The organism is Halobellus ordinarius (assembly GCF_031823395.1).
Taxonomy (GTDB): domain Archaea; phylum Halobacteriota; class Halobacteria; order Halobacteriales; family Haloferacaceae; genus Haloquadratum; species Haloquadratum ordinarius.
This window is the reverse complement of the sequence record NZ_JAVQKJ010000014.1, coordinates 111,148-158,573: the sequence shown is the minus strand read 5'-3', so window position 1 is coordinate 158,573 and position 47,426 is coordinate 111,148. Positions and strand designations below refer to the sequence as shown.

At 65.1% G+C, this 47,426-nt stretch carries 44 protein-coding genes, 1 rRNA gene and 1 pseudogene (1 of these 46 running past the window's edge); 28 read left to right on the top strand and 18 right to left on the bottom strand.

The genetic code is table 11. The annotated features are described in order from the left end of the window. Positions 1-338: 338 nt before the first annotated feature. Positions 339-460, top strand: a 5S ribosomal RNA gene (gene rrf / locus RJT48_RS18250). A 449-nt stretch (positions 461-909) separates the two neighbouring features. Further along, positions 910-2,517, top strand: a complete 1,608-nt coding sequence (locus RJT48_RS18245) for a midas domain-containing protein (RefSeq protein WP_311173785.1) — start codon at positions 910-912, stop codon at positions 2,515-2,517. Positions 2,518-2,618: 101 nt separating this feature from the next. Here the strand turns inward: RJT48_RS18245 and RJT48_RS18240 are convergent, their stop codons facing one another. Both RJT48_RS18240 and RJT48_RS18235 read right to left on the bottom strand, forming a co-directional pair. Beyond that, positions 2,619-3,074 carry a hypothetical protein gene (locus tag RJT48_RS18240; RefSeq protein ID WP_311173784.1) on the bottom strand — a complete coding sequence of 152 codons (456 nt, stop codon included), beginning with the start codon at positions 3,072-3,074 and terminating at the stop codon, positions 2,619-2,621. Further along, positions 3,071-3,373, bottom strand: a pseudogene (locus RJT48_RS18235) (DUF8124 family protein); the annotation flags it as partial. The gene RJT48_RS18240 and the pseudogene RJT48_RS18235, both read right to left, overlap by 4 nt. A gap of 324 nt (positions 3,374-3,697) precedes the next feature. Between RJT48_RS18235 and RJT48_RS18230 the strand changes: the two are divergent. Together RJT48_RS18230 and RJT48_RS18225 are read left to right on the top strand one after the other, a co-directional pair. Continuing rightward, on the top strand, positions 3,698-4,888 hold the full coding sequence (locus RJT48_RS18230; RefSeq protein ID WP_311173783.1) for a redox-regulated ATPase YchF: 1,191 nt from the start codon (positions 3,698-3,700) through the stop codon (positions 4,886-4,888). A gap of 203 nt (positions 4,889-5,091) precedes the next feature. Further along, entirely contained in the window at positions 5,092-5,751 is a 660-nt protein-coding gene (locus RJT48_RS18225; RefSeq protein ID WP_311173782.1) for a cyclodeaminase/cyclohydrolase family protein, read from the top strand. Between the two features lie 176 nt (positions 5,752-5,927). Here RJT48_RS18225 and RJT48_RS18220 read toward each other — a convergent pair whose 3' ends face one another. Further along, entirely contained in the window at positions 5,928-6,953 is a 1,026-nt protein-coding gene (locus RJT48_RS18220; RefSeq protein WP_311173781.1) for a hypothetical protein, read from the bottom strand. 57 nt (positions 6,954-7,010) lie between these two features. After that, the gene (locus RJT48_RS18215) at positions 7,011-7,460 is read right to left on the bottom strand and encodes a universal stress protein (RefSeq protein WP_311173780.1); all 450 of its coding nucleotides are present in this window, start codon (positions 7,458-7,460) and stop codon (positions 7,011-7,013) included. 516 nt (positions 7,461-7,976) lie between these two features. Between RJT48_RS18215 and RJT48_RS18210 the strand changes: the two genes are divergently transcribed. Both RJT48_RS18210 and RJT48_RS18205 read left to right on the top strand, forming a co-directional pair. Further along, on the top strand, positions 7,977-8,486 hold the full coding sequence (locus RJT48_RS18210) for an LUD domain-containing protein (RefSeq protein WP_311173779.1): 510 nt from the start codon (positions 7,977-7,979) through the stop codon (positions 8,484-8,486). Continuing rightward, positions 8,483-10,708, top strand: a complete 2,226-nt coding sequence (locus tag RJT48_RS18205) for an LUD domain-containing protein (protein ID WP_311173778.1) — start codon at positions 8,483-8,485, stop codon at positions 10,706-10,708. The genes RJT48_RS18210 and RJT48_RS18205 overlap by 4 nt, the downstream gene beginning before the upstream one ends. Positions 10,709-10,744: 36 nt before the next feature. Here the strand turns inward: RJT48_RS18205 and RJT48_RS18200 are convergent, their stop codons facing one another. Next, positions 10,745-11,293 (bottom strand): amidohydrolase family protein, encoded by a 549-nt coding sequence (locus RJT48_RS18200; RefSeq protein ID WP_311173777.1) that lies wholly within the window; start codon positions 11,291-11,293, stop codon positions 10,745-10,747. A gap of 183 nt (positions 11,294-11,476) precedes the next feature. Further along, positions 11,477-11,986, bottom strand: coding sequence for a universal stress protein (locus tag RJT48_RS18195; protein ID WP_311173776.1), 510 nt, complete (start codon positions 11,984-11,986; stop codon positions 11,477-11,479). A gap of 274 nt (positions 11,987-12,260) precedes the next feature. Between RJT48_RS18195 and RJT48_RS18190 the strand changes: the two genes are divergently transcribed. From RJT48_RS18190 to RJT48_RS18175, 4 genes are all read left to right on the top strand, one after another. Further along, entirely contained in the window at positions 12,261-13,511 is a 1,251-nt protein-coding gene (locus tag RJT48_RS18190) for a 2-oxo acid dehydrogenase subunit E2 (RefSeq protein ID WP_311173775.1), read from the top strand. Between the two features lie 93 nt (positions 13,512-13,604). After that, positions 13,605-15,029 (top strand): dihydrolipoyl dehydrogenase, encoded by a 1,425-nt coding sequence (gene lpdA / locus RJT48_RS18185; protein ID WP_311173774.1) that lies wholly within the window; start codon positions 13,605-13,607, stop codon positions 15,027-15,029. Positions 15,030-15,112: 83 nt separating this feature from the next. After that, on the top strand, positions 15,113-15,292 hold the full coding sequence (locus RJT48_RS18180) for a hypothetical protein (protein WP_311173773.1): 180 nt from the start codon (positions 15,113-15,115) through the stop codon (positions 15,290-15,292). A gap of 94 nt (positions 15,293-15,386) precedes the next feature. Continuing rightward, positions 15,387-16,118, top strand: coding sequence for an NAD(P)-dependent oxidoreductase (locus tag RJT48_RS18175; protein WP_311173772.1), 732 nt, complete (start codon positions 15,387-15,389; stop codon positions 16,116-16,118). 251 nt (positions 16,119-16,369) lie between these two features. Here the strand turns inward: RJT48_RS18175 and RJT48_RS18170 are convergent, their stop codons facing one another. The 3 genes from RJT48_RS18170 to mvaD all read right to left on the bottom strand — a co-directional run bounded on the left by RJT48_RS18170 (position 16,370) and on the right by mvaD (position 19,356). After that, positions 16,370-17,140 carry an IclR family transcriptional regulator gene (locus RJT48_RS18170; protein WP_311173771.1) on the bottom strand — a complete coding sequence of 257 codons (771 nt, stop codon included), beginning with the start codon at positions 17,138-17,140 and terminating at the stop codon, positions 16,370-16,372. Between the two features lie 86 nt (positions 17,141-17,226). Further along, the gene (locus tag RJT48_RS18165; protein ID WP_311173790.1) at positions 17,227-17,580 is read right to left on the bottom strand and encodes a DUF3237 family protein; all 354 of its coding nucleotides are present in this window, start codon (positions 17,578-17,580) and stop codon (positions 17,227-17,229) included. Positions 17,581-18,381: 801 nt separating this feature from the next. Continuing rightward, positions 18,382-19,356, bottom strand: a complete 975-nt coding sequence (gene mvaD, locus RJT48_RS18160) for a phosphomevalonate decarboxylase MvaD (RefSeq protein WP_311173770.1) — start codon at positions 19,354-19,356, stop codon at positions 18,382-18,384. A gap of 420 nt (positions 19,357-19,776) precedes the next feature. Here mvaD and RJT48_RS18155 point away from each other — a divergent pair, with 420 nt between their 5' ends. The 3 genes from RJT48_RS18155 to RJT48_RS18145 are packed head-to-tail and all read left to right on the top strand — an operon-like array spanning position 19,777 to position 24,704. Further along, complete coding sequence (locus RJT48_RS18155) at positions 19,777-21,315, top strand: COG1361 S-layer family protein (RefSeq protein ID WP_311173769.1); 1,539 nt, start codon at positions 19,777-19,779, stop codon at positions 21,313-21,315. Positions 21,316-21,318: 3 nt separating this feature from the next. Further along, positions 21,319-23,907 carry an efflux RND transporter permease subunit gene (locus RJT48_RS18150; RefSeq protein ID WP_311173768.1) on the top strand — a complete coding sequence of 863 codons (2,589 nt, stop codon included), beginning with the start codon at positions 21,319-21,321 and terminating at the stop codon, positions 23,905-23,907. Beyond that, on the top strand, positions 23,904-24,704 hold the full coding sequence (locus tag RJT48_RS18145; RefSeq protein ID WP_311173767.1) for a TrmB family transcriptional regulator: 801 nt from the start codon (positions 23,904-23,906) through the stop codon (positions 24,702-24,704). The genes RJT48_RS18150 and RJT48_RS18145 overlap by 4 nt, the downstream gene beginning before the upstream one ends. A gap of 29 nt (positions 24,705-24,733) precedes the next feature. Here RJT48_RS18145 and RJT48_RS18140 read toward each other — a convergent pair whose 3' ends face one another. After that, positions 24,734-25,015, bottom strand: a complete 282-nt coding sequence (locus RJT48_RS18140) for an acylphosphatase (RefSeq protein ID WP_311173766.1) — start codon at positions 25,013-25,015, stop codon at positions 24,734-24,736. Between the two features lie 97 nt (positions 25,016-25,112). Here RJT48_RS18140 and RJT48_RS18135 point away from each other — a divergent pair, with 97 nt between their 5' ends. From RJT48_RS18135 to RJT48_RS18095, 9 genes are all read left to right on the top strand, one after another. Continuing rightward, positions 25,113-26,495, top strand: a complete 1,383-nt coding sequence (locus RJT48_RS18135; protein ID WP_311173765.1) for a phosphohexomutase domain-containing protein — start codon at positions 25,113-25,115, stop codon at positions 26,493-26,495. 175 nt (positions 26,496-26,670) lie between these two features. After that, the gene (locus RJT48_RS18130) at positions 26,671-27,813 is read left to right on the top strand and encodes a BMP family lipoprotein (RefSeq protein ID WP_311173764.1); all 1,143 of its coding nucleotides are present in this window, start codon (positions 26,671-26,673) and stop codon (positions 27,811-27,813) included. A 159-nt stretch (positions 27,814-27,972) separates the two neighbouring features. Beyond that, positions 27,973-29,562, top strand: coding sequence for an ABC transporter ATP-binding protein (locus RJT48_RS18125; protein ID WP_311173763.1), 1,590 nt, complete (start codon positions 27,973-27,975; stop codon positions 29,560-29,562). After that, entirely contained in the window at positions 29,559-30,791 is a 1,233-nt protein-coding gene (locus RJT48_RS18120) for an ABC transporter permease (RefSeq protein ID WP_311173762.1), read from the top strand. The genes RJT48_RS18125 and RJT48_RS18120 overlap by 4 nt, the downstream gene beginning before the upstream one ends. Beyond that, positions 30,784-31,860, top strand: coding sequence for an ABC transporter permease (locus RJT48_RS18115; RefSeq protein WP_311173761.1), 1,077 nt, complete (start codon positions 30,784-30,786; stop codon positions 31,858-31,860). Before RJT48_RS18120 ends, RJT48_RS18115 begins: the two co-directional genes overlap by 8 nt. A gap of 157 nt (positions 31,861-32,017) precedes the next feature. Further along, entirely contained in the window at positions 32,018-32,944 is a 927-nt protein-coding gene (locus tag RJT48_RS18110; RefSeq protein ID WP_311173789.1) for a sulfide-dependent adenosine diphosphate thiazole synthase, read from the top strand. Beyond that, positions 32,944-33,609, top strand: a complete 666-nt coding sequence (gene tenA, locus RJT48_RS18105; protein ID WP_311173760.1) for a thiaminase II — start codon at positions 32,944-32,946, stop codon at positions 33,607-33,609. The genes RJT48_RS18110 and tenA overlap by 1 nt, the downstream gene beginning before the upstream one ends. Further along, the gene (gene thiD / locus RJT48_RS18100) at positions 33,609-34,997 is read left to right on the top strand and encodes a bifunctional hydroxymethylpyrimidine kinase/phosphomethylpyrimidine kinase (protein WP_311173759.1); all 1,389 of its coding nucleotides are present in this window, start codon (positions 33,609-33,611) and stop codon (positions 34,995-34,997) included. The genes tenA and thiD overlap by 1 nt, the downstream gene beginning before the upstream one ends. Positions 34,998-35,134: 137 nt before the next feature. Further along, on the top strand, positions 35,135-36,508 hold the full coding sequence (locus RJT48_RS18095; protein WP_311173758.1) for a geranylgeranyl reductase family protein: 1,374 nt from the start codon (positions 35,135-35,137) through the stop codon (positions 36,506-36,508). Between the two features lie 100 nt (positions 36,509-36,608). Here the strand turns inward: RJT48_RS18095 and RJT48_RS18090 are convergent, their stop codons facing one another. Next, positions 36,609-37,880: an amidohydrolase gene (locus RJT48_RS18090; RefSeq protein WP_311173757.1), complete on the bottom strand. Its 1,272-nt coding sequence runs from the start codon at positions 37,878-37,880 to the stop codon at positions 36,609-36,611. 194 nt (positions 37,881-38,074) lie between these two features. After that, positions 38,075-39,499 carry a sodium-dependent transporter gene (locus tag RJT48_RS18085; RefSeq protein WP_311173756.1) on the bottom strand — a complete coding sequence of 475 codons (1,425 nt, stop codon included), beginning with the start codon at positions 39,497-39,499 and terminating at the stop codon, positions 38,075-38,077. A 168-nt stretch (positions 39,500-39,667) separates the two neighbouring features. Between RJT48_RS18085 and RJT48_RS18080 the strand changes: the two genes are divergently transcribed. Beyond that, a complete protein-coding gene (locus RJT48_RS18080; protein WP_311173755.1) occupies positions 39,668-40,411 on the top strand; it encodes a proteasome assembly chaperone family protein in 744 nt (247 codons plus the stop codon). Between the two features lie 103 nt (positions 40,412-40,514). Here the strand turns inward: RJT48_RS18080 and RJT48_RS18075 are convergent, their stop codons facing one another. Next, positions 40,515-40,847, bottom strand: coding sequence for a 30S ribosomal protein S10 (locus tag RJT48_RS18075; protein WP_311173754.1), 333 nt, complete (start codon positions 40,845-40,847; stop codon positions 40,515-40,517). 263 nt (positions 40,848-41,110) lie between these two features. On the opposite strand from RJT48_RS18075, the gene RJT48_RS18070 reads away from it, so the two are divergent. Together RJT48_RS18070 and RJT48_RS18065 are read left to right on the top strand one after the other, a co-directional pair. Further along, positions 41,111-41,572, top strand: coding sequence for a bis(5'-nucleosyl)-tetraphosphatase (locus RJT48_RS18070; RefSeq protein WP_311173753.1), 462 nt, complete (start codon positions 41,111-41,113; stop codon positions 41,570-41,572). Between the two features lie 98 nt (positions 41,573-41,670). Further along, positions 41,671-42,663, top strand: coding sequence for a DUF5787 family protein (locus RJT48_RS18065; protein WP_311173752.1), 993 nt, complete (start codon positions 41,671-41,673; stop codon positions 42,661-42,663). A 47-nt stretch (positions 42,664-42,710) separates the two neighbouring features. Here the strand turns inward: RJT48_RS18065 and RJT48_RS18060 are convergent, their stop codons facing one another. After that, entirely contained in the window at positions 42,711-43,232 is a 522-nt protein-coding gene (locus RJT48_RS18060) for a DUF5797 family protein (protein WP_311173751.1), read from the bottom strand. 224 nt (positions 43,233-43,456) lie between these two features. Between RJT48_RS18060 and RJT48_RS18055 the strand changes: the two genes are divergently transcribed. Then, on the top strand, positions 43,457-43,780 hold the full coding sequence (locus RJT48_RS18055) for a transcription factor S (protein WP_311173750.1): 324 nt from the start codon (positions 43,457-43,459) through the stop codon (positions 43,778-43,780). A gap of 126 nt (positions 43,781-43,906) precedes the next feature. Then, positions 43,907-44,461, top strand: a complete 555-nt coding sequence (locus RJT48_RS18050) for a DUF6517 family protein (RefSeq protein ID WP_311173749.1) — start codon at positions 43,907-43,909, stop codon at positions 44,459-44,461. 36 nt (positions 44,462-44,497) lie between these two features. Here RJT48_RS18050 and RJT48_RS18045 read toward each other — a convergent pair whose 3' ends face one another. From RJT48_RS18045 to RJT48_RS18030, 4 genes are all read right to left on the bottom strand, one after another. Further along, positions 44,498-45,232 carry a methyltransferase domain-containing protein gene (locus tag RJT48_RS18045; protein WP_311173748.1) on the bottom strand — a complete coding sequence of 245 codons (735 nt, stop codon included), beginning with the start codon at positions 45,230-45,232 and terminating at the stop codon, positions 44,498-44,500. Next, on the bottom strand, positions 45,229-45,615 hold the full coding sequence (locus RJT48_RS18040) for a nascent polypeptide-associated complex protein (RefSeq protein ID WP_311173747.1): 387 nt from the start codon (positions 45,613-45,615) through the stop codon (positions 45,229-45,231). The genes RJT48_RS18045 and RJT48_RS18040 overlap by 4 nt, the downstream gene beginning before the upstream one ends. A gap of 259 nt (positions 45,616-45,874) precedes the next feature. After that, on the bottom strand, positions 45,875-46,342 hold the full coding sequence (locus tag RJT48_RS18035) for a pyridoxamine 5'-phosphate oxidase family protein (RefSeq protein ID WP_311173746.1): 468 nt from the start codon (positions 46,340-46,342) through the stop codon (positions 45,875-45,877). A gap of 127 nt (positions 46,343-46,469) precedes the next feature. Continuing rightward, positions 46,470-46,955, bottom strand: a complete 486-nt coding sequence (locus tag RJT48_RS18030; protein ID WP_311173745.1) for a universal stress protein — start codon at positions 46,953-46,955, stop codon at positions 46,470-46,472. A 426-nt stretch (positions 46,956-47,381) separates the two neighbouring features. On the opposite strand from RJT48_RS18030, the gene RJT48_RS18025 reads away from it, so the two are divergent. Then, positions 47,382-47,426, top strand: partial view of a hypothetical protein gene (locus RJT48_RS18025; RefSeq protein ID WP_311173744.1) — the beginning only. The gene runs 219 nt beyond the window's last position; the window shows 45 of its 264 coding nt (coding positions 1-45); it begins with the start codon at positions 47,382-47,384; the stop codon falls past the right edge of the window.

Genomic DNA, 47,426 nt, shown 5'->3' with positions numbered 1-47,426 from the left:
AGTTAGATAGACTCGGGGTGTACGCACCGAGGCAACGAGGTGTTAAGCCCGCGAGCACTAACAATCCGAGCCACACTCATACCACAGAGGACATTTCGAGTGTCTACCTGTGTTGGTGAAGTCGTGGACACTACCTCACTCACCACGAGCGAGGTCTCTAAGACACAGCACTGCACTGTCTGGCCGACGTGATTCAGAGTCACTCGGGCAGGCGAGTTCAGGCGGAAGCTGGATTGCACGCACACATACGGTTAGGTACGCACCGAGCGTCCTCACCGACGATGGTCAGCACGCGTTGTTTGAAGGCGTGTGGACGGTTCGAGTCCGTCAGTCGGAATTGAGGCGGCCACAGCGGCAGGGTCACACCCGTACCCATCCCGAACACGGAAGTTAAGCCTGCCAGCGTGTGAGGTAGTACTGGAGTGAGCGATCCTCTGGGAACACTGACTCGCCGCCTCGCCACTCATACTTTCAAGCGCCCACCGGACAGTATCAGACTGTCCCGTGGGCGTTTTTCATTTCGAACGAGACCGAGAGCTATCAGTGAGTCGTCAGTACTATAGTAGCGTTCGCAAGTCTCCGCTCATACGATCGCACGCAGTCGTGCGATCAGATGAGCAATCAGTTGCGAACGCTACTATAGGTTTGTGACCTTCTCCGTCGGTCAAGCACCATCCGTCGGGGGCAAACATAGCGATCGGCAGCGCCGAGGACCCCGCGTCGACAGCCACCGCCGCGCGGCCGAGCGCGGGCGACGGTGATCTGCCGTCCTCCCGAGTAGTGAGCGCTGTGCACGCCCTTGGTGACAGGCTCACGAACAGTTAATCGGGTTAAATCGGGCTAAATGGGCGGAAGACGGCCTGAGCGAGTTCCCGCTTTATACGGGTAGGTGGGGAAGGAAGCGATGTAATGAATCGCAGCAGAGCGCTCACGATCGCCGTGGTACTCGCGGTCGTCGGGATGGCCGCGTTCCCGATGGCGGCGGGTGCAGCCACAGACGTCGCAGTCGATATCGAACAGTCCCCCGAGACAGGAGCGGCCCTCGTCACGGTGACAGAGAATGGAAGCGCCGTGGAGAACGCGACAGTGAACGTCTCCTCGGAGTCGGCGTATGCTGGCAACGGCTCCTACGATACCAATGAGAACGGGACAGTCGCGCTGCCGAACCCGGACGAGACAGTCACCGTCCAGGTGAACGTGACTGCCAACGACACGACCGAAAGCACGCAGGTCGAACTCGTGCCGCAGTCTGACTCCGTCGACGTCTCGGCGGCGCAGCAGGACGACGGCACGGCGACAGTGACGGTAACGCAGTACGACGACGCCGTCGAGAACACGACGGTGAACGTCTCCTCGGACGCGGCGTACGCGGGTAACGGATCCTCCGAGACCGACGAGAACGGCCAGGTCACGCTGCCGGATCCCAACGAGACAGTCACCGTTGACCTGAGCGCGTCCGTGAACGGCGCCTCCGCGAGTGAGACGGTCGAACTCGTCCCGTACGAGCAGTCGCTCGACGTCTCCGCGGAGCGGCAGGACGACAACACGACGCTCGTGACGGTCACCCAGTACGACGATCCCGTCGAGAACGCGACCGTCGAAGTCGAGGGTGACGACGCCATCGCGGGCAACTACACGACCGACGAAAACGGGACAGTCACGCTCGACCAGCCAGAAACCGATGGCAACGTGACGATCACGGCAACGGCCGACGATCTCAGCGCTCAGACGACGATCGAGCTTGACGGCTACGCGCAGCTCGATGTCACCGCCGAACAACAGTCCGACGGCGTCTTCGTGACGGTCACGTACGGCTCCGAGGCGGTCGAGAACGCGACGGTCGATGTCGAAGCCGACGGCGACTACGCCGGAACGGGAACGCACACGACCGACGAGAACGGTGAGGTCGCCCTCCCGCTCCCGCAGGAGAACGTCACCGTCACGGTGACCGCGACGGCCGAAAACGAGACGGCCGAGACGACGACCGACCTGACCGTCGAGTTCGTCGAGGAGTCCGGGCCGTTCGGACAGGCGGTCTCGTCGTTCGTCAGTGCGCTCCAGTCGGCCGGATTCGACGGCCCGCCGGGGCAGGCGGTCTCCGACTTCGTGACGGGGAACAACCCCGGCAACGCGGACGAAGCGCCCGGTCAGTCCGGTGACGCGCCCGGGCAGTCCGGCGATGCATCCGGTCAGTCGGACGACGACGGCAACGAGACCGACGAGGCACCCGGCCAGTCCGGCGACGCCCCTGGCCAGTCCGATGACGACGGCAACGAGACTGACGACGCGCCCGGCCAGTCCGGTGATGCGCCCGGTCAGTCCGATGACGACGGCAACGAAACGGACGAGAACGACGGCGACGCGGATGAGGTAAACGCGGCTGACGAGGAAGACGAGGCGGACGAAGACGACGAGGATGACGACGACGGGGGCGACTCCGACGCCGACGATAGCGGCAACAACGGCGGCTCAGATGACGCACCTGGTAACTCCGGAAACGCACCCGGCCAGAACTGAACGCCGGCACCGAACGTCGGGCTGATTCGTTTCGATACGCTTTTTCAGGGTCGATGACGCCCCAGCGGTAGCTATGTCGACTCTGCTGTAAAGCCCTGCAGTTATGCCCGTGGATCCGGGAAGGCAGCCCGATGGCGAGCGAGTTCCTCGCGGCTGAGTCCCGAGCGGGCCACGAGCACGTCGATATCGACGTCGAGCCGTCGGGACGCGGCGACGGCACCGGCGCCGACGAGTTCGGCCTGCGGGGTGTCCTGCCCGGGTGACCACGCGCCGACGTCGATGCCGGCGCCCTCCGGGTCGTCGAGCAGTTCGGCCGCGAGAGTGCTCATCAGGGCCGCCCCGAGCGGTCCCACTCGATCCCCAGAACCGTCGAGCGACGCTGCGGCGTGGTCGATCGATTCGGACACACCCGTTCCGGTGGCTGTTCCCGCGCTGTCTCCGTCGATTCGAGCCCGTTCGAGCGCCCCGGCGAGCGCGAAGTACCGGCGGGCGTCAGATGCCGAAAGCAGCGCCCGTTCGAGGGCGGCATCCACGACAGCGTCGAGCGCGTCCGTCACGACTCGGCCACGCCCTCGTTGAAGGTCGTGTCGACGACGGTCCCATCGGGCAGAAGCGTCACGCGTCCGAGCGTGACTGTCTCGCCGACGTCGGCGCGTTGCCCGATTTCGCGGAGCGTCGCCTCCCGATCGAGCCGGTCCCAGACAGCTTCCTCTACGAGTCGCTGGAACGCGTGCGGGTCGGTCCACCCTGCATCGATGTCCGACGGCACGTGGACGACGAACTGGAACTCGGATTCCGTGACCGCGATCCCGACGCCGAACGTGTCGCCGTCGGCGGCTGTGTCCGTGTTGTCGTCGACGGTGCCCTCGGCGTCTGCGTCCGGGCCCTCGTCGGCGTCGTCGGAATCTACGTCCGTGTTGTCGTCGACGGTGCCGTCGGTGTCTGCGTCTGGTCCGTCGGCAGCCGTGTCCTGGCCGTCGTCGACGGCGTCGTCCCCGCTGTCGCTTCCGTGCATACGGGCACGTGGGGTCGGCCCGGCAAAATACCCGCCGGTCACGTCGCTGCCCGTTGCCGCCTCGCCGCCTGGAGGCCCGGCCGCTCGGGTGTGGCTTGTGCCAGCACACCCCGACGAGACCGCGAATAACACGGCTTTTGGCCGACGAGCGATTCCCGACGAGCAATGAGTTATCGGATCGGACTCGTCGGCAAACCCTCCGTCGGCAAGTCCTCGTTTTTCAACGCGGCGACGATGAACGACATCCCCGAGGGCGCGTACCCGTTCACGACGATCGACCCCTCGGTCGGCGAGGCGTACGTCCGCGTCGACTGCGCGGCCCCGGAATTCGAGGAGACCTGCACGCCCTCCGTCGGCTACTGCGACGGCGGCACCCGGTTCGTCCCGGTGAAACTCGTCGACGTCGCGGGGCTGATCCCCGGTGCCCACGAAGGGAAAGGACTCGGCAATCAGTTCCTGACCGACCTCAACGAGGCGGACGTCCTCGTGCACGTCGTCGACTTCTCCGGGGAGACCGACCGCGAGGGCGAACCGACCGAGGACCACGACCCCCGCGAGGACATCGACTTCCTGGAGAACGAACTCGATATGTGGTATCTCGACGTCCTGGAGAAAGGCCTCGAACGCCACCGGACGGGCTACAACGGCGCCGAGGGGAAGATCGAGGAGGATCTCGCCGAACAGATGTCCGCGTTCAGGACGAACAAAGACGAGATCAAGCAGGTGTTGCTGTCGACGGGTGCGGGCCTCGACCCCGCCGAGTGGGACGAGGCGATGAAAGCCGAGGTCGCCCGCGAGATCCGAAAGCGGACGAAGCCGATCGTGATCGCGGCGAACAAGATGGACAAACCGGCCGCGCAGGCGAACTTCGAGTCGATCACCACCGACCCCGATTACGACCATCTCACCTTCGTCCCGACCAGCGCACACGCCGAGAAGGCGCTCAAGGAGGCCGACGACGCGGGCGTGGTCGACTACAAGCCGGGTGCGGCCGAGTTCGAAATCGTCGGCGATCCCTCCACGGAACAGGACGCCGGCCTCGAACAGATCCGCGAGTACATCACGGAGTTCGGCGGCACGGGCGTCCAGCAGGTGCTCGAATCGGCACTGTTCGACGTGCTGGACGCCATCGCGGTGTTTCCCGGCAGCGCGAACGGGCGAGCGGACTCCCAGGGCGTCTTCCGCGACTGCTTTATCCTCCCGGACGGCGCGACCACCGAGGATTTCGCGCACCACATCCACTCCGATATCGGCGAGGGCCTGCTCCACGGGATCGACTGCCGCTCGCAGCGTCAGGTCGGGACCGACCACGAACTCGGTCACCGCGACGTCGTCGAACTCGTCACCACGAACTGATACTGATCACTCTCGTCTCTTCTCGCCGAGCGCCATCCCCGTTGGCGGCGCTCGGCGGTAAAAAGTGAGAGTAAGAGTACCCCTCTCCGAGACAGTTGATCGGGGAGCGCCGACCTCGAGTCCGCGATGCCGGGCGGGTTCGTCCGCCGATACTACCGACCAGCCCGTACCTACTTACCGCCCCCAGCCGAAGCCCCGACCCGGTGGCATCCGACGAACGCACGATCGACGAGTATCTCGCGGCGATCGCTTCCGAGCAGGTCGCGCCAGCGGGTGGGTCCGCGGTGGCGATTGCGGGCGCGATGGGGGCAGCGCTCTGTGAAATGGTCTGTATTCACACGCTCGCGGCCCGGGATGAACCGGATCGCGACCCCGACGCAAACGCCGCCACCCGCGCGGACGGAGAGGCGACGCTCCGCGAACTGCGAACCGATCTCGAACGGGAGAGACATCGACTGCTGGCGCTCGCGGACGGCGACGCGGAACTCGTCGAGGACCTCTTTGGTGGGGGTGCCAACGGGTCGACCGCGCGCCTCCGGAAACGGGCGACTGGAATTCCGCTCGCGATTGCCGAAGCGTCCGTAACCGTGCTGGACGGCGCGACAATCGCCAGTGAACGGGGACGACCCGGCGTCGCAGCCGATGCGACGACCGGTGCGTACCTGGCGGACGCCGCGATCCGTGCGTCGCTGGCGACGGTCAGGACGAACCTGGAGACCCTTTCGGATGACGAGTTTGCGGCCGACGTCGCCGAGCGGATGGCGACGATAGAGGCAGCGGCCGCTGCGCTGAGAACGGAAGCGTTCGATGCGGACTTCGCTCCGCCGAACGGGTCCGATCCAGCCGAGCAGGACGGGAGGTAGGCTCCGAACGGGTCCGATCCAGCCGAGCAGGGCGGGAGGTAGGCTCCGAACGGCCCCGATCCAGCCGAGCAGGACGGGAGGTAGGCTCCGAACGGGCCTCCCGATACCTGGTCGTCTCGGAACCACTCGAGGAACCTCCCGGGGGGAACTGCCTGGCCAACGTCGTGCGGCGGTCGTCAGTCTCCGTGAAAGCGCAGGCTGTAGTGGTAGTAGATCCCGTCGTATCGGATCAACCGGCGCCCGGTCCGCTCGACGCCGGCGTCGCGCTCGATGTTCCCATCGAGATACGCGCGTCGGTCCATCAACCGAAGGAGCTCCTCGTAGGCCGCCGAATACGGATGCGTCTCCTCGTACCCGTCGCCCCGAGCGCGGCGGACGATTTCGCGCGCCTCCGAGGACAGGTCGTCCGCTCTGAATCGCGCCTGGACGTGGTGTGCGCGCAGGATCGCCTCCATCCGCTCGGGCGACTCCGCGACGGGTTCGACTGTAGCCCGATAGCGGGGCTCGTAGAACACTTCGCGGGCGATATCGACCCTGTACCGGCGATCGCGATACCGCACGTGCGACGGTGTCTCGTCGCCGAGCAGTTCGCTTTCGGTCATTCGCTCCTCGTTGCGATAGACGTAGCCGCCGCGCTGGACGAGTCCCCACGGCGCACCGCCGTCGTTCCCGCGCGCTCGGGCGGCGAAATGGGCGATGTGCACCGCGCGGGCATCGATTTCGGGGAGTTCCTCGGCGGGGACTGTCCGCGTTCCATCCGCTTCGTCCGTGCCTGGCGAGTCGGTGCCGTCTGCGGCACTTCCCTCGTCTTCGGAGTCGGCGAACAGTCGGAGCACCGGCCGGGTGGTTTCGACCTCGTCGATGACGACCGAACCGAGCCGGTAGTACGTCCCGTCCTGCTCCGCGTAGGCGGGATCGTCCGCACTGCCGGGAAACGGTTTCCGGTACTGTGTGGTGTACTCCTCGCCGTCGAGCGTCGCCTCGAAGGCCTCCTCGTCCCACTCGGGCCTCGTCGCCGCGAGGTCAGTCACGAACTGCTCGCGGAGACTGTCGCCCCGGCGAGTGAGGTCCAATGTGAGGGTCCGAGCGTCGCTGTCGCTTTTCGTGGCTTCACTGTTCGAGTCGAGACAGCCGGCGGAGGCTGCGAGCGTCGCGCCGGCGAGCGCGCCGAGGAACCGGCGCCTGGAGGGCAGTAGTGACATCGGGACCACACGGACCTCTCACCGCGCTCCGCAAAAAATCCTGCAGTCCTCGCCCGCCTACAGTTCGACCGGGGTCTTGACGACCGTCACCGGCATCACCGCGAGTCGGAGGACGCGGTCCGTCACGCTCCCGAGGAGACTCCGGTACTCGTCGGGGCGTCGCCGCGTCCCCATCACGACGAGGTCGGCGCCCGCGTCCTCGGCGAACTTCACGATGGTCTCCGGCGGCCGCCCGTGTCGGATGTGGGTCTCGGCATCGACGCCGCGTTCCTCGGCCTTCGCAGCCACCTCCGAGACGGCGTCCTCGCCGATTTCTTCGAGACCGTGTTCCGGTCCTTCGCTTTCGTCCACGTACTCGTCGCCACTGTAGGCGTCGTACACGTCGCTGTCGACGACGAACAGCACGTGCAACCTGGCGTCGTGGTGTGCGGCCAGATCGATCGCGTGGTCGACCGCCCGATCCGACGCGACTTCACCGCCCGTCGCGAGCAGAATCTCGTCGTACATACCCGACTATACGCGACTTCGGATATAAAATCGGTAGGGTCACACTCACGCGCGAAGAATAGTATAGTATATTCCATTTAGCGAAATCATAGGAATATATTAATCACCACCTGATCGGAAAAATCCGTTGAAACGGGTTTCAGGCCAATATCAAAAATTAATATAATATCTAAATACATAAAATTTACTAATCATAAGTCGATTACGTATGAGCAATTCCATATCCGACTCCCCCCCCGGTTTTCATAGCGACATCCATTGTCCGCGACACTGATACTGATTACTCTCACTTTTTACCGCCGAGCGCCAACCCCGTTGGCGGCGTTCGGCGGGAAGAGACGAGAGTAATCAGTATGATTGGGAGACCGTCGGACGTAGGGTGATGCGGCACCGGTGACAGGGACGACGGACGAGCGGATCTATCGAGAGGGAAGTTGGGGACTCGCGGCCTCAAATCGTGACACCCCCAGCACGTGACCGGTAAGCATAAGCCCGATCTCTCATCACTTGTGGGTAATGGAGATAGACAGCGTAGACGGCTTCGCGTCGTCGCTTTCCGAGGCCGGGGTCGAATACACACGCACGACGGCGAGGGAGTTCGAGACGGCGCTTTCTGCGGCCATCGAACTCCCGGCGGTCGGCGCACCGCTCGGGCTGGACAGTGTCTCGCTCGGCGAGACCGACGTCCAGTTGCCACCGACGCCGCGGCTGCTGCTGGAGGCCGAAACCGGCGTCACGCGCGTCCACGGCGGCGTCATCGAGCACGGGAGCTTCGTGATTCAGTCGGACGAGGCGGGGACGGAACCGGTCAGCCTCTACCCGCGAAAGCACGTCGGCGTCATCCGGGCGAGCGACCTCCAGGAAGACTTCGACGCGACCGCATCGTGGCTCGACGGGGAGTTCCAGTCGGGCCGCGACTCCGCGATCGTCGCGACCGGCGCCAGCGCCACGGCCGACATGGGCAAGATCGTCGACGGCGTCCACGGGCCACAGACCGTCCACGCGATCATCCTCACGGACCGATGACGGCGAGCGGTAACGCAAACCGGGAAGCGAAGGCCGAGCACATCAGGGAGTTGTTGGCGACCGAGGGCGACGCCGTCTTCGAGAACACGACGCACGTCAATCAGGGTCGGTACGACGCGAACGCGCGCCGGACCGACATCGAAGAACTGCGGAGCGAAGCGCGAGCGATCAAAGAGGACGCGATCGAGCGGATCCCCGAACTGATCGAGACCGTCACCGAGAGCGTCGAGGCGAACGGCGGGACGGTGTACGTCGCCGACGACGCCGCCGACGCGAACCGCTACATCGAGGAGGTCGTCGAGGACCGCGACGCCGACGTCGTCGCGAAGTCGAAGTCGATGACGACCGAGGAGATCGAAGTCAACGAGGCGCTGGAATCCCTCGGAGTCGAAGTCTGTGAGACGGACCTCGGCGAGTTCGTCATTCAGATCGCCGACGAGGCGCCCTCGCATCTCGTCGGGCCGGCGTTCCACAAGTCGACCGAGGACATCGCGACGCTGTTCAACGGCTACTTCGACCTCGACGAGCCGCTCGAGACCGCCGAAGACCTCACGCAGTTCGCGCGCGACCACGTCGGCGAACAGATCCGGGAGGCGGACGTCGGGATGACGGGCGCGAACTTCGTCTTCGCCGAGTCCGGCACCATCGCAATCGTGACGAACGAGGGCAACGCCCGGAAGTGCGCCGTGACGGCCGACACGCACGTCGCGGTGGCGGGCGTCGAGAAACTGATTCCGAGCGTCGAGGACCTGCCGCCCTTCGCGGAACTCATCGCGCGGGCGGCCGGCGGGCAGGACTTCGCGACGTATCTCTCCTTGCTCTCCCCGCCGGTCGACTCGCCGACGATCGACTTCGATCGGCCGGACGAACCGCTCGGCGAGGGGGACCGCGAGTTCCACCTGGTGCTTCTCGATAACGGCCGGATGACGATGCGCGAGGACGAGGACCTCCGCGAGACGCTGTACTGCATCCGGTGTGGCGCGTGTGCGAACTCGTGTTCGAACTTCCAGCACGTCGGCGGCCACGCCTTCGGCGGGGAGACCTACACCGGCGGCATCGCGACCGGGTGGGAGGCCGGGGTGCACGGCCTCGATTCCGCCGCGGAGTTCAACGACCTCTGTACCGGCTGCTCGCGGTGTGTCAACGCCTGTCCCGTGAAGATCGACATCCCGTGGATCAACACGGTGGTCCGCGATCGGATCAACCGCGGCGCCGACCCGAGTACCTTCGACTCGCTCGTCGAGGGGCTCACCCCCGACGCGGATCCCGGCGGCGTCGACATCCAAAAGCGGCTGTTCGGCAACTTCGGAACGCTCGCGCGCCTGGGCAGCGCGACCGCACCGCTCTCGAACTGGCTGGCCGACGCCGGGCCCGTCCGGGCGGCGATGGATCGGTTCCTGGGCGTCGACCGCCGCCGCGACCTCCCGACCTTCGAGCGGGAGACGCTGGTCGAGTGGTTCGAGAACCGCGACCGGCGAAGGTCCCTTGCGGACGCCGACCGCTCTGCGGTGCTGTATCCCGACGCCTACACCAACCACGTCCTCGTCGACCGCGGGAAGGCGGCGGTCCGGACGCTCGAAGCCCTGGGCGTGGGCGTGGAACTCGCGCCGTGTCACGAGAGCGGCCGCGCACCGCTGTCGCAGGGGATGATCGAGACCGCCCGGGCGAACGCGACACGGGTCGCCGCGGACCTCGATCCGTACATCTCGGCCGGGTACGACGTCGTGGTCATCGAACCGTCGGATCTCGCGGCCTTCAGAAACGAGTACGAACGGATGCTGCCGGCCGATCGTGCGCGGCGGCTGGCGGAGACCAGTTACGAGATTATGGAATACGTCTACGGCCTGCTGGAAAACGGTAGTGATCCGTCGGTGCTGTCCGGTCCCGAGTCGAGTGACGAAAGCGACGGCGTCGCCTACCACAGCCACTGCCAGCAGCGGACGCTCGGCCTCGACGGACACACCGAAACGGTGCTCGAACGGCTCGGGTACGGCGTGGCGACTTCCGACGTCGAGTGCTGTGGGATGGCCGGCTCGTTCGGCTACAAATCGGAGTACTACGAACTCAGCGTCGACGTCGGGGAGACGCTGCAAGCGCAGTTCGCGGGGCCGGTAGCCGACGGGAGGGAGGTAATCGCGAGCGGCGCCTCGTGTACCGAACAGCTCGAATCGCTGTTCCCGCAGGCGACGAAGCATCCGATCGAACTGGTCGCACCAGAATAGCCTGTCAGCCCCGGAATCGAAGAATGCGCCCGTATGTTACGTCCACGCGAGCAGGTGATGCCGGACGATCCGCAGCGCTCGGTCGAGCGTGTGTGTCTCGATCATCTCCTCGTAGCCCGCGCGGACGTAGTCGTCGAGGCCGGACCCGCCCGTATGGAAGACGACCGGGAGCCCAAGTTTCTCCAGTCGCTCGTAGATCGGGTCGTACTTCCGGTTGCCCAGCGGCGGCGTCGCGCCGGCCGTGATCAGTACCGCTCCCTTGATCGCCTCCTCGTCCTCGATCCGATCGAGGAGGTCCATCGAGGCGTCGATGTCGAGGTCCTCCATCGCCTCGATCACGTCCTCCTGGGAATCGCCCCCGTCAGGATATTCGGAGAACTCCCGGTCGATCTTTCCGTAGTTCATCCGGTTACCCGTCGACGCCGGGAAGAAGGCGCTGAGGTTCTGTTTCACGCCGGTACCGCCCCAACTGCTCTTCTGGAACTTCGTCCGCCAGGGTTCCGGCATATACGGCGCGGCCTGCTCGAAGGTATCGGCGAAGTGGTAGTCGCAGTCGACGACGAGGTGTTCGCTCGGATCGATCATAGTACCACCTCTGGCGCGGGGGAACGTGCCATATGTGTGAGGCACGAAGTAATTATAATAAATCTTTGCACAAGATCGCCCGTCGGCGAATAGGCCCCTGCAGTCTCTCGGCCGGAAGTCGACAGACAATCGACAGCGAACGACGAGATCAGTGCTGCCCGAGGTCCACTGATGGGACGCTCGCTACTCGCCCGTCATCACGGTGACGACGGGCCGGTCCGCCTCGAGCAGGATCGACTGGGTTTTGCTGCCGAACACCGCTTTGCCGGTCGGCGACCGTTTTCGACCGCCGATGACGAGATACTGGGCGTCTCGTCGCTTGGCTTCCGAGAGGATCTCCTGGACCGGTTCGCCGACGCGGCCCTTGAGTGTCGCCCCGGACGCCTCCCCGAGCGTCTCTTCGACGACGTCGCGCGCGACGCCGATTGCGTGGCGTTCGCCGTCCTGCAAAGTGTAGCTCTCGTCCTTGCCGACAGTGTACGAGGGGGCCTCCTCGGAGGGGCCGTACGAGGCCGGCGTCGTAATCGTACTGATCGACGACCCGCCGGTCGAGGAGCGAAACTTCTCGAAGACGTCCTGCGGCATCACGTGCAGGACAATGTGCTCGACCCCGTAGGCGTCTGCCAGTTCAGCGCCGCGCTCGACCGCCTCGCTCGGCACCGTTTCGCCGTCAACCGCTGTCAGTATCGTCATACCTGACTCCTCCCTCCGGGTGCTAATAAATCGTGGTTCCAATTGTCATTGTCGTGTCTTCGTCTCCCTGCTGACGCCGTGGTGGTTTCCACCCGCGATTTTATTACCGGGCCCATACAACTGTCAGAGCGTCGGAGAAAAAGCCGGCGCTGAGGCGACAGACACTGAGGCCTCCGCTGAAGTCGATTCCGATGCAGCGTCGGAAGCGGAGACAAGGGCCGACGCCGATGCGGATCACGCGACCGACGGGGAACCGGCGGTTCCATCGGCCCGGGTGTTCGCAAGCCCCAGCACGCGCACGCTGGCTCGCGAACTCGGCGTCGATATCTCTGCTGTCGACGGGTCCGGGCCGGGCGGCCGAGTGACGGGCGCGGATGTTCGCGCAGCGTCTCGGAACGGAACGGTCGCACGGATGGCAGACGACGCCGCCGGCGCGGAGCAGAGCGCCGAGGCCGCATCGGGAGATCTTGCCGACCCGTCGCGAACTGAGGATTCTGCCGCTGTTGTCGCCTCCACCTCCACTGCTGCAGCCACGGACGCAGCCGTCCGGGACCGAACGCTCGCGATGCCGGCGACCCGACGCCTCGCCGACGAACTCGGCGTGGATCTCGATGCTGTTCCGGCCAGCGAGAAGCGGGAGGGCGAACCGTACGTGACGCCCGAGGACGTGCAGGCGTACGCGGAAGGCGGAGCGACGGCCGCGCCGACCTCCGCGGCCACTGGCGACGCCGCACAGGCGGCTTCCGCGTCCGAGGCAGCGGCCGGTGCCGCTGGGACGGCCTCAGACGCCGGAGAAGAGACGTCAGCGACCGGTGACGCGGGATCCGTCCCCGGCGACCGCGTGCCGTACCGCGGCGTCCGCCGGACGATCGGCGAGCAGATGGCGGAGTCGAAGTACACCGCGCCGCACGTCTCTCACCACGACGAGTTCGACGCGTCCGCGCTCGTGGAACTCAGGGAAGATCTGGCTGCCGCAGCCGAGGCCGACGGCGTGAAACTCACCTATCTCCCGTTCGTCGTGAAGGCGCTCACCACGGCACTCCAGGAGTTTCCCTACCTCAACGCCAGCCTCGACGAGGAAAACGAGGAGATCGTGCTCCACGACGAGTACAACATCGGCATCGCCGTTGCGACCGACGCCGGCCTGATGGTACCGGTGGTCGACGACGCCGACGAGAAAGGCCTGAAACGGCTGGCGACGGAGATCAGAGATATCGCCGGCCGGGCCCGGGACCGGAAGATCAAGCCCGAGGAGATGCAGGGTGGCACCTTCACCATCACAAACATCGGCGTCATCGGCGGCGAGTTCTCCTCGCCGATCATCAACTATCCCGAGGCCGCCATCTTCGCGATGGGCCCGATCAAAAAGCGACCCTGGGTCGTCGACGACGAGGTCGTCGCTCGCGAGACGATGCGCTTCTCGATGTCGGTCGATCACCGACTCGTCGACGGCGCCGACGCCGCGCGGTTCTCGAACCGCGTCAAGGAACTGCTCGCGGAACCGACGCGGCTGCTCCTGGAGTGATCGGGCAACGAGACACACAACGGCGGTGCGGAATCGACTGACAGTGCAGCCGCAACGGATGAATTTTTGACCCGGGGGCGAGAGGTGTCGCATATGGTAATGGGCGACATCGCGACGTCGACGGATCTGCTGGTGATCGGCGCGGGGCCGGGCGGCTACGTGGCCGCCATCAGAGGCGCACAGCTGGGCTTGGACACGACGCTCGTCGAGAAAGACGCCTACGGCGGCGTCTGCCTCAACCGCGGCTGCATCCCCTCGAAGGCGTTCATCCACGGCGCGGACCTCGCACACGAGGCAGGCACTGCCGAGGAACTGGGTATCCACGCCGACCCGGCGGTCGATATGAGCCGGATGCAAGCCTGGAAGTCGGAGGTGGTCGATCAACTCACAAGCGGCGTCGAGAAGCTCTGTAAGGCCAACGGCGTCTCGCTGCTGGAGGGAACCGCGGCGTTCGAGGACGAACACACGGTCCGTATCGCTCACGGCGGTGAGGGACAGGGGATGGAGACCGTCGAGTTCGAGCACGCGGTGATCGCGACGGGCTCGCGACCGATCCAGATCCCGGGGTTCGACTACGCCGACGAGCCGGTTCTCTCCTCTGCGGCTCTCTTGGAGATGGAGTCGGTTCCGGACCGGCTCGTCGTCGTCGGGGCTGGCTACATCGGAATGGAACTGTCGACGATGCTCGCGAAACTCGGCACCGACGTGACCGTCGTGGAGATGCTCGACGACGTCCTGCCCGGATACGAGGACGACATCAAGCGCATCGTCCGCTCCCGAGCCGAGAACCTCGGCGTCGAGTTCCACTTCGGCGAGGGCGCTACCGGCTGGGAGCAGGCTCCCGAGGGGGTGGTCGTGACGACAGAAACCGAAGACGGCGAGCAATCGGAATATTCCGGCGACGCGGTGCTCGTCGCCGTGGGCCGGCAGCCGGTCACCGACACGCTCGAAATCGATGAGATCGGGCTGGAGACGGACGAGAACGGGTTCCTCGAAACCGACGACCGCGCACGGACCGACGTCGAGAACGTCTTCGCCGTCGGCGACGTCGCGGGCGAACCGATGCTCGCACACAAGGCGAGCGCCGAGGGGATCGTCGCGGCCGAGGTGGCTGCGGGTGAACCCGCTGCGCTCGATCATCAGGCGATCCCGGCCGCGGTGTTCACCGATCCGGAAATCGCGACCGTCGGGATGACGAGTGACGAGGCCGAAGAGGCCGGATTCGAGCCGGCTGTCGGCGAGATGCCGCTGCGGGCCAGCGGTCGCGCGCTCACGATGAACGAGACCGACGGGTTCGTTCGCATCGTCGCCGACGCGGATAGCGGCATCGTCCTCGGGGGGCAGCTGGTGGCGCCCGAGGCTTCCGAACTCGTCGCCGAAGTCGCGCTGGCCGTCGAGATGAGCGCGACGCTGGAAGACCTGGGTGGCACCGTCCACACGCATCCGACCCTGGCGGAGGCTGTGATGGAGGCCGCCGAAAACGCCCAGGATCAGGCGATCCACACGCTCAACCGGTAGAGGGCGTCGGCCCGGTCTTCAGCTGGCACTCCTCGCATACCGCCCACCCAAGGAACTATTTTCTGCCGCTTGCTGGGTCGGGTATGTCGCGAGAACAACCGATCAGCAGCGTCGGCATCCACGACTGGGGGACGCACCCCTGTCCGCCCGAGCACCTCTGTGACCTCCTCGTAGCACTCGACGCTCTCGACTGTTCGTTCGAGGTGACTGGGAGTAATCATTATGACGACCTCTCACCCTACGACGGCGTCATAACAGTCTAACGACGAGTTCCTCGAATCCGTCGAGTGGGTCCACAACATCCGCTCGGGCTACGAAGATTTCCCGCTCGCCACCTACGAGGCGCGTGGAGTGACGATGACGAACAGTACGGGAATCGCTGGCGACCTCGTCGCCGAAACCGTCACTGGACTCGTGATTTCGCTCTCGAAGGGGCTCCACCGGTATCGCGACAAACAGAACGATAGCGAATGGGAGCGGCTCTCCTGGCAACGACCGTTCGAGGTGAGTGGATCGAGCGCCTGCGTGGTCGGCGTGGGTGAACTTGGCGGCAGCGTCGTCTCGCGGCTCGGCGTCCTCGGGATGGCTGTCGAGGGTGTCGATATCAGGCCGGTATCAGGGCTCGGCCTCGATCGGGTGTACGACGCTTCGCGGATCGAAACTGCGGTGAGCGACGCTCGGTTCGTCGTGCTCACGACGCCACTCACCGAGGCGACCCGGGGACTCGTCGACGACGACGTGTTCGCGGCGATGCAAGACGATGCGTATCTGGTCAACGTGAGCCGCGGCGAGATCGTTGCTCCGGGGGCTCTCGAGGCGGCGCTGAACGACGATGAACTCGCGGGCGCGGCAGTTGACGTGTTCCACGAGGAGCCTCTGCCCGAGGAGTCGAAGCTCTGGTCGATGGACGAGGTGATCGTGACGCCGCACGCCGCTGCACAGGCGAACACCACGGCGACCGGATCACAGCACTGGTCGCGACAATATCGCCCGCTTCAACGACGGCGGAACTCCGTGGAATCAGGTCGTTTGAGTAGACGCCTGCAACTGTTTGTCTTTGACGAATCAGCTTGCGGTAAATCGGAATAACTCTCGATACGTTCTGCAAAAACGATGTGGCGTTTTCCCTTTACGAATTATATTGGACCTATAGTAGCGTTTACAAGTCTTCACTCACACGATCGCACGCAGTCGTGCGATCGGATGAGCAATCAGTTGCAAACGCTACTATAGAGGAGCCGTTGGCTGCTAAGTGACGAACGGGCTCCAGGACTCTGTCGGTGAGTGGCCCCGGACTGAGGAACTGTGTTCGGATTTCGCGAAAATCCTGCAAACAATAGTTATGAATACGCCCTGTTGAGTTCGATGATGTTGGCTGCCCGCCGGAGTTCCGGGAGGATGTCGTCGTCGATACGGCCCTTGTCCATCCGGCTGACTGGTCCCGAGACGCTCAATGCCCCGGCGATATCGTCGTCGTTGAGAACCGGGACGGCGACGCAGTTCAGGCCCTTGATGCGTTCCTCACGGTCGTATGCGTACTCCCGCTGTCGGATACTGTCCAGTTCCTCGAACAGTTCCACGCGGTCGGTGATCGTCCGATCAGTCATCGCGGGCAACCCGTGACGGTCGATTATGGCCTCGACCCGGTCGCGGGGGAGATACGCGAGCACTGTTTTGCCCAGCGCAGTCGTATGGAGGTGTACCGACTGTCCGGTGTACGAGTCGAGGTTGACCGCGCTTTCACCGCGTTCTCGGGCGATAAACACACCCAGCCCGTTTTCCTCGACGAGGAGGTTGGCGAACTCGCCCGTCGAGTCGGCGGTGCGTTTCAGTTCCGGAATCGCGACCCGATACAGACGTTCGCGTGCACGTGCATATCCCCCGAGATCGAGAAATCGGAGTCCGACTTCGTAGGTGCCGTTGGAGTTGACGACGTACCCCTCGTGTTCTAGCGTCTGGAGATAATTGTGAGCGCTGCTCTTCGGCAGGTCCAGTTCTGCTGCCAGCTCCGTAACAGTCGCTCCATCGAGGGATTTCAGCGTCTCCACGATCCGAAACGTGGTCTGTGCCGTCTTCACTGGTGTGTTCGGTTCGGTATCGCGTTGGTCCATACTTGACCGACGAAACTTCACCAAAATAAATTTACTGTTCAGGAGAGACGAATAGCCGTTCTTTTCAGAGAAAAGTTCGGCTGCTGTCACCCGACCTGATAGACGGCGAGACGCACGCCGTTGGGTTGGCGGGTCCCGGCGGCCACGAAGACGTTCTCCTCGAGCCACTGCAGGTCCGGGTCGGGGGTCTCGAACTCCGGGACGGAGCAGAAGTAGACGTCCTCGGGTTCGACGGGCTTCCCGTCGCGCAACCGCTGCTTGGTCTCGGGGGCCGCGACCCGCATCCCCCGGTTTTCGACGTACACACGCGAGCCGTCGGTGGTCTCGAAGGCACATTTCGCTACCAGCTCCGTTGGTCGGCGTTCGCGGTAGAGCTGATAGTCCGCGCCTGCTTCGAGCACGGTCCCTTCACAGCGACCGGTGACTGTCCCACCGAGAATGGGGATGATGCGTCGCTGGCCGTCTCCCGTCTCGCCGATCTCTATGGGTATTCGACGTCGATTTCGAGTTCCAGCCCCCGTTCGAGACCCAGTTCGAGGTTCGGATCGTCGGTTTGCCAAGCATCATCGACCATACTCTACCCCTGCTGTCGAACCTACATAATCGTTGTGCGCTGATTTCTCCGCGACTGTGTGGAGGTTTTCCTCCGCAGGTCATCCGAATAATAACAAACGTACTTGTGTTATCGGTAATCGGTGGACACCTCGCTCTTGTAATCGCTCCGTATTTTGCGATCGCTGGGTCACTAACGAGCCGCCTTATAAGAAAAAATATAAAATTTGTTTATATATACTTTATATTATATTTAAGATGAGAAAGTCCGGTCCTCTGCCACCTGAATAGTACCTGAGACCGAAGAGACTGGAGACGAAACTGCTGATGACATCGGTGAGTCGGTTACCGTTTGATGATCTCAGATAATTCTACACTCATATACCGATATTGCGGTTTCAGGGGCAGCAATACAAACTTTCTCCCGAACAATGTGCTCGGTGCTTTTCCCGAATACAGGAATCGGAACAGTCCTTCAATGTTCTTCAAGCATTCGATCAAACGACTCCTATGCCACCCTTGGCAAATAAAATCACATCGCGGCTTCCGACATTAAATATAGTAATTAAATTCAGAATAATAGAGGAAATATTATATTTATTTAACGCCGCACAGGTCGACGACCGCCACGGCTCGAACAGGGACGAGCTACGACGGACAAGTGGATCCCTGACCTGCTCGTGATCTGATCAGAATAACGCTTGCGACTCGGGGAGGATCTCCGCCGGTCCGCCGACCTCCCAGACGTCCGTATCGACGCCGACAGCGGCGACTGCCTCCTCGACGGCATCAGCGTGGTCCGCAGTGGTATTCACGTACACGCTTGCTCCCGTATCCGTCGAGAAGTAGACCGGGATCTCCTCCTCACTCCGGAGTTCCCGGACCGCGTTGAACACCGCAATCGTATCCGGCTGCCAGTACACCCAGCCCGCCGGTCCGGTCATCGTCGTCGCCGTCAGCGACAGTGAATCGTGTTCGGCGAGTTCGAAGGCCGTCCCGAAGTCAGCCTCGAAGAGCGCATCGCGCATCGCGTCGATCTGGTGATGAACGTGGGCCATCCGAGCCTGGAACATGTGACTCTCGGCCGCTTCTCGGTGGGCCTGTTCGGTCTCCTTGTAAGCAGGGACGTGAGCAGCGACGATCCGGAGGTCCTCTTCGAGGTCCGTTTCGATCCGTTCGGAGCGGCAGTCTTGGTCGTTCATCCCCGAGTAGAGCTGGGAGAACGCCCCGGTGACCGCACGGGCGGCCGACGAGGATCCGCGACGAGCGATCGTGGAGACCTCCGGGCGCGTCAGATCCAGCCCCGCAGCCGTGGCCAGCGCCATCGCTGCCGCCGCAAAGCCCGAGGACGACGAGCCGAACCCGATGTTCGGGGGGAAGGAGTTCTCCGATTCGAGCCGAACCGGGTGGTCGATATCGGCCAACTCGCGGACGTGATTCACGACGGCGTCGATGCGCTCGGCACCGCGCCCCGAGACCCGTTCCTCGCCGATCCGATAGACGTCCTCCGCGGCGTCCGGCTGGAATTCGACAGTCGTTCTCGTGTGACTCGGCGCGGTACAGACGCTGATGCTGTCGTGGTACGGGAGCCGCAACTGTTCGTCGCGCATCCCGTGGTATTTGATCAGCCCCTGAATCGGGTGTGCCTTCGCGGTCGCCTTCATACCCCAACGCGGGAGGGACGCGGGGTTAAACGTCCCGATGGCGAAAAGCCGTCACAGGCGCCACCCGTTCGTTCGCTTCTACGGGCTGATTTCGATCGCATACGGCCGCGAATTCTCCGCCAGCGTGAAAAGACGAGGGCCCGCCAAGCAACGCGAGGTTCCTCCGGGAGTTCGTTGGTCACCCAATGAACCCCCTATACTGGTTTCCGGATACCGGCGATACCGGGTGACAGCGGTGTCAGGTGGTGAAGTTTCCGCTCGGTAGGAATCACTCGTGGAACTCCGAAGCTGTTTGTAGAAATTTACAATACCTTATATACTACACGTCCCACTCTCGCGTATCACCAGTCGATTGCCCCGGAGATTGCACTCACCGCGGCATCCCCCGGCGCGTTCGACGACACACACCGGTCCCCAAAAATGAAACGAACGATACTCGTGGTCCTGATCGTTGCATCGCTTCTCGTCAGCGCCGTTCCGGTGATGGGGCTCACCTCCAACCCCGACCTCCGGACGGTGACTGCCGACCGGACGATAACGCCTGGCAGCGTCAACGAGGTGTCGTTCCAGTTGGTGAACGACCCCGACGGGCCCGACGACGACGTTCGGACGGCGACGAGCGTTCGCGTCCGCCCCGGCAACACCGGTCCGCTGAAGGTAGAGACGAACGAACTGTTCGTCCCCGAACTGGCCGACGGCGACCCGGCGGATCTGTCGATCCAGGTTGACGTTCCCAAAGACGTCGATAGCGGCACGTACCGGATTCCGCTCAGAATCACGTATGAATACGACAATGGCGCGGGATCCGCTGTCGAGCGCCGCGTCACCGAGTACCTCAAAGTGCGCGTCAAACCCGGTCCGCGGTTCACCGTCGTCGACACCGACTCGACGGCGGCAGTCAACGGGCAGGGGACGCTCGAAGTGACGATGCAGAACGTCGGCGACCGCGAGGCGCTCGACTCGACGCTGACGCTTTCGTCGGCGAGTCCGGACATCTCGCTGGGTTCCGACAAGTCGAGCACGCGGTTCGTCGACTCCTGGGCGGAGGGTGAAAATCGCACCTTCGAGTTCGACGCGCGCGTGAGCGACGCGGCACAGCCCAGCAACTACTCGCTGGACGCCCAGGTCGACTACGAGCGCCCCGACGGCACGAGCGGGTCGAGCACGTCGCTCACTGTCCCGATGCGGGCACTCCCCGAGATGCGCTTTTCGGTCTCGGACGTGAGCAGTTCGCTCCGCGTCGGGGAGACGAACACGCTGTCCGGCACCGTCACGAACAACGGCCCGAAGGTCGCCGAGGACGCCGTGGTCACCTTCGAGGATCCGGGACCGACGGTCTCGCCGACTGAGACCTCGGTCGCCGTCGGGTCGCTGGACGCCGGCGAGTCCGCGCAGTTCTCCTTCGAGGTCGAGGTGACAAGCAGCGCCGACTCGGGACCGAGACAGTTCGATCTCGCCGTCGACTACTGGGACGAGGAGGGAACGCAACGACAGTCCGATACCATCCCCACACGCGTCGACGTCGGTCAGGAGTCGGCGGAATTCGACGTCGAACCGGTGAACGGGACCTTCACCGCTGGCTCCGGCGGCGAGTTCTCGGTCACCGTGACGAACACGCGGGATTACACCGTCACCGACGTCTCCGCGAAGATCTACACCGACTCGCCGCTCTCGACCAGCGACGATGAGGCGTTCGTCGACGAACTCGAACCGGGCGAGTCCCGCGAACTGATCTTCCAGTTGAGCGCCGACGGCAGTGCGACCGCGAAAACCTACCCGGTGAAGATGGACTTCCAGTACGACGACGACGGCGGCGACACCATCGTCTCTGACACGTATCAGGTCCCCGTCGACGTCAGGAGCGCTCCAGATGGCGGCCTCCCGGTCGTTCCCATCGCTATCGGCGTGCTGGTCGTTCTCGCCGCTGGCGGGTTCCTCTACTACCGACGACAGGGCTGACTGATGCGCCTGGACTACCAGCGCTTCGTCGACTGGGCCGACGACAACATCGTCAACCGGCCGGAGAAGGTGATGTTAGCCTTCCTCCTCGTGACTATCGTGTTTGCGGCCGGGCTCGGCAGCGTCTCCACCGAAGCCGGCACCCAGCAGTTCGCGGAGGACATCCCCTCGGCGAACGCACTCGAACGGATCGAAAACGAGTTCCTCCCCGCTTTCGACGAGAGCGGGGGCAGCACCCAGTTGGTCCAGCGCGACGCCAACGTCCTCTCGAAGCGCTCGCTGCTCGCGATGCTCAGAGCCCAGCAAGCGATGGAGGAGCGCAGCGATATGTACGTTTCGAGCACCTCTTCGGCCGCTGGGCTCGTCGCGCAAACTATCGATCCGGACGCCACGACCTTGGAGCAACAGATCAGGGCTCTCGAACGCGCACCCCAGGGGGAGGTACGGCAGGCAGTCCGCGAGAACGCCGACAACCCCGCTCTGACCGGCACCGTGAGCAACGACTTCAACGCGAAATCGGCGTCGGCGTCGGCGACGATCGGGGTCGTGCAGCACGACCTGCCCGGCGGGGCCGGCGGCGGGACAGCCGGACAGTCCGGCGAGAGTCCCCTGACGTCAGTCCAAAACGACGCCCAGCGGATCATCGACGCCGAACTCGACGCCGACATCACTGTCTTCGGGAGCGGCATCATCGCCGACGAGTTCAGCACCGTGATCAACGACTCGCTGCTCATCGTCACGCCCGCGGCGGTCCTCCTCATCGTGGGGTTTCTCGTCGTCGCGTACCGTGATCTGCTGGATCTCCTCCTCGGAACCCTCTCGCTCGGGTTAGCTATCATCTGGACCTTCGGCTTCCTCGGCCTTGCGGGGATCCCGTTCAACAACATTATGATCTCGATCCCGCCGTTGCTTCTGGCAGTCGGGATCGACTTCGGCATCCACGCGATCAACCGCTACCGAGAGGACCGCGCGACGGGGCTCGACATCGAGTCGGCGATGACCGTCGCGACCGACCAGCTTCTGGTGGCATTCTTCATCGTCACGGGAACCACAGTCATCGGCTTTCTCTCGAATCTCGCGTCGGATCTCCCGCCGATCCGGGACTTCGGCGTCGTCGCGGGCGTCGGAATCATCTTCACGTTCTTCATTTTCGGAATCTTCCTGCCGGCCGCGAAAGTCTGGATCGATCGGCGGCGTGACGGCTGGCCCATCCCGACGTTCAGCCAGCGGCCGCTCGGCGAGGAAGGCTCGGCGCTCGGTGCGGTACTCTCGGTCGGGGTGACAATCGCCCGTGTGGCCCCGGTGGCGATGCTCGTCCTCGCGCTGGTGTTCAGTGCGGGCGCTGCGGGCTATGCGACGGGTGTCGACACGTCGTTCACCCAGGAGGACTTCCTGCCGCCCGAAGAGGTGTCACCGTTCCTGAAGTCGTTGCCGGAGCCCTTCGCGCCGTCGGACTACAGCGCCGTCGCGACGTTGAATTTCCTCGAAGACAAGTTCACGAGCACGCAGGGGGGATCGATCACGATATACTTAGAGGGGCGGATGGAGAACGACGCCGCCCTCGAACGGATCCACCGCGCGGGTGAGGATCCCCCCGACGAGTTCGTCGAGGCCGAAAACCGGCGCGCAGAGTCGACCAGCATCGTCACGATCATTCAGGACCGCGCCGAGCAGGACCCCGAGTTCGCCGCGTTGGTCGAGCGGAACGACCGGAACGACAACGGCGTCCCCGACGACAACCTCGCGAAGATCTACAGCGAACTGGAGGAATCGCCGGCGGGCGATCGGGCCTCGGAGTATCTCGCCGACGACCACCGGAGCGCCCGCATCGTCTACACCGTCTCCGCCGACGCCTCTGACAGCGAGGCGGTCGCGGCCGGCTCCGAGGTCTCGGACCGCTTCCGCGAGGACGCGACCCTGACTGGCAACACCGTGGTCTTCCAGGAGGTCTCGGATCTGATCTTCGAGTCGGCGATCCAGAGCCTCGCGCTCGCGCTCGGGCTGACCATCGTGTTTCTGATGTTCATCTACTGGGTGCTGGAGGGACTTCCCTCCCTCGGGATCGCGAACCTCGCGCCCATCTTCGTGGCCGTCGCTTCGGTCGCGGGCACGATGCGAGTGCTCGGCATCTCGTTTAACGCCTTCACGGCGACGATCCTCTCGTTGACGATCGGACTGGGCATCGACTACTCGGTCCACATCGTCCACCGCTTCATCGACGAACGACGGGAGCGACCGCTGATCCCGGCGCTCCGCCGGACCGTCGTCGGGACCGGGGGCGCACTCCTCGGGAGTATGGCGACCACCGCCTTCGGCATCGGGGTCCTCGTGTTGGCCGTTCTGTCTGTGCTCGGCCAGTTCGGCGTGCTGACGGCGATTTCGATCGTCTACTCCTTCCTCGCCTCGCTGCTTGTGCTCCCCTCGGCGCTCGTCGTCTGGGACCGGATCGTCAACGGCGATCCCGACACGGCGATGGGCCCCAGACCGGCAGCCGACGGGGGAGCGGTATCCGGGACGAACCCGGACGACCGGGACGGAGCGCCCGCGATCACGGCGGAGGACCGACCCCGCAACACGGAGGGATCACAATGACGGAACCGGACGACGGAGACGGGGCCCCCTCGGAGCACGACGCCGTCGAGTCGCTGGAGCGACTCGGGCTCTCGAACTACGCCGCGCGGGTGTTCATCGCGCTCCAGCGGCTCGGTGTCGGGACGGCGAAGGGGATCCACGAGGAGACAGGAGTGCCCCGCTCGCAGGTGTACGGGGCGGCCGAGGAACTCGCCGAGGTCGGGCTGGTCGAGCTCCAGCAGTCGACGCCGAAGCGATACCGACCGGTGGCTCTCGAAACTGCCCGACGGCGACTCGCGGAGGAACTGAAGGCCGAGGCGGATCGGGCCTTCGCGTTTCTGGAGGCACAGCGGCGGGCCGGCACCGAGCGGGAGACCCGCGACGACGTCTGGACGGTCCGCGGCCGCGAACCGATAAATAGCCGCGTGGTCGAACTCGTCCGACAGGCGACCGAGACCGTCCTGATCGGGGCGCCGGCCCCGGCGTTCGTTCCCGAGGAGTTGGTCGCGACCGTCGAGGACCGGCACGCTGCTGGCGTCGCTATCCGGGTCATCAGCGAGAGCGAGGCGGTCAGGGACACCTTCGCGGCCATCGACGGCGTGGAAGTGACCGCACCGCTGGAGTCGGGGACGATGGACTACACCGGACGCGTGTTGCTCGTCGACGACCGGGTCGTTCTCCTCTCGGCGGCAGCGTCGGACGACCCCGCAGAGGAGACGGCGATCTGGTCTGCGGACACCGCGATGGCCGAGATCCTCTCACGCGCCATCGCCAGCAGTATCGACTCGCTCGTCCGGGGACCGGAGGGCGGGGCGTAGCGGGCGGCGTCGCCGCCACGGTTCCCTCATCACCACCTGACCTGGAAGCCGGATTCGCCAGTTGGCTCCTCGTAGGAGACCTCGACGTCCTCGACTGAGGCGGCGCTGCTGCCCGTGTGGCACCACTCGATCATCTCCTCGACCGCGGACTCGTCGCCCTCGAAGACCGCTTCCACGCGCCCGTCGTCGAGGTTTTTGACCCAGCCGTCGACGCCGCGTTCGCGCGCGGCGTCCCGTGTCGACGCGCGGTAGTAGACGCCCTGTACCCTCCCGCTGACGAACACGTGCGCTCTGATTCGATCGGTGCTCATCACGCCGCGGTACGCTCTACGGCGTAAAATATCGTCGCGTTCCGAATCTCGACTGCGGAGCGTGAGTTTATAACCCGTCGGCGAACCAGGTGGATGTATGGAACTGTTCGGGACCGCGGGGATTCGCGGGTCGGCGACCGAGCACGTAACGCCCGAGTTCGCCCTTTCGATCGGCCGTGCGGTCGGTGCTGACGCAATCGAGTCGGCCGGCGGCGACGAGTCCGACGGCGGAGCCGAGGTGGTGGTCGGCCGGGACGGACGCACCACGGGGCCGGCGCTCGCGGCCGCCGTCGAGGCAGGTGTCGAATCGGCGGGCGCCGAGGTCCGTCGGATCGGTGCCGTCCCGACGCCGACGCTCGCCTACGTGTCGCAGGGTCGCCGCGGAGTGATGCTCACCGCCTCTCACAACCCGCCGACGGACAACGGAATCAAACTCTTCGCCGACGGCGAGGAGTACGACCGCGAGGGGGAACAGCGGATCGAGCGCCGCGTCGCCGAGGAAGCGAAGCCGGTGGAGTGGGCCGCCTGGGGTAATTCAGAGGATCTCGACGTCTTGCCCGCCTACCGGCAGGCGGTCGTCGACTACGCGCTGGACCACGGCGCAGACGCAGCAGACCTCGCTGTCGCGGTCGACTGCGGGAACGGGATGGGTGCGCTCGGAACGCCGCAGGTCCTCCGGGAACTGGGCGCTCGCGTCGTCACGCTGAACGGGCAGGTCGACGGCCACTTCCCCGGCCGGGAGTCGAAGCCGACGCCCGAGTCGCTTGCGGACCTCAGAGCGTTCGTCAGCGATCGCGACTTCGCGTTCGGGATCGGACACGACGGCGACGCAGACCGGATCGTGATCGTCGACGCCGACGGCGAGGTCGTCCACGAGGACACCGTGGTCGCGATTCTCGCGGAGCACTTCGTCCGCGCGTCGGCGGTGTCGGATCCGGTGGTCGTGACGACGCCGAACGCCTCCGGGCGGATCGACGAACGGGTCCGGGAAGCCGGCGGTCGTGTCGAGCGCGTCCGACTCGGCGCCCTGCACGAGGGAATCGCCGCCACTCGCGCGGACGGCGGCGAAGTTGTCTTTGCGGCCGAACCGTGGAAACACATCCATCCCGACCACGGCGGCTGGATCGACGGCGTCGCCTCCGCAGCGGTTCTGACGCGACTCGTCGCCGCAACGGGGCTCGACGGACTCCGAGAACCCGTCACCGAGCGCCCGTACCGGAAGGTGAGCGTCGAGTGTTCGGACGAGAGAAAAAGTGAGGCGATGGAGCACGTGGCGTCGACGCTGCCGGACGCCTTCCCCGAAGCGGCGACCGACACCGAGTACGGCGTCCGACTGGAGTTGCCTGACGGGTCGTGGACGCTCGTTCGACCTTCCGGGACGGAGCCGTACGTGCGCATCTACGCCGAAGCCGACGACGTCGATTCCTTGATCGAGGAGGTGCGAGCGGTCGTCGCCGACGCCGTCGAGAACGCGGCGTAAGCCGGTTACCCCCTCGAACAGGGCGCAGGGGGCCTGCGGCACCGAGACTGGCCAGTCGAGTCGCAGAGAGGTCGGATGTCTGTTCACTTTTTTCTGAGGGGAGTGTGAGTTCGGAACCGGAAGCGACGAATTTATGCATATATCGCTACCCACTGTTGGGTAGGTGTCATACGCAATGGATAGACGTACGTTCGTGAAGGCGACGGGTGTGGCGGGTATCGCAGGACTGGCTGGCTGTAGTGGAGGCCCGTCCGGCGGTTCCGATACTGAGACGACCGAACCGAGCGGCGACGAGGCGGACGACGGGGACGACGACGGGATGGAGACGACGGCCGCCGAGACGACCGAAAGCGGCCCGGCCGCGAACATCGGGATGGTGTACGCGACCGGCGGCCTCGGCGACGGGTCGTTCAACGACCAGGCCCAGCAAGGGGTACAGGATGCAGAAGAGGATCTGAACATCGCGTTCAACGAGGCTCAGCCGGACGAAGTGGCCCAGTTCAGCACCTTCCAGCAGCAGTTCGCCCAGTCGACCGATCCCAATTACGACCTGGTCTGCTGTATCGGGTTCCTGCAGGCCGACGCGCTCTCGGAAACGGCCGCGGACTACCCCGACCAGAACTTCATGCTGGTCGACGCCGCCGTCGACCCGTCGAACGTGGCGAACTACGTGTTCAAGGAACACGAGGGCTCGTATCTGGCGGGCCTGATGGCCAGCCTGCTCACGACGCGTGACTTCTCCGCGGGCGCGGGCTCGACGAGCGGCGACTCCACGAGCGTCGGGTTTGTCGGCGGCGTCGAGTCGGACCTGATCCGGAAGTTCCAGGCCGGCTTCGAGGCCGGCGTCGCTGCCGGCAACGAGGACGTCGACGTCAGCACGAACTACACCGGCAGCTTCAACGATCCCGCCGCGGGCCGCGAGGCGGCGACGGCGATGTACAACAGCGGCGCCGACATCGTCTACCACGCGTCCGGCAACACCGGGACGGGCGTCTTCCAGGCAGCACAGGAGGAAGGCAAGTTCGCCATCGGGGTCGACCGCGACCAGTCGATCACGAAGCCCTCGTATGCGGATGTCATCCTCGGAAGTATGGTCAAGCGGGTCGACACCGCGGTGTACAACTCCATCGAAGCGGTCGTCAACGACAACTTCCAGGGCGGTAGCGCCGTCCAACTCGGCCTGGAAGAGGAGGGCGTCGCCCTCGTGTACGGTGACTCGCTGGGCTCCGAGATTCCCGAGGACGTCGCCGACGAGGTCGCAACTGCACGCGATGAGATCATCGCGGGCGACATCTCGGTGCCGTCGACGCCGCAGTAAGGCGGTCCGGATCGTCGCCGCGACAGCATCCGAACCATCGCCGCGACAGCATCAGAACGGGACGGCGGACGACCGGGAGAGCGGAGACCGGTCGTCCGCCACGTCTGAGCACAGATCCAAACCTATTCGGGGATGCCACAAACAGAGGCTAACAGATCTATGGAAACTGCCGTCCACCTCGACGGGATCACGAAGCGGTTCCCCGGCGTCGTCGCCAACGACGACGTGGACCTGTCCGTCGAGCGTGGGACCGTCCACGCACTGTTGGGTGAGAACGGCGCCGGAAAGACCACGCTCGTGAACGTCCTGTACGGGCTCTATGAGCCGACTGCGGGCCGAGTCGTGGTCGACGGCGAGGAGCGCTCGTTCGACTCACCGCGGGACGCCATCGACGCCGGCGTGGGGATGATCCACCAGCACTTCATGCTCGTCGATCCGATGACCGTCACCGAGAACATCACCCTCGGTAACGAGCCGCGGAAGTGGGGTGGCTTAGGCATCGACCGGGCGGCCGCCCGCGAGGCCGTCGTCGATCTCGCGGATCGGTACGGCTTCGACGTCGATCCCGACGCGCGGATCGAGGACGTCTCCGTGGGCGAACAGCAGCGAGTCGAGATTCTCAAAGCGCTCTACCGCGGCGCGGACGTGCTGATCCTCGACGAGCCGACGGCGGTGCTGACACCCCAGGAGGTCGAGGAGCTCTTCGAGGTGCTCGAAGAGCTGACCGCCCAGGGGAAGACGATCATCTTCATCACGCACAAACTGGGCGAGGCGATGCGCGCCGCCGACGAGATCACGGTCCTCCGGGACGGAAAGAACGTCGGCACCGTCGACGCCGACGCGACGACACGGGAGGAGCTCGCGGAACTGATGGTCGGCCGCGAAGTGCTCTTGGACGTGAATCGGCCCCCGGCCGAGACCGGGGATGTCGTCGCCGCCGCCTCGGACATCGTCGTCGACGACGACCGGGGGGTCCGTGCGGTCGACGGCGTCTCCTTCGAAATCGATGCGGGCGAAGTCTTCGGCATCGCCGGCGTCGACGGCAACGGCCAGTCCGAACTCGTCGCCGCCCTGACTGGACTCCAGCCGCCGGACGACGGTCGGATCAGATTCTTGGGCGAGGAGATCACCGACACCTCCCGCCGGCGTCGGATCGAGTCCGGGATGGCGTACATCCCCGAAGACAGACAGGAACGGGGGATCGTGATGGACTTCGACCTGATCGAGAACGCGCTCCTGGGCAGCCAACACAGCCCGGAATTCGGTCCCAACGGACGGATCGACTGGGACGCAACACGGGACCACGCCGAGGGGATCATCGACGACTACGACGTCCGGACACCGGGCGCCACGACGAGTTCGGAGTCGCTTTCGGGGGGCAACCAACAGAAGTTCATCGTCGGGCGGGAGTTCGCACGCGACCCCGAACTCGTGGTGGCCTCCCATCCGACGCGCGGTGTCGACGTGGGGTCGATCGAATTCATCCACGAACGACTACTGGAACTCAGACAACAGGGCGTTGCGATCCTGCTCGTCTCCTCGAAACTGGAGGAGGTACAGGGACTGTCGGACCGCCTCGCCGTGATGTACGAAGGGGAGTTCATCGACGTCGTCGACCCCACGGAGACGACCGAAGAGGAACTCGGGCTGTTGATGGCGGGCGAGCGGCCGGAGTCGCGAGGGACCGAGGACGCGAAGACGACAGGAACGACACCGGAAGACGCGCCGACCGGCGGTGAGAACGCGTGAGCGCCGCTGATCGTGCCAGAGACGCCCTCGCACGGCTGATCGACGCGTCTGCGGCCGAGCGGATCCTGATCAGCACGGCGGCGCTCGTGCTGTCGATCCTCGTCGGTGCCGCTATCGTCCTCGTCGCGGGGCGGATGACGACCTGCTCGCCCGGCGATGCGGTGTACTACTTCGGAGCGGGCTTCTGTTACGACCCGGTCCTCGTGTTCGATCGGCTGTTCCTCGGCGCCCTCGGTGACCCGCTGAGCGGGTCGTGGTCCCCGGAGGGACAGTTCTCCGTGACGCTCCGGGAGACGACGCTTCTGCTCTTCACCGGGCTTTCTGTGGCGCTTGCGTTCCGCGCGGGCATCTTCAACATCGGGACGCAGGGACAGATGATCGTCGGCGGCCTGGCGACGGCGCTTCTGGTGCTTTGGGCCTCGACGCTCGTCTCCGGCGTCGTCGGAACCGTCCTTCTCGTTCCGTTCGGCGTCCTCGTCGGTGCGGTGTTCGGCGGCCTCTACGGCGCGATTCCGGGGCTGCTCAAGGCGTACGCCGAGGCCAACGAGGTCATCACGACGATTATGCTCAACTTCATCGCCACGGGGGTGACGCTGTATCTCGTCTCCGACACGTTCAAAGACCCCAACAGCGCGGCGAATCAGACGGTCCCGCTGCCGGACTACGCGCAGTTTCCGACCGTCCTCTTCGGGGGGCGGCAGGATTTCTCCCTGGTTGCGCTCTTTTTCGGCCTCGTGGCGATTGTCGGCCTCTACTACGTCCTCGAACACACGGCCTTCGGCTACGACGTCCGGACGTCCGGCATCCAGCCGGCGGCCGCGGAGTACGGCGGCGTCGACGCCGCCCGAACGATCGTCGCGAGTCTCACCCTCTCGGGCGCGCTCGGCGGCGTCGCCGGCGCGATGTACGTGATGATGGTGCTGGGCTCGTTCCAGTCCGGCGTGCCCGCCTACGGCTTCGACGGGATCACCGTCTCGATCCTCGCCGGGAACAACCCCCTCGGTGTCGGCTTTGCGGCGCTGCTCTTCGGGGTGCTCAAAAGCGGGACGACGGTCGTCCAGTTCGCGACCGACGTCCCGCCGCAACTCGTCGGCGTCCTCCGCGGGCTCATCATCCTCTTCGTGGCGATGCCGGAGTTCTTCCGGCTGATCGGCCGGCGGCTGACAGATCTGGGATCCCAGCCCGTCGCGACCGATGGCGGCCGAACGGAGGGTGATGCCGATGAGTGACGCGGCGACGCACGAGGCGGAGTCGGGATCGTTCTTTGCGGAGTACACGACGCGGGCGCTGTCGGCTGTCGTGGTCGTCGTTGCGCTCCTCGTCCTGCTTGCGCTTGGGCTGGTCTTCCCGAATACGCTCGCCGGGACGCTTGCCGACGCCATCACTAGCCGGAACACGCTGGCCGCGGCGTTGCGGCTCTCTGTCCCGATCGCCTTCGCGGCACTCGGGGGGATCTTCTCGGAGAAATCCGGCGTCATCAACATCGGGCTCGAGGGCCTGCTCATCATCTCGGCGTTCACCGCGGTCTACGTGACCGATCTCACCGGCGGGGTCTGGATCGGATTCGGCGGCGGAATCCTCGCGAGTACCCTGCTCGCGCTTTTGTTTGCGATCGTCACGATCGAGTTCCGCGCCGATCAGATCATCGCCGGCCTCGCCGTCTGGCTGATCGCGCTCGGGCTGGCACCCTTCGCCTCGCAGGTGATCTACGGCGGGCCGAACACGCCGACGGTGGCCTCGCCGGGGTCGATCTCGGTCCCCGTGCTCTCGGAGATTCCGTTCTTCGGGGCGCTCTTCTCGGCGTCGCCGTCCGTGTACCTGCTCTTCGTCGCGGTCGCAGCCTCGTGGTACGTGTTCGAGCGGACCGCGTTCGGGCGCTGGATCCGCGCCAGCGGGGAGAACCCGAAAGCCCTCGATACGGCGGGGGTGAACGTCTCCCGGGTCCGCTACGCCGCGGTGTTGCTCTCGGGCGTCCTCGCGGGAATCGGCGGTTCGGCGCTCTCTTTGGATCTCGGCCAGTTCACCGGGAACGGCCCGACGATGGTCAACGGGAAGGGTTTCATCGCCATCGTGGCGTACCTGTTCGGCAACTACAATCCGATCGGGGCGTTCCTCTCGACGCTGCTTTTCGCCGGCCTGGACGCCATCCAGACCGTCCTCCAGTTGCAGGGGATCGGCCTGCCCAGACAGCTCATCCGCATCATCCCGTTCGTGGTCGTCATCATCGTGCTCGCACTCGTCGGTCGCACGCGGATCCCGGAGGCCGCGGGCGACCACTACGAGTCGGGTGAGGAGTAGGCGGCCGGTCCTGCGCTCTCTTCTCCTCCGTTCCTCGCTGTCGAGTCGCTGAGCGACTGCTGCGTCACTGCCGTTGCCGCGACGGTCTTCTCGCCGTCCAGAGACTGACCGACTCGCGACCGCAACGACTAATTAGTTGGTAGTAACACTAGGTGGTATATCGTTCAGCGGCTTCAGCGACGCGACAGATGCACAGGTCACGGACGCCATCGCCAGGTCCTGGAGCGAGGAGTTCCTGAATTTCACCGACACGGAGGTCATCGTCGTCGGCGGCGGCCCGTCCGGACTGGTCACGGCGAAGGAACTGGCCGAGCGCGGGGTCGAGGTGATGGTCGTCGAGAAGAACAACTACCTCGGCGGCGGCTTCTGGCTCGGCGGGTTTCTGATGAACAAACTCACCGTACGAGAGCCCGCTGATGCGGTTCTCGACGAACTCGGCGTGCGCCACGAGGAATCCGACACCGAGGGGCTCCATCTCGCCGACGGCCCGCACGCCTGTTCTGCGCTCATCCAGGCCGCCTGCGACGCCGGCGCGAAAATTCAGAATATGACCGAGTTCACCGACGTCGTCGTCCGCGACGGGCACCGCGTCGCGGGCATCGTGATGAACTGGTCGCCCGTCCACGCGCTGCCCCGGGAACTCACCTGCGTCGACCCGATCGCCGTCGAGGCCGACCTCGTCGTCGACGCGACCGGCCACGAGGCCGTCGTGGTCTCCAAACTCCAGGAACGCGGGGCGATCGACGCGCCGGGGATCGAACACGCCGAGACCCACGCGACAGGAATGGACACGACCGCAGAGGCCGAGTACGGCGCGCCGGGTCACGACTCCCCGGGCCACGACTCGATGTGGGCCCAGGACAGCGAGGACAAAGTCGTCGAGAAGACGGGCAAAGTCCACGACGGACTTCTCACGGCCGGACTCTCGACGGCCACGACGCACGGCCTCACCCGTATGGGGCCGACCTTCGGCGCGATGCTGCTCTCCGGCAAGCGCGCCGCCCAGGTCGCGCTGGACGAACTCGGGACGAACGCGCCGGTCGTTGACCTCCCGGGCGACGCGCCCGCCTCCGCGGACGACTGATGGCCTTCAGCGAGCAACTGCTCGTGGACGGCGCGGACCTCTGGGCCGCCCAGAAGGACCACCCCTTCGTTCGCGAACTCGCGGCCGGCACCCTCGACGAGGCCGTTTTCCGCCACTGGGTCACCCAGGACTATCGGTACCTGCTGGATTACGCTCGGGTGTTCGCTATCGCGGGGGCGAAGGCGACAGAGGAAGCGCGGATGCGGCGCCTCCTCCACATCGCCCACGCGATCGTCGACGACGAACTGAATCTCCACCGGGAGTTCGCCGCTGAGTACGGGCTGACGCCCGCGGACCTGCGGGCGACAGAGAAGGCGCCGACCTGCGTCGCGTACACGAACTTCCTGCTTCGAACCGCCCACGAGGGATCGCTTGCGACCATCGCTGCGGCAATCTACCCCTGCGGGCAGGGCTATCTGGACGTTGCCGAGCATATGGCGGATCTGGCGACCGCGGAGCACCGCTACACGCCGTTCATCGAGAAGTACACGAGCGACGCGTTCCGCGAGTCGGTGTCGTGGATGCGCGACCTGGTCGACGACTGCGCCGCCGAACGTCCGGGAAAGCACGCCGCGATGCGGAAGGCGTTCCTGCAAAGTACGCGGCTCGAACACCGCTTCTGGGAGATGGCCTACACGCGGGAGTCCTGGGAGGTGCCTGCCTGATGACCTCCGAAACCGGGCCCCGATTCGACGACAGACGCCGCCCGGCGCCGGTTTCGTTCCCGGTCTCGCTGACCATCGCGGGAAGCGACTCGGGCGGCGGCGCCGGGATCCAGGCCGACCTCAGAGCGATGGCGGCCCACGAGACGTTCCCGACCAGCGTCGTGACGAGTGTCACGGCCCAGCACACCCGCGGCGTCGAGCGGTCGACGGCCCTCGCTCCCGACGACGTCCGCGCGCAGTACGAAGCAGTCGCAGACGACTTCGCCGTGGGCGCCGCCAAAACGGGGATGCTCGGCACCGCCGACGTCGTCCGGACGGTCCGCGCGTGCGTCGCCGAGGCGACCTTCCCGCTCGTCGTCGATCCCGTGATGGTCGCGACGTCCGGCGATCGGCTACTTGATCCCGCCGGCGAGCGCGCCTGCGAGGAGCTCGTTGGCGAGGCCACGCTCGTCACGCCGAACCGCGACGAGGCGGCGGTCCTGGTCGGAAGCGACAGCACGGAACCGACGCCCCGCGAGGCGGGCGAGCGGCTGCTCGAGATGGGCGCCGAGGCGGCACTCGTGACGGGCGGCCACGGCGACGGCGACACTGTGCGTGACGTCCTGGTGACGGATGCTGGCGTCCGGGCGTTCGCCCACCCGCGGATCGACACCGCCGCGACCCACGGCTCCGGCTGTTCACTGTCGGCGGCGATCACCGCGAATCTGGCCCGCGGTGAGGACCTGGAAACGGCAGTCGCGGAAGCAGTCTCGTTCGCCAGTCGGGCCGTCCGCTACCCCCTCGACGTCGGCGGCGGGCCGGGGGTCGTCCACCCGCTGGTCGAGGTACGCAACGACGCCGAGGCGCAGTCGACGGTCGCCACCGTCCGCGGCCTCGTCGATCAGTTCGTCGCGATGGACGTGGGCCCGTTGGTCGCGGAGGTCGGGATGAACGTCGTCGGCGCGACCCCATACGCGGAAGCGATCGACGAGACGGCGGCCGTCGAGGGGCGCATCACCCGGACACTGGACGGCGTCGAACCCAATCGGGGGGTCCGCTTCGGCGCCTCGAGCCATCTCGCCCGGTTTCTCCTGGCCGCTCGCGAGCACGACCCGGGTCTCCGCTTCGCGACGAACTGTCGGCTCACCGCGTCCACGCGCCGTGGACTGGAGAGGCTCGATGCACCGGTCGCGTGGTTCGATCGGACCGCCGAACCCGACGAGGCCTCGACGATGGACTGGGCGGCCGATCGGGTGTTCGATCGCGCCGATGAGCCGCCGCGCGCCGTCGCCGACGAGGGCGCCGTCGGGAAGGAGCCGATGATCCGCGTCGTCGGCGGGACGCCCGCCGAAGTCGAGTCACTCGTCGAGCACCTGCTTGACGAGGCCGCCGCCGGTGGCGAGCCGTAGTGTCCCCCTGACACCGAGTGTGACCAGTGTCTGGAGCCTCCTGTCGCCGGTCGCAACCCATAGCGTTCGCCGGCCGCCCTCGGGGGCGGCTTTCCGACAGATAAAGAGTTTTCCGCTCGGACGCGAGAGACCGAACGATGAGTACCTCCCACGAGTACGACGTCGTCGTCGTCGGGGCCGGCACGGCCGGCTGTTACGCCGCGGCCACCGCGGCCGACGCGGGCCTCGACGTCGCCGTCGTCGAGCGGAAATCCGCCGAAGAAGCCGGTCACATCGCCTGCGGCGATGCGCTGAAGGGTGCCGACGCGTTCCCCGAAGCGATCCCGAAATCGCAGATCGAGGGCGCGTTCACGAACACGGGTGTCGACCACGGGCGGTTCGAGATTCCCCAAGAGGACACGGTGCTCGACATCCCGGTCCCCGGCGAACTCGCAGTCATCGACCGCTGGGAGTACGGCCGCCTGATCATCGATGGTGCCGAGTCCGCCGGCGCGGAGTTCCACTACGACACGGTCGTTCAGGACGTCACCCAGGCCGACGACGGCACCGTCACGGGCGTCCGCGGCAAGCGGAACGGCGAGATCGTCGAGTACGACGCCGACGTGGTGATCGACGGCGCGGGGTCGCTTTCGATCCTCCAGGACAAGACGGATTTCTCGGGGTCCCGATTCGACACGAACGTCGCCTACTCGCAGTTCTGCTCGGCGTACCGGGAGATCGTCGAAGTTCCCGAACCCGTCGAATGGGACGACGCCTTGGTGTTCAAGCCGACTGAACGCGCCGCGGGCTACCTCTGGTACTTCCCGCGGACCGAGACGGAGATCAACGCGGGCCTCGGGTTCCAGATGAACGAGGAGCCGATGAAACTGGTCGACGACCTGCGGCGGGATCTGCAGAACCGCCCCGAGTTCGAGGGCGCGACCGTGACGGATAAACTCGGCGCGGCGCTGCCGACCCGCCGGCCCTACGACTCGGCAGTCGCGCCCGGATTCATCGCCGTCGGCGACGCTGCCGGTCACGTCAATCCGACGACCGGCGGCGGGATCGCCGGCGCGGCCTACGCCGGCACGTATGCGGCTGAGCAGGCCATCAGCGCCATCTCCGCGGGCGACGTGAGCGAGTCGGCGCTGTGGCGCTACAACGAGCGCGTGATGGACCACTTCGGCGCGCGGTACGCCGGCCTCGACGTCTACAACATCCTGTCGACGGCGATCGACGTCGACAATCTGATGGGGCTTTTGGCGTCGCTGCCCGGGGAGAAACTCGCGGAGGCGCTGTACTCCGGGACGACCTCTTTCGGCCCGACGCTGCTCGCGAAGACGGCCAAAGAGTCCTACGGACACTGGGGACAGATCCTGCACTTCTACCGGACGAAGCAACTCGCCGACGAACTGATGGAACACTACGGGCGCTATCCCGGCCGTCCCGAGGCCCTCGACGTCTGGCAGGACGAGCGCGACCGGTTGATGGACGACATTTACGAGGTCACCGGCGCAGAGTCGAAGTACTGACGCGCTCCCTTCTGTTCATAGGGATTATCGTAACTGTTCATAGATTCTCGCCGCCCCGTCCGACCAGAATTCTATGAGGACTTACGATAATCCCTATCAGTTAGGGCCGCCGTTTCCCGATCTCGACGATGGCCCCCGAGAGCACCTCGACGCCGAGACCGATGTCCGCCTCGTCGACGTCGAAGGTCCCCGTGTGGTGGCCACCAGGATGGTCAGTGCCGACGCCGACGTAGGCCGCCTTCCCACCGTTCTCCTGCACGCGACGCATCAGATACGTCGCGTCCTCGCTGCCGCCGAGGTGGTCAGTTTCGAGTATGGAGGTGACGCCGTCGGTCCCGCGAGCCACGTCGGCGACGACCGCCCGCAGTTCGTCGTCGCTCCGTGCTGACGGGGCCTGTCCAGCGGTGTGAATCTCGGTCTCACAGCCGTGCATCTCCGCAGCCGAGCGGAGCACCCGACGGGCCTTCCCATACATGTACTCCATCAGTTCCGTGGTCTCTCCGCGCACCTCGCCCTCGATTCCGACGCGTTCCGCGACGATGTTCGAGGCAGTGCCGCCCTCGATGACGCCGACGTTGACGCGGGTCGCGCCGTCGCCGTGGCGAGAGATTCCATAGAGGTTTCCGATCGCCGTCGCCGCCGCCTGCATCGCGTTGTCGCCGGCTTCGGGGCGGGCACCGGCGTGCGCTGATTCGCCGTGGAAAGCCGCCTCGAACTGCGAGACAGCCAGGAAGCCGTCGATGCCGGCGACGATTTCGCCCGAGGGATGATCGAGGCCGACGTGGACCGCAAGCAGGTAGTCGACGTCGTCGAGGTGCCCCGACTTTGCCATCGGCTCGCCGCCGACGATCCGTTCCTCGCCCGGCTGAAAACACACCTTCAGCGTCCCGGCGAAGTCGCTATCGAGGATGGCGTCCAGCACGCCGATACCGATCGTCGTGTGGGCGTCGTGCCCGCAGGCGTGCATATAGCCCTCGTTCCCCGACCGGAAGCCCTCGCTTGCGGGGTAGTGGTCCTCGGCGGTCGATTCCTCGATCGGCAGCGCGTCGATGTCGACCCGGAGTGCGACTGTCGGCCCCTCGCCACGCTCGACGATGGCGACGGCGCCGGTATATCCGCCGGAGAGCCGGTCGAGAACGTCCGTGCGGGCGCCCGCTGCCTCGGCGCGTTCCATCCATTCGTCGAGTTCCGCGTCGTCGGGGACGCCGACGCGGTCGCCCTCGGCGAGGACCTCGGGACCCACGTAGAGCGCGTCGAGGTCGCGCGTCTCGAGTTCGTCGACGATCCGTGCGGTCGTGTAGAACTCCCGCCAGGCGGGTTCCGGATGCTTGTGGAGGTCACGACGGAGGTCGCGGAGGTCGTCTGCGGTCATACGTCTCCGTTGGCGGCATCAAATAAAGTCGCATCGGCGCCGGGTCCCGATTCCGTGGTGTCGCCCTCGCCTGCAACAGCGCCGGGTCCCGATTCCGTGATGTCGCCCTCGCCTGCAACAGCGGTATGTGGGCCCGCAGAGGGCGGTAGAACGGCTCTCACGCTTGTTCTGCTGATCTCCCGTTGCGGATCGCTTCACCGTCGATTTCGCCGGAGGCGCGGCGGGGCAGGGAGCCGATCGCGGGCCGCCCATCCGAGTCCGGCAAAGGCCACGAAGAGACACGCCGCAACGATCACTCCGACGGAGCCGCGCCGAGCACGGTTCACGAGAAGCCGCCACGCCGGTTGCGCGACCCCGATAGCTTTTGCAGCGGTCACGACCACCAGGATGACCGGGATGAGGTATCTGACGAGCGGATAGAGGATACCGAGGTCGTCGTGGACGGTATCGAGATCGACAGCCCACACGAAGGCGAACAGGATAAGGATTGCAGAGATCGGCAGCGCGAACGTTCCGACAGACTCGTCGACAATATCCAACACGGGACGGCCGAACGCGGCGAGGCGCATCGGACTGTAGCTGAGCGCCGAGGGGACGCCCACGACGAAAACGCCGCCGGTGAGTGCGATCGTCGCGCGCGGCCGTGATAGCCGCGTCGAGTTCGTCGCCGCAGCAACGCCAACTTCCAGAAGCGAGACCCCCGAACTGAGTGCGGCGAAAAAGAGCAGCCCGAAAAACGCGACCGCGACGACGCGGCCGAAGGGCATCGTCTCGAACGCCGTGGGGAGTGTCGTGAAGGCGAGTTCCGTCCCGAGGGTCGGCTCGAGGCCGAAACTGAAGACGATCGGGAATATCACCAGGCCAGCGACGATGGCGGCACCGATGTCGGTGACTGTGATGAGCAACGCGGAGGTGCGGAGGTTCGTCCCCTCGTCGACGTAGCTTCCGTAGGTGAGCATAATCCCCTGGCCGACGGACATCGAGAAAAACACCTGTCCGAACGCGGCACTCCAGATCCCCGCGTCAGTGAGTACCGAGAACCTGGGTGTAAACAGGAACCTCGCTGCCTGTCCCCACGCCGGAAGCGTCACCGCATACAGCGCGAGTCCGAGAAGGATCGCAAACACGGTGGGCATCACGACCTTTGCCATCCGTTCGATGCCGTCGCGGACGCCCAGCGAGACGACGCCTCCCGTGAGGACTGTTGCGCCGACGAAGTAGCCCACCGGCTCCCACCCCGCTGTGAACGCTCCGAACGTCGTTTCCGTCCCGCCCAGCCACGATATCAGGAAGCCGAATACCCATCCCGTGAGGACCAGATAATAGCTCAAAACGAGGAGAACCCCGCCAGTCACGAGCCAGCCGAATGCGGTGTACTCGGGTTTCACTGACCGGAACGCGGACACCACGTCCGTCCGGAGTCGTCGTCCGACCGCCAATTCGAGTACGAGCAAGGGGACTGCACACACGAAAGCTGCGATGAGATATGGAACGAGATAGGCGCCTCCTCCGTTTTGGCCAACGACTGCGGAGAACCGCCAGATGTTCCCGAGACCGACAGCAGCACCGACTGTCGCGAGCAGAAAGCCCAGCCGGGACCCCCAGCGCTCCGTAACCATCTGTAATCTCACAGTAAGGACGTGCACAAACCATCTTAAATCTACGACTTGAGCGAGTGCGCCCGGGAATCGTCTCCAAAACTGGTCGTCTCTCACCCCCCGTCGCGATTTGTGTCATATTACATAGATTCTCGAAATTATTATTGCTCGCCGACGAGAACATCTGGTATGGCTACAGACCCATCCTCCCGCCCGTCATTCCGCATCACCCACGAGGCCAGCGCCTCGGAGAGACTCGTTGCCGGCTTCTCGTCGTTTGGACTGGCCGGGCTCACTGCAGTCGACTTCTTGGTCGACCAACTCGAACTTGAGGAAACCGGCTATATCACCACCGAGGCACTCCCGTCGATGACGCCGTTCGAGAACGGGACCCCGCGCCACCACACTCGGCTGTTTTCCCGCCCCGACCTGGATCTCACGCTCCTGGTGAGCGAGCTCTTCGTCCCGCTGTGGGCGGCTGACCCGTTCGCGAAGTCGATTCTCGACTGGACCGAAAGCAATCGCATCGAGGAGATCACGATCCTCTCGGGAGTTCCCCTCCCCCACGGACCGACAGACCACAGAGTGTTCTACGTTGCTACCGAAGATTATCAGGACGAACAGCTAGCCGCTTCCGATATTACGGCGATGGGAACAGGATTCCTCGACGGCGTGAATGCGAGTGTCGTCGGTCGTGGGATGGACACTGATCTGCGTGTCGGTGTCTTCATCACGCCAGTCCACCCCCGGGTCCCCGACGTCGAAGCGGCGCTCCGACTCCTTGTCGCCGTCGAGCAGTTGTACGATATCGAGGTCGACACGACCGCGTTAGAGCAATTCGCAGGCGAAATTGAACAGTACTACCGTGATCTCGAAGAACGATTACAGGCGGTCGATCAATCGGAGATTCACGAAGACCGGATGTATATGTGAGGTCGGTTCGACGTTCCGGTGCTCATACTGTCGAACGTAACTATCTGGAAATTCCCGGCACCACGAGGTGCCGAAATGTTCCACGGCCTTACGTCCGACAGTATCAGTCCCGCAGATGGCCGGCCGGCTTCTTCTGTTCGACCTCGATCTCGACGTGGAGGCTCTCCGGGAAGTCCATGTGGCCGACCTCCCGCGCGATGTGGTCGTTGCCGTGGATCTCCAGTTTCCGGGAGTAGACCGTGTAGCTCCACGGCGAGAACTCTTCTCCGGGCTGGAGCGTTCGATACTGCGGCACGGAGTGGTTCTCTGGAGGGTCCGCGTGCGGTCCCTTGCATTCGGCGCCCTTGCGTTCGAGCATCGATTTGAGGTCCGACACCGCCGACTCCAGTTCGTATCGGTTCCCCGATTGGAAGCGTAGTTTTGTGACGAAGGTCATAGGCTGGGTACCGCTGGGTTAGGAGAGATATCGGCACCGAGCCGTAAAAACACACCTATCGTCGCTGCTTCCCGGCCTCTGGTTTTATTTTCGCCACGGCGAGCGGGCGGTTCTGATACTGATTACTCTCACTTTTTATCGCCGAGCACCGGAGGCGGGGATGTCGCTCGGCGGGAAGAGACGAGAGTAATCAGTACGAGAGACTGCAGGGGCCCTCGAAGCGTCCGATAGTCTCTTAACTCCTTGTACGGTTATTTCAGGTAATGACAGTCGAAGCGGTCAGCGCTGGAGCCATCCTCTTCCGCGACACCCGCGGCGAACGGGAGTATTTGCTCCTGAAGAGCCGGCCGGGGGACTGGGAGTTCCCCAAAGGCGGGGTCGAGGGCGAAGAGGAGCTCCAGCAGACGGCGATCAGGGAAGTCAAAGAGGAGGCCGGCATCGAGGACTTCCGCCTCATCGACGGCTTCCGCGAGGAGTACGACTACGTCTTCGAGGCGAACGGCAGGACGATCCACAAGACGGTGCATCTGTTTATCGCCCGGTCGTTCGAGGCGAGCGCAGAGCTCTCGAAAGAACACCGCGACCTCCAGTGGCGTGACTACGAGCAGGCGCTCAACACGATCACACAGGACGGACCGCGGGAGATCTTCGAGCAAGCACACGAGTATCTCGACCAGTTGGCCGCCGAAAACGGCGAAGGCCAGGACGGCAAGTACCTCGCGTAGGCCGGAGTCGTACGCGTGATACGGACTGTCGTCGTCTCTTCCTGGTGCGTACCGGCTCGGTGTGTGGTGAGCGCCGGTAACCAGTTACAGCAGTCCTTATGACACCCGGAACCGGCGAATTCGGCTTCGAGCTTTTCGTGTGTCGATGGGCGGAGACGGCGTGGCCCCCCGACGAACAGCGAGAAGCCCCAGTCGTCGTCGCCCGACAGCTCGGCACGCAGAAGCGTCGCTGGGACACCGTCGTTCTCGAATGCGATCCCGAGGGACTCAGGGCCCGGGCGCAGTTCGGCGAGCGCGAACTCGATTCGGACCTCCTCCACGTGGTGCGCAACGCGCCTGCCGACTGGGCGTGGTACCGCGACGCGCTCCCGCACCCCGGATATCCCTGGCGGTACGTTCGTGCAGCGGTCCACCGCGCGGCCGACCGCGGCGTCGTCGAGAAACGCCGGGACGGAAACCGGATCGAGATCAGGCGCATCGCACCGTATCCCGACTGGCTCCGGCGGATCGTCGCTATCGAGAACAAGCCCGACCTCGACGCGTCGGCCGCCCGCGCGCTCTCCGAACAGTTGACTCACGACGTCGAGACCGCGCTCGCAGACGAGGTGTGGGTGGCGACTGAGGCGACAGGCCACAGCGTCGAACCCGCGCTGCTCGAGGATCTGCCGGTCGAGGTCGGCATCCTGGCGCTCTCGTTTCCAACCGAAGCGAGCGTCGAGTGGCATCCCAGTGCGGTGACGCCGCCGGAGGCCGCTACCGACGAGGCACGGCAGCGACGCCGACTCGAACTCGGAGAGCGGGCCTACGGGCGCGGCTGGCGCGATTACCACGAGACGATGCGCCCGGACTGCCGGCACTTCGAGCTTCGACGCGCGGGCATAACGTTCGTGCCGAACTGTCGGGCGAAGCAGCGTTCGCAGACTGCCGCGGAGTGTTCCGGGTCGTGTCCGGACTTCGAACCGGAACCGCCGGCGTGGCGGACGAGGGGGTGGCCGATCGAAGGCGGTCCGGGGAAGGGGACCAAACGGCTGCTCCGGAGGCGTCGGGAGTGGATTCGGGAACGGGAACGAAGCCGCACAGCGGACCACTAATCGGTTCGCTCGCGAACGCTCAGGGATCGATCATCCGGCGGTGTCGCTCAGGAATCGGATATTTCGACGTCGATCTCCGCGCGCTGGGCCGCCAGCCGGAACGTCGGTACCGTCCGGTAGATCACTTCCACGACACCCTTTCGTCGGAGGTTCTGCAGCGCCTGTCGGACGTCCTCGACGGGCGGATCCACGTCGTAGGCGTCGCGGACCTTGTTCAGGACGCTCACGACGCTCTCGGATCGGTCGTCCGGACCGGCGACGACCGCGAACACCTGCGATTCGAGTTCCGGGACCCGGATGACGGCGGGCACGCCGCCGTCGTCTCCGTCACCGCTTTCGACTCCGGGCTCGACATCGACGAGGTCGGCGGCATCCGCCGTCGCGCGGATGAGGCTGTTGTCGTCGCGGTAGTAGTACTCCTTGAGTTCGCCTTCGAGATAGCTGTGGACCTCGCTGCCGGACTCCAGGCCCCACGCCTCCTGGAGTTCCTTGTTCTTCGTCGGTTGCAGGCGGACCACGTCGGCGAGTCGCTCTCTGGCCTCCTCGGAGAGAGTTCCGTCGTCTGTCACAGGCGCCCGTTCGTCCCGAGGTAGTAATAAGGGCTGTTGTAGGCGCCTGTCGCCTCCCGCGGGATCGGACCGCGGAATCGACGAGAAAGCGGTCCGAGACTCCCTCTCTCGGTTCATCGGTCGTCACTGCGACGCTCGGGTCTGGGCTTTTCGGAACACTGGCCGGACCGATTCGTCCGGCGATCCCGGCGTTTAAGTCGATGAAGCGCCTGCGTGGGGGTAGAATGGAGTTTTGCGACGACTGCGGCTCGATGATGAAGACCGAGGGCGACGTCTGGGTCTGCGGCAACTGCGGGGCCGAGAAGCCTCGCGACTCGGCCAACGAGGCGCATATGACCTCGACGGACGCCCGCGAGGAGAGCGAAGTGGTCGATATGTCCGAGGTCGACGACGAGGAGATCGGGCCGACCACGACGGTGATCTGTCCGGAGTGCGGACACGATCGCGCACGCTACGAGATGAAGCAGATCCGCTCGGCAGACGAATCGGAGACGCGCTTTTTCACCTGTACCGAGTGTGGGCAAAAGTGGCGCGAGGACGATCACTGATCGGCAGCGGGCCGTTTCTCTCCAGTGCCGGGCAGTACGGCCAATTCTGCCGCGCTGAATCGAATTGCCCCGGCTCGGTTCACCCCGCCCCGGCGAATTAAGTCACGCGCGGGCGAACCCGCGAGCGTGGACGCCGACATAGACCCGCCGGAACTCGACGTCCCTGAAGGGTGGCGGCTCGTCTCCGAGGAGGTGACGACGCCGTTCGACGCCCGACTCGTGACCGCCAAGGCCCACACCCGTCTCTACGAGGACGTCGACCTCAGGGAGCGGCTCCGGGAGGCGACCGGGACCGAGACGACGTGGCGGTTCGTGTTCGCGAGTCGGCTCCGAATCAGCCCGAAAGCCCCCGGCTCCCCGGCGCTCACGCGGCTTGTCTCGGACCGCGCGTCGGGGACGTTTCTCGACGTGCTGGAGTCACGGGGGTTCTCCGAGATCGCACGCGCCGATACGCACCGCTTCGCCGTCGGGGACGTCGATGTCGATGCGACCCGGTACCGTGCGGAGGTGGCCGTCGGCGGGGAAAATCTGCCGGTGGAGGCGTACTTCGCAGCGTGGCCTGCGGGCGCCGAGTACCTCCTCGGCGGGGGCGCCTACCCGCTCTCACTCCCCGGGAACGAAACCTTCGATCCCGAACAGGGGCGCGAGGAACTGTTCGAGATGCTTCGCTCGATGGCGTGACTGGACGTTCGCATCGCTACCACCGCACTCCGGGACTTACTGCTCTTTGCGCGCGAACGTCAGATAGCCGGTGTGGCCGACGCCTGCGGTCGACGGCCGGGAGCCGCGCTCGCCGAAGTCCATCTCCCGCTGGATGGTCTCGAAGGTGTCGACATCGATTAACCCTGCTTCCCGGGCGACCTCGACTGCCTCGCGGCTGTGTTCGACGAACGGCGAGTAGACCGCGACGTGGCCGCCGTCTGCAAGCAGTGCCGGAGCGCGCCTGACGACGGCGGGTGCATCGCCCGTATCGAGAGTGACGGCGTCGAACGGCCCCTCCTCGACGACCTCGTCGAGCCGTGCTGTGAGGTCGCCGGTCCGGACGTCCACGCGGTCGTCGACGCCAGCGAGCCGCATATTCTCTCGGGCAACGTCCGCGAATTCGGCGTCGATCTCGTAGCTGACGACGTCGGCGTGCATCCGGCCCAGGTATGCTGCGAGCACCCCGGTTCCGGTGCCGGCGTCCAGAACTCGGTCACCGGCAGCGATGCCGGTGTGGCCGACCACGAGGCCGACGTCCCGGGGGAGCATCGGGGCGCCCGTCCGCTCGAAGTGGTTGAACAGGTCCGGCCCGCGCAGGCGCCTGACCACGAACGGCGTTCCCAGATGCGTCTCGATGACGTCGCCGGGTTCGACGTCCTCCGGAATCTCGAGGACGCCCAGATCCGTCTGCAGTTCGTCACCCGGCGCGCGGAGGTACTCCCGGTCCTCGTGAACGAGCAGGTAGCTCACTCCAGGTCGGCGATGGCGTCCGCCAGTCGGCCGTCGTTGGCTTCGAGGGCTTCGCGTGCCGTGTCAGCGTCGACCCCCGCCTGATTAGCAACGAGTTCGATGTCGTCGGCCGGGATTCCGTCGTCGCTCTCCTCGATAGCGGGCGCGTCGTCGCTCTCGTCGCTGTCGTCGGTCCCCAGTTCGCGTGAGTCGGGGTCGCCGACGACCTGATAGGTCTGCTGGCCCTGCGCGTCCATCCGGGTGACTTGCGCGTCGGAGAACACCAGCTCCTCGTCGGCCGTCCGGATGATGACCTCCTCGGCATCGAGTTCGTCGACGTCGATGCCCATCTGTTTCATCATCTGTTTCATCTTCCGCGGATTCATTCCGCCGCCACCAAACATAGTTGCCCGAATCGACGGCGGCCGACAGCAAAAGCGTGGCGAACGCCGCCGCTCGTCCCCGCTTTTCTTCTGGAAGAAATCGCCCCGATACTTCTCATACGGACTGCTGTCGTCTCTTGGCCGTGCTCACCGGTACTGGTGTGATTAGCACCGGTAAACAGTCACAGCAGTCCGTCTCATAATGGTTACTCTCACTTTTCACCGCCGAGCGCCACCCCCGTTGACGGCGCTCGGCGGGAAGAGACGAGAGTAATCGTTATCAGGGGTCGTCGTCCGCGGCGGTCCGTTTGAGCCCCGTCGCCTCCTCGATGTCCATCTCGTACCCCACGACGGTCAGCCGGCGTCCGCCGACCATCGAGAGGTCAGGCGACCACGCGTTGTCGTCCATCAGTTCCCCGAGTTGGCTCCACTCCTTCTGTGTCAACTCTCGGAGGCTGCCAAAGGCGAGTACGCTCCGCCACTCGAACTGTGATTCGATGTCGTACACCGCCAGACACGCCCGTTCGGTCGCCTCGCTGTAGGCGAGCTTCTCGCTTTCGTCGCCGAACTGCCAGTAGGCGAACACGGCACGACCGCGCTCGTATCCGAACGAGATCGGCACCGCATAGGCGTTGTTCCCGTCGGCCAGCGAGAGGACACCGGTCCCCTGATCCCGCAGAAATTCGTCGATTTCCGCGTCGGACATCCGGCCACCGCGGAATCCGTCGGGGAAAGTTTCCTCGGTCATAGACCCCCGTTCGTCGGGGTCGGTAAAGGACCTTGTTCTCTGGCGCCGGCGACCGTCCCGACTCCGATCAGTAGACGGGAGGGTCGTTTGACCGAGTACCGGCCTGCAGCCACCGTGGGCGACGAACTCACCGGTGGACTGTGTCCTCGGCAGAGGGCAGCATCCACTGGAGGGATTCGGTCGGTCGTTTGTACACGACGGTGACCGGCTTGTCGACGAGCCGGACCACTTTGTCGGCGGTGCTCCCGAGCAACATCTCTTCGACTCCACCGAGGCCGCGTGAACCGATCACAACCATATCGATGTCGTGATCCTCGACGTACGCCTGGATTTTCTTGTGTGCGATCCCCGTCTGGACAGCGGTCACACAGTCGACGCCCGCGTCAGCGGCCACCCCGGCGACCTCGCCGGTGATCTTTTCGCCGTACTCGATGTACTCCTGCCGTTTTTGATCCTGCGCTCCCGTGATCGGCACGATCTTCGCTTCGAACTCGTCGACGACGTGGAGCGCGTGAACAGTCGCGCCCAGTTGCTCGGCAAGGCGGATGCCTTCCTCGATGGCGTTGCCCGCCTGCTCGCTCCCATCCGTCGGGATCAGAATATTGTCGTACATACAATCTGATACATCCACCAGCTAACCATTAAAGGTATTGCCGAGTGCCAAATATCGGATCTGACGGCGTCTGCCGAATGAAGGTCGGTTTTCCTCGACCCACGCTCCCCGCGGTCGAGCTGTTTAAAAGGCGGCGAGCCACGGAGGATCGACATCCGCTGATCCCCGCAGGCAGCAGATCCCTGGGCGGTACGTGTCGACGCCTCTGAGCGAACCCGGAGCCGACCGCCACCCGACCTGTGCCGATTGCCCCGCGTGTGGACAAAACTACGCCGGGATTCCGTACACTACCGAAATCCGCGCGCTGGGACCGGCTAAATCCGATTTATCCGGGATTACAACCGTATTAATCCGGCCAAATCCGGTCGCAATCCGGCTGCAGCACTGCACCCCCTTATCCCACCTCGGCCGATACGTCGAGTTGCAATGATCGAAGCAGACCCACTGACGCTCGCACAGTTCGCACACGAC

Excerpts from the sequence above, each read along its gene's own strand:
- RJT48_RS18135 (WP_311173765.1), top strand. The coding sequence starts at position 25,113 with ATGGAACTGTTCGGGACCGCGGGGATTCGCGGGTCGGCGACCGAGCAC.
- RJT48_RS18205 (WP_311173778.1), top strand. The coding sequence starts at position 8,483 with ATGACGGCGAGCGGTAACGCAAACCGGGAAGCGAAGGCCGAGCACATC.
- RJT48_RS18155 (WP_311173769.1), top strand. The coding sequence starts at position 19,777 with ATGAAACGAACGATACTCGTGGTCCTGATCGTTGCATCGCTTCTCGTC.
- lpdA (WP_311173774.1), top strand. The coding sequence starts at position 13,605 with ATGGTAATGGGCGACATCGCGACGTCGACGGATCTGCTGGTGATCGGC.
- RJT48_RS18230 (WP_311173783.1), top strand. The coding sequence starts at position 3,698 with ATGAGTTATCGGATCGGACTCGTCGGCAAACCCTCCGTCGGCAAGTCC.
- RJT48_RS18170 (WP_311173771.1), bottom strand. The coding sequence starts at position 17,140 with ATGGACCAACGCGATACCGAACCGAACACACCAGTGAAGACGGCACAG.
- RJT48_RS18210 (WP_311173779.1), top strand. The coding sequence starts at position 7,977 with ATGGAGATAGACAGCGTAGACGGCTTCGCGTCGTCGCTTTCCGAGGCC.
- RJT48_RS18125 (WP_311173763.1), top strand. The coding sequence starts at position 27,973 with ATGGAAACTGCCGTCCACCTCGACGGGATCACGAAGCGGTTCCCCGGC.
- tenA (WP_311173760.1), top strand. The coding sequence starts at position 32,944 with ATGGCCTTCAGCGAGCAACTGCTCGTGGACGGCGCGGACCTCTGGGCC.
- RJT48_RS18030 (WP_311173745.1), bottom strand. The coding sequence starts at position 46,955 with ATGTACGACAATATTCTGATCCCGACGGATGGGAGCGAGCAGGCGGGC.
- thiD (WP_311173759.1), top strand. The coding sequence starts at position 33,609 with ATGACCTCCGAAACCGGGCCCCGATTCGACGACAGACGCCGCCCGGCG.
- RJT48_RS18175 (WP_311173772.1), top strand. The coding sequence starts at position 15,387 with ATGACGAACAGTACGGGAATCGCTGGCGACCTCGTCGCCGAAACCGTC.
- RJT48_RS18245 (WP_311173785.1), top strand. The coding sequence starts at position 910 with ATGAATCGCAGCAGAGCGCTCACGATCGCCGTGGTACTCGCGGTCGTC.
- RJT48_RS18200 (WP_311173777.1), bottom strand. The coding sequence starts at position 11,293 with ATGATCGATCCGAGCGAACACCTCGTCGTCGACTGCGACTACCACTTC.
- RJT48_RS18080 (WP_311173755.1), top strand. The coding sequence starts at position 39,668 with ATGGCTACAGACCCATCCTCCCGCCCGTCATTCCGCATCACCCACGAG.
- RJT48_RS18065 (WP_311173752.1), top strand. The coding sequence starts at position 41,671 with ATGACACCCGGAACCGGCGAATTCGGCTTCGAGCTTTTCGTGTGTCGA.
- RJT48_RS18040 (WP_311173747.1), bottom strand. The coding sequence starts at position 45,615 with ATGTTTGGTGGCGGCGGAATGAATCCGCGGAAGATGAAACAGATGATG.
- RJT48_RS18070 (WP_311173753.1), top strand. The coding sequence starts at position 41,111 with ATGACAGTCGAAGCGGTCAGCGCTGGAGCCATCCTCTTCCGCGACACC.
- mvaD (WP_311173770.1), bottom strand. The coding sequence starts at position 19,356 with ATGAAGGCGACCGCGAAGGCACACCCGATTCAGGGGCTGATCAAATAC.
- RJT48_RS18215 (WP_311173780.1), bottom strand. The coding sequence starts at position 7,460 with ATGTACGACGAGATTCTGCTCGCGACGGGCGGTGAAGTCGCGTCGGAT.
- RJT48_RS18150 (WP_311173768.1), top strand. The coding sequence starts at position 21,319 with ATGCGCCTGGACTACCAGCGCTTCGTCGACTGGGCCGACGACAACATC.
- RJT48_RS18035 (WP_311173746.1), bottom strand. The coding sequence starts at position 46,342 with ATGACCGAGGAAACTTTCCCCGACGGATTCCGCGGTGGCCGGATGTCC.
- RJT48_RS18115 (WP_311173761.1), top strand. The coding sequence starts at position 30,784 with ATGAGTGACGCGGCGACGCACGAGGCGGAGTCGGGATCGTTCTTTGCG.
- RJT48_RS18220 (WP_311173781.1), bottom strand. The coding sequence starts at position 6,953 with ATGTCACTACTGCCCTCCAGGCGCCGGTTCCTCGGCGCGCTCGCCGGC.
- RJT48_RS18130 (WP_311173764.1), top strand. The coding sequence starts at position 26,671 with ATGGATAGACGTACGTTCGTGAAGGCGACGGGTGTGGCGGGTATCGCA.
- RJT48_RS18140 (WP_311173766.1), bottom strand. The coding sequence starts at position 25,015 with ATGAGCACCGATCGAATCAGAGCGCACGTGTTCGTCAGCGGGAGGGTA.
- RJT48_RS18085 (WP_311173756.1), bottom strand. The coding sequence starts at position 39,499 with ATGGTTACGGAGCGCTGGGGGTCCCGGCTGGGCTTTCTGCTCGCGACA.
- RJT48_RS18075 (WP_311173754.1), bottom strand. The coding sequence starts at position 40,847 with ATGACCTTCGTCACAAAACTACGCTTCCAATCGGGGAACCGATACGAA.
- RJT48_RS18180 (WP_311173773.1), top strand. The coding sequence starts at position 15,113 with ATGTCGCGAGAACAACCGATCAGCAGCGTCGGCATCCACGACTGGGGG.
- RJT48_RS18090 (WP_311173757.1), bottom strand. The coding sequence starts at position 37,880 with ATGACCGCAGACGACCTCCGCGACCTCCGTCGTGACCTCCACAAGCAT.
- RJT48_RS18145 (WP_311173767.1), top strand. The coding sequence starts at position 23,904 with ATGACGGAACCGGACGACGGAGACGGGGCCCCCTCGGAGCACGACGCC.
- RJT48_RS18095 (WP_311173758.1), top strand. The coding sequence starts at position 35,135 with ATGAGTACCTCCCACGAGTACGACGTCGTCGTCGTCGGGGCCGGCACG.
- RJT48_RS18195 (WP_311173776.1), bottom strand. The coding sequence starts at position 11,986 with ATGACGATACTGACAGCGGTTGACGGCGAAACGGTGCCGAGCGAGGCG.
- RJT48_RS18055 (WP_311173750.1), top strand. The coding sequence starts at position 43,457 with ATGGAGTTTTGCGACGACTGCGGCTCGATGATGAAGACCGAGGGCGAC.